General features: G+C 70.2%; 53 protein-coding genes and 10 pseudogenes. 23 read left to right on the top strand and 40 right to left on the bottom strand.

The genetic code is table 11. The features are described from left to right. The first annotated feature begins 152 nt into the window (after positions 1 to 152). On the top strand, positions 153 to 398 hold the full coding sequence (locus BMY40_RS26120) for a type II toxin-antitoxin system RelE family toxin (protein WP_093663205.1): 246 nt from the start codon (positions 153 to 155) through the stop codon (positions 396 to 398). Between the two features lie 226 nt (positions 399 to 624). Here the strand turns inward: BMY40_RS26120 and BMY40_RS26115 are convergent, their stop codons facing one another. From BMY40_RS26115 to BMY40_RS26100, 3 genes are all read right to left on the bottom strand, one after another. Then, on the bottom strand, positions 625 to 1,947 hold the full coding sequence (locus BMY40_RS26115; RefSeq protein WP_177214142.1) for a VanZ family protein: 1,323 nt from the start codon (positions 1,945 to 1,947) through the stop codon (positions 625 to 627). A gap of 189 nt (positions 1,948 to 2,136) precedes the next feature. Beyond that, entirely contained in the window at positions 2,137 to 2,868 is a 732-nt protein-coding gene (locus tag BMY40_RS26110; RefSeq protein ID WP_143071831.1) for a hypothetical protein, read from the bottom strand. Positions 2,869 to 3,635: 767 nt separating this feature from the next. After that, a complete protein-coding gene (locus BMY40_RS26100) occupies positions 3,636 to 4,424 on the bottom strand; it encodes a nucleotidyltransferase domain-containing protein (protein WP_093663250.1) in 789 nt (262 codons plus the stop codon). On the opposite strand from BMY40_RS26100, the gene tpg reads away from it, so the two are divergent. The 4 genes from tpg to BMY40_RS26080 all read left to right on the top strand — a co-directional run bounded on the left by tpg (position 4,338) and on the right by BMY40_RS26080 (position 6,520). Continuing rightward, on the top strand, positions 4,338 to 4,784 hold the full coding sequence (gene tpg, locus BMY40_RS29210; RefSeq protein ID WP_425443172.1) for a telomere-protecting terminal protein Tpg: 447 nt from the start codon (positions 4,338 to 4,340) through the stop codon (positions 4,782 to 4,784). The genes BMY40_RS26100 and tpg overlap by 87 nt on opposite strands. Positions 4,785 to 5,051: 267 nt before the next feature. After that, positions 5,052 to 5,555 carry a hypothetical protein gene (locus BMY40_RS26090; RefSeq protein WP_143071830.1) on the top strand — a complete coding sequence of 168 codons (504 nt, stop codon included), beginning with the start codon at positions 5,052 to 5,054 and terminating at the stop codon, positions 5,553 to 5,555. A gap of 26 nt (positions 5,556 to 5,581) precedes the next feature. After that, on the top strand, positions 5,582 to 6,091 hold the full coding sequence (locus BMY40_RS26085; protein ID WP_093663247.1) for a hypothetical protein: 510 nt from the start codon (positions 5,582 to 5,584) through the stop codon (positions 6,089 to 6,091). A gap of 21 nt (positions 6,092 to 6,112) precedes the next feature. Next, a complete protein-coding gene (locus BMY40_RS26080) occupies positions 6,113 to 6,520 on the top strand; it encodes a HEAT repeat domain-containing protein (RefSeq protein ID WP_245770341.1) in 408 nt (135 codons plus the stop codon). Between the two features lie 30 nt (positions 6,521 to 6,550). Here BMY40_RS26080 and BMY40_RS26075 read toward each other — a convergent pair. From BMY40_RS26075 to BMY40_RS26060, 4 genes and pseudogenes are all read right to left on the bottom strand, one after another. Next, a pseudogene (locus BMY40_RS26075) lies at positions 6,551 to 6,906 on the bottom strand (IS110 family transposase); the annotation flags it as partial. Between the two features lie 137 nt (positions 6,907 to 7,043). Further along, positions 7,044 to 7,661, bottom strand: coding sequence for a DUF6461 domain-containing protein (locus tag BMY40_RS28850; RefSeq protein ID WP_245770339.1), 618 nt, complete (start codon positions 7,659 to 7,661; stop codon positions 7,044 to 7,046). 481 nt (positions 7,662 to 8,142) lie between these two features. Further along, positions 8,143 to 9,204 (bottom strand): annotated as a pseudogene (locus BMY40_RS29235) (hypothetical protein); the annotation flags it as partial. Positions 9,205 to 9,510: 306 nt separating this feature from the next. Beyond that, a complete protein-coding gene (locus tag BMY40_RS26060; RefSeq protein ID WP_093663244.1) occupies positions 9,511 to 10,416 on the bottom strand; it encodes a helix-turn-helix transcriptional regulator in 906 nt (301 codons plus the stop codon). Between the two features lie 158 nt (positions 10,417 to 10,574). Between BMY40_RS26060 and BMY40_RS26055 the strand changes: the two genes are divergently transcribed. From BMY40_RS26055 to BMY40_RS26040, 3 genes are read left to right on the top strand one after another with little or no spacing between them, the layout of a single operon-like run. Then, on the top strand, positions 10,575 to 11,357 hold the full coding sequence (locus tag BMY40_RS26055; protein ID WP_093663243.1) for an SDR family oxidoreductase: 783 nt from the start codon (positions 10,575 to 10,577) through the stop codon (positions 11,355 to 11,357). A gap of 43 nt (positions 11,358 to 11,400) precedes the next feature. Continuing rightward, entirely contained in the window at positions 11,401 to 12,315 is a 915-nt protein-coding gene (locus tag BMY40_RS26050; RefSeq protein WP_425443171.1) for an SDR family NAD(P)-dependent oxidoreductase, read from the top strand. Between the two features lie 29 nt (positions 12,316 to 12,344). Then, positions 12,345 to 12,575, top strand: coding sequence for a tautomerase family protein (locus BMY40_RS26040; RefSeq protein WP_093663241.1), 231 nt, complete (start codon positions 12,345 to 12,347; stop codon positions 12,573 to 12,575). Positions 12,576 to 12,688: 113 nt separating this feature from the next. Here BMY40_RS26040 and BMY40_RS26035 read toward each other — a convergent pair. Further along, positions 12,689 to 13,329: pseudogene (locus tag BMY40_RS26035) on the bottom strand (Tn3 family transposase). Between the two features lie 116 nt (positions 13,330 to 13,445). On the opposite strand from BMY40_RS26035, the gene BMY40_RS26025 reads away from it, so the two are divergent. Next, positions 13,446 to 14,036 (top strand): hypothetical protein, encoded by a 591-nt coding sequence (locus tag BMY40_RS26025; RefSeq protein ID WP_245770338.1) that lies wholly within the window; start codon positions 13,446 to 13,448, stop codon positions 14,034 to 14,036. 286 nt (positions 14,037 to 14,322) lie between these two features. Here the strand turns inward: BMY40_RS26025 and BMY40_RS29205 are convergent, their stop codons facing one another. Beyond that, on the bottom strand, positions 14,323 to 14,622 hold the full coding sequence (locus BMY40_RS29205) for a transposase (protein ID WP_218158328.1): 300 nt from the start codon (positions 14,620 to 14,622) through the stop codon (positions 14,323 to 14,325). A 44-nt stretch (positions 14,623 to 14,666) separates the two neighbouring features. On the opposite strand from BMY40_RS29205, the gene BMY40_RS26010 reads away from it, so the two are divergent. Then, positions 14,667 to 14,867: a hypothetical protein gene (locus BMY40_RS26010; RefSeq protein WP_093663239.1), complete on the top strand. Its 201-nt coding sequence runs from the start codon at positions 14,667 to 14,669 to the stop codon at positions 14,865 to 14,867. Positions 14,868 to 14,907: 40 nt separating this feature from the next. Further along, positions 14,908 to 15,006, top strand: a pseudogene (locus BMY40_RS28325) (IS21-like element helper ATPase IstB); the annotation flags it as partial. 72 nt (positions 15,007 to 15,078) lie between these two features. Here the strand turns inward: BMY40_RS28325 and BMY40_RS26005 are convergent. The 9 genes and pseudogenes from BMY40_RS26005 to BMY40_RS25970 all read right to left on the bottom strand — a co-directional run bounded on the left by BMY40_RS26005 (position 15,079) and on the right by BMY40_RS25970 (position 25,499). Next, the gene (locus BMY40_RS26005) at positions 15,079 to 16,329 is read right to left on the bottom strand and encodes an FAD-dependent monooxygenase (RefSeq protein WP_093663238.1); all 1,251 of its coding nucleotides are present in this window, start codon (positions 16,327 to 16,329) and stop codon (positions 15,079 to 15,081) included. Next, positions 16,308 to 17,723, bottom strand: coding sequence for an MFS transporter (locus tag BMY40_RS26000; protein WP_093663237.1), 1,416 nt, complete (start codon positions 17,721 to 17,723; stop codon positions 16,308 to 16,310). The genes BMY40_RS26005 and BMY40_RS26000 overlap by 22 nt, the downstream gene beginning before the upstream one ends. Before the next feature lie 82 nt (positions 17,724 to 17,805). After that, positions 17,806 to 20,337, bottom strand: coding sequence for an FtsX-like permease family protein (locus BMY40_RS25995; protein WP_093663236.1), 2,532 nt, complete (start codon positions 20,335 to 20,337; stop codon positions 17,806 to 17,808). Continuing rightward, entirely contained in the window at positions 20,334 to 21,161 is an 828-nt protein-coding gene (locus BMY40_RS25990) for an ABC transporter ATP-binding protein (protein WP_093663235.1), read from the bottom strand. The genes BMY40_RS25995 and BMY40_RS25990 overlap by 4 nt, the downstream gene beginning before the upstream one ends. 134 nt (positions 21,162 to 21,295) lie before the next feature. Continuing rightward, positions 21,296 to 21,970, bottom strand: a complete 675-nt coding sequence (locus tag BMY40_RS25985) for a response regulator (protein WP_093663234.1) — start codon at positions 21,968 to 21,970, stop codon at positions 21,296 to 21,298. A gap of 12 nt (positions 21,971 to 21,982) precedes the next feature. Continuing rightward, the gene (locus tag BMY40_RS25980; protein ID WP_093663233.1) at positions 21,983 to 23,215 is read right to left on the bottom strand and encodes a sensor histidine kinase; all 1,233 of its coding nucleotides are present in this window, start codon (positions 23,213 to 23,215) and stop codon (positions 21,983 to 21,985) included. Between the two features lie 57 nt (positions 23,216 to 23,272). After that, a pseudogene (locus BMY40_RS28840) lies at positions 23,273 to 23,434 on the bottom strand (acyl-CoA desaturase); the annotation flags it as partial. 514 nt (positions 23,435 to 23,948) lie between these two features. After that, entirely contained in the window at positions 23,949 to 24,548 is a 600-nt protein-coding gene (locus BMY40_RS25975) for an NAD(P)H-dependent oxidoreductase (RefSeq protein WP_093663232.1), read from the bottom strand. Between the two features lie 114 nt (positions 24,549 to 24,662). Beyond that, the gene (locus BMY40_RS25970; RefSeq protein WP_093663231.1) at positions 24,663 to 25,499 is read right to left on the bottom strand and encodes an NAD(P)H-binding protein; all 837 of its coding nucleotides are present in this window, start codon (positions 25,497 to 25,499) and stop codon (positions 24,663 to 24,665) included. A gap of 90 nt (positions 25,500 to 25,589) precedes the next feature. On the opposite strand from BMY40_RS25970, the gene BMY40_RS25965 reads away from it, so the two are divergent. Beyond that, positions 25,590 to 26,552: an AraC family transcriptional regulator gene (locus BMY40_RS25965; protein ID WP_093663230.1), complete on the top strand. Its 963-nt coding sequence runs from the start codon at positions 25,590 to 25,592 to the stop codon at positions 26,550 to 26,552. A gap of 358 nt (positions 26,553 to 26,910) precedes the next feature. Then, on the top strand, positions 26,911 to 27,093 hold the full coding sequence (locus BMY40_RS25960; protein ID WP_093663229.1) for a hypothetical protein: 183 nt from the start codon (positions 26,911 to 26,913) through the stop codon (positions 27,091 to 27,093). Between the two features lie 268 nt (positions 27,094 to 27,361). On the opposite strand, the pseudogene BMY40_RS25955 reads toward BMY40_RS25960, so the two are convergent. From BMY40_RS25955 to BMY40_RS29200, 5 genes and pseudogenes are all read right to left on the bottom strand, one after another. Then, positions 27,362 to 28,110 (bottom strand): annotated as a pseudogene (locus BMY40_RS25955) (transposase). A 464-nt stretch (positions 28,111 to 28,574) separates the two neighbouring features. Continuing rightward, a complete protein-coding gene (locus BMY40_RS25950) occupies positions 28,575 to 29,714 on the bottom strand; it encodes a methyltransferase domain-containing protein (protein ID WP_245770336.1) in 1,140 nt (379 codons plus the stop codon). 47 nt (positions 29,715 to 29,761) lie between these two features. Then, positions 29,762 to 30,136 (bottom strand): hypothetical protein, encoded by a 375-nt coding sequence (locus BMY40_RS25945; protein WP_093663228.1) that lies wholly within the window; start codon positions 30,134 to 30,136, stop codon positions 29,762 to 29,764. A 113-nt stretch (positions 30,137 to 30,249) separates the two neighbouring features. Beyond that, the gene (locus BMY40_RS25940) at positions 30,250 to 30,612 is read right to left on the bottom strand and encodes a hypothetical protein (RefSeq protein WP_093663227.1); all 363 of its coding nucleotides are present in this window, start codon (positions 30,610 to 30,612) and stop codon (positions 30,250 to 30,252) included. 75 nt (positions 30,613 to 30,687) lie between these two features. Further along, a protein-coding gene (locus BMY40_RS29200; RefSeq protein WP_425443170.1) for an IS630 family transposase occupies positions 30,688 to 31,751 on the bottom strand; the annotation gives its coding sequence in 2 pieces (ribosomal slippage) (positions 30,688 to 31,295 and positions 31,295 to 31,751; 1,065 coding nt in all). Between the two features lie 83 nt (positions 31,752 to 31,834). Between BMY40_RS29200 and BMY40_RS25925 the strand changes: the two genes are divergently transcribed. Continuing rightward, positions 31,835 to 32,640 (top strand): IS5 family transposase gene (locus tag BMY40_RS25925; RefSeq protein WP_093663224.1). Its coding sequence is split into 2 segments (ribosomal slippage): positions 31,835 to 32,171 and positions 32,171 to 32,640, totalling 807 coding nucleotides; the frame shifts between segments, so codons are not numbered across the junction. A 172-nt stretch (positions 32,641 to 32,812) separates the two neighbouring features. After that, a pseudogene (locus BMY40_RS25920) lies at positions 32,813 to 33,641 on the top strand (IS5 family transposase). Here the strand turns inward: BMY40_RS25920 and BMY40_RS25915 are convergent. Both BMY40_RS25915 and BMY40_RS25910 read right to left on the bottom strand, forming a co-directional pair. Continuing rightward, positions 33,638 to 33,982, bottom strand: coding sequence for a DUF2750 domain-containing protein (locus BMY40_RS25915; RefSeq protein ID WP_093663223.1), 345 nt, complete (start codon positions 33,980 to 33,982; stop codon positions 33,638 to 33,640). The pseudogene BMY40_RS25920 and the gene BMY40_RS25915 overlap by 4 nt on opposite strands. A gap of 577 nt (positions 33,983 to 34,559) precedes the next feature. Beyond that, a complete protein-coding gene (locus BMY40_RS25910; protein ID WP_093663222.1) occupies positions 34,560 to 35,012 on the bottom strand; it encodes a hypothetical protein in 453 nt (150 codons plus the stop codon). Between the two features lie 503 nt (positions 35,013 to 35,515). On the opposite strand from BMY40_RS25910, the gene BMY40_RS25905 reads away from it, so the two are divergent. After that, entirely contained in the window at positions 35,516 to 36,727 is a 1,212-nt protein-coding gene (locus BMY40_RS25905; protein WP_093663221.1) for a replication-relaxation family protein, read from the top strand. 288 nt (positions 36,728 to 37,015) lie between these two features. Next, on the top strand, positions 37,016 to 37,153 hold the full coding sequence (locus tag BMY40_RS28835; RefSeq protein WP_245770335.1) for a hypothetical protein: 138 nt from the start codon (positions 37,016 to 37,018) through the stop codon (positions 37,151 to 37,153). A 445-nt stretch (positions 37,154 to 37,598) separates the two neighbouring features. Here the strand turns inward: BMY40_RS28835 and BMY40_RS25895 are convergent, their stop codons facing one another. Together BMY40_RS25895 and BMY40_RS25890 are read right to left on the bottom strand one after the other, a co-directional pair. After that, a complete protein-coding gene (locus tag BMY40_RS25895; protein WP_093663220.1) occupies positions 37,599 to 38,117 on the bottom strand; it encodes a hypothetical protein in 519 nt (172 codons plus the stop codon). A gap of 42 nt (positions 38,118 to 38,159) precedes the next feature. Next, on the bottom strand, positions 38,160 to 39,095 hold the full coding sequence (locus tag BMY40_RS25890; RefSeq protein ID WP_093663219.1) for a transposase family protein: 936 nt from the start codon (positions 39,093 to 39,095) through the stop codon (positions 38,160 to 38,162). Positions 39,096 to 39,101: 6 nt separating this feature from the next. Between BMY40_RS25890 and BMY40_RS25885 the strand changes: the two genes are divergently transcribed. After that, entirely contained in the window at positions 39,102 to 39,359 is a 258-nt protein-coding gene (locus tag BMY40_RS25885) for a hypothetical protein (RefSeq protein ID WP_093663218.1), read from the top strand. An 85-nt stretch (positions 39,360 to 39,444) separates the two neighbouring features. Here BMY40_RS25885 and BMY40_RS25880 read toward each other — a convergent pair whose 3' ends face one another. The 5 genes from BMY40_RS25880 to BMY40_RS25860 form a co-directional block, all read right to left on the bottom strand. Next, entirely contained in the window at positions 39,445 to 39,828 is a 384-nt protein-coding gene (locus tag BMY40_RS25880; RefSeq protein WP_143071828.1) for a hypothetical protein, read from the bottom strand. Positions 39,829 to 39,878: 50 nt separating this feature from the next. Beyond that, a complete protein-coding gene (locus BMY40_RS25875) occupies positions 39,879 to 40,868 on the bottom strand; it encodes a hypothetical protein (protein WP_093663216.1) in 990 nt (329 codons plus the stop codon). A 120-nt stretch (positions 40,869 to 40,988) separates the two neighbouring features. Next, positions 40,989 to 41,681 carry a hypothetical protein gene (locus BMY40_RS25870; RefSeq protein ID WP_093663215.1) on the bottom strand — a complete coding sequence of 231 codons (693 nt, stop codon included), beginning with the start codon at positions 41,679 to 41,681 and terminating at the stop codon, positions 40,989 to 40,991. Between the two features lie 110 nt (positions 41,682 to 41,791). Further along, complete coding sequence (locus BMY40_RS25865; protein ID WP_093663214.1) at positions 41,792 to 43,033, bottom strand: hypothetical protein; 1,242 nt, start codon at positions 43,031 to 43,033, stop codon at positions 41,792 to 41,794. A gap of 10 nt (positions 43,034 to 43,043) precedes the next feature. Beyond that, positions 43,044 to 43,733, bottom strand: coding sequence for a hypothetical protein (locus BMY40_RS25860; protein WP_093663213.1), 690 nt, complete (start codon positions 43,731 to 43,733; stop codon positions 43,044 to 43,046). Positions 43,734 to 43,943: 210 nt separating this feature from the next. Here BMY40_RS25860 and istA point away from each other — a divergent pair, with 210 nt between their 5' ends. From istA to BMY40_RS25845, 3 genes are read left to right on the top strand one after another with little or no spacing between them, the layout of a single operon-like run. Continuing rightward, positions 43,944 to 45,362, top strand: a complete 1,419-nt coding sequence (istA, locus tag BMY40_RS25855; RefSeq protein ID WP_093663212.1) for an IS21 family transposase — start codon at positions 43,944 to 43,946, stop codon at positions 45,360 to 45,362. Beyond that, positions 45,359 to 46,135 carry an ATP-binding protein gene (locus BMY40_RS25850; RefSeq protein WP_342745093.1) on the top strand — a complete coding sequence of 259 codons (777 nt, stop codon included), beginning with the start codon at positions 45,359 to 45,361 and terminating at the stop codon, positions 46,133 to 46,135. The genes istA and BMY40_RS25850 overlap by 4 nt, the downstream gene beginning before the upstream one ends. Further along, positions 46,065 to 46,451, top strand: coding sequence for a barstar family protein (locus BMY40_RS25845; RefSeq protein ID WP_093663211.1), 387 nt, complete (start codon positions 46,065 to 46,067; stop codon positions 46,449 to 46,451). The genes BMY40_RS25850 and BMY40_RS25845 overlap by 71 nt, the downstream gene beginning before the upstream one ends. Here BMY40_RS25845 and BMY40_RS25840 read toward each other — a convergent pair. Beyond that, on the bottom strand, positions 46,445 to 47,440 hold the full coding sequence (locus BMY40_RS25840) for a tyrosine-type recombinase/integrase (RefSeq protein ID WP_245770334.1): 996 nt from the start codon (positions 47,438 to 47,440) through the stop codon (positions 46,445 to 46,447). The two genes, BMY40_RS25845 and BMY40_RS25840, sit on opposite strands and share 7 nt — an antisense overlap. Positions 47,441 to 47,491: 51 nt before the next feature. On the opposite strand from BMY40_RS25840, the gene BMY40_RS28830 reads away from it, so the two are divergent. Further along, positions 47,492 to 47,671, top strand: a complete 180-nt coding sequence (locus BMY40_RS28830) for a hypothetical protein (protein WP_245770333.1) — start codon at positions 47,492 to 47,494, stop codon at positions 47,669 to 47,671. Between the two features lie 435 nt (positions 47,672 to 48,106). Here the strand turns inward: BMY40_RS28830 and BMY40_RS25835 are convergent, their stop codons facing one another. Then, positions 48,107 to 48,421: a helix-turn-helix domain-containing protein gene (locus tag BMY40_RS25835; RefSeq protein ID WP_093663209.1), complete on the bottom strand. Its 315-nt coding sequence runs from the start codon at positions 48,419 to 48,421 to the stop codon at positions 48,107 to 48,109. Next, positions 48,418 to 49,482, bottom strand: a complete 1,065-nt coding sequence (locus tag BMY40_RS25830) for a tyrosine-type recombinase/integrase (protein ID WP_093663208.1) — start codon at positions 49,480 to 49,482, stop codon at positions 48,418 to 48,420. Before BMY40_RS25830 ends, BMY40_RS25835 begins: the two co-directional genes overlap by 4 nt. A gap of 145 nt (positions 49,483 to 49,627) precedes the next feature. Between BMY40_RS25830 and BMY40_RS27625 the strand changes: the two are divergent. Beyond that, a pseudogene (locus tag BMY40_RS27625) lies at positions 49,628 to 49,777 on the top strand (ATP-binding protein); the annotation flags it as partial. A gap of 26 nt (positions 49,778 to 49,803) precedes the next feature. On the opposite strand, the gene BMY40_RS25820 reads toward BMY40_RS27625, so the two are convergent. The 5 genes and pseudogenes from BMY40_RS25820 to BMY40_RS25805 form a co-directional block, all read right to left on the bottom strand. Beyond that, a complete protein-coding gene (locus tag BMY40_RS25820; RefSeq protein ID WP_093663206.1) occupies positions 49,804 to 50,178 on the bottom strand; it encodes a hypothetical protein in 375 nt (124 codons plus the stop codon). Positions 50,179 to 50,649: 471 nt separating this feature from the next. Then, on the bottom strand, positions 50,650 to 50,943 hold the full coding sequence (locus BMY40_RS27805; protein WP_143071826.1) for an ACT domain-containing protein: 294 nt from the start codon (positions 50,941 to 50,943) through the stop codon (positions 50,650 to 50,652). Positions 50,944 to 51,224: 281 nt separating this feature from the next. Continuing rightward, a pseudogene (locus BMY40_RS25815) lies at positions 51,225 to 51,768 on the bottom strand (ATP-binding cassette domain-containing protein). 5 nt (positions 51,769 to 51,773) lie between these two features. Next, positions 51,774 to 52,045 (bottom strand): annotated as a pseudogene (locus BMY40_RS25810) (FtsX-like permease family protein); the annotation flags it as partial. A gap of 231 nt (positions 52,046 to 52,276) precedes the next feature. Continuing rightward, a complete protein-coding gene (locus BMY40_RS25805; protein ID WP_093663205.1) occupies positions 52,277 to 52,522 on the bottom strand; it encodes a type II toxin-antitoxin system RelE family toxin in 246 nt (81 codons plus the stop codon). Positions 52,523 to 52,674 lie beyond the last annotated feature (152 nt).

Here is a 52,674-nt window from a genome sequence, read left to right as displayed (position 1 = left end):
CAGACCGTCGCGATGCTGGTCAGCCCCGCCGATGCCCTGGAACTGCAGGAGCTGCGGGCGCTGGCCGCCTACCGCGCCCGCCAGGCCCGCGGCGAGGACACCGGCGTCCCGCACGAGGAGGCCTACCGCCGCGTCTTCGGCCAGGACCAGGCGTGAGGTATGAGGTCGTCTGGGAGCCCGAGGCCCTGGTCCAGGCGGAGCGGCTCGCCAAGGACGACCCCGACGGGGTGAGGCAGGTCTTCACCGCCGTCGACCACCTCGCCGACAACCCCCGCCCCCAGGGCGCCTTCGGCAGCAGCGATGTGCTGCGCATCCACGTCGGGGCCTACCGGGTGATGTACGAGATCAGCGACCGCCAGGTCCGCGTCCATGTGATCCACCTCGGCCGCCTGCGCTGACCATCCGGTCGGTCAGGCGCTCCTCACCACGACCGCAAGACGGTGCGGTGACGGCCGAGCAGCACGACGACCGCACCACCCCGGACGGAACCGTCCTGCCCCGGCAGGGCCGCGGCCAGGGTCTGCCCCGGTAACCTTGCCTGCCCCATGCTGTTGCCCGCGTCGCCATCCGGCTCGGCGCCCCCGTGCACCCAGGGCTGTGGGGCCGGTGGTACTGCTCGACATGTCAACCGGCCCCGAGCTGGGCATCGACGTTCTCGTGCACCGTCCCGGTCGATGCGTCGACGGCGAAGTAGGCGTCAATCGGCTCAACGGTGACGATCCACTCCACCCGCCACCTCCCCTCGCGTTCCACGGCGGTCAGGTCGTGCACATCAACAGCTGATGCCTCCGGCTCGGACGAGGCCTGTGTGAGGTGGATACGCAGGGTACGCTCGGCATCCTGTGCGCTGACCGTCGCCTCCGGAAGCTTCCCGGGGTCTGTCACCCTGTGGGCGGACAGTTCGGTAATGCGCCCGGAGGGGGCGACCTGCACATCCAGGCGCATCGGCATGACGATGCCACCGCGCACACGACGCCAGCTGACCAGCCAGCCCGGCCCTTTGTCCGCGTCGACCGCGCTCACCTCGGCTTCGGATCCGCGCAGCGCCCACGCGTAGCGGTCGGCGGCGTAGCGGCGCGCGATGGCCAGCGCATCGGAGGCGTCCTGCGGCGGGGCATCTGCTCCCGGAACGGGGAAGGCCCAGCGGTGGTCGGTGGGCGTGGCAACCAGGCTGGCGGAGAACCGACGCGCATCCGGCCATGACAGCGAGGCGAACCCGCCGTCCATCGCGATGAACAACTGCCCGGAGTCCGGACTCGACTGGACGTTCGCCACGGTGTAGCGGTCGCCGAAGGCATGCTGCACCGCCTGCTCGGCAGCCGCCTGCTGCGCAGCGGTGGCGAACCGCAGCGAGGTGGCATCGACGACGGTCGCGGTGATCCGCAACCCCCACATGACAGCCGACACCAGTACCACGCAGGCAAAGACCGCAACCGACCCGGAGGCGCTCGCCCGCCAGGGGCGCACCGGCCACCGGAGTGTCCGCAGGACGAGCCAGCCGACCGCCAGCCCCAGCAGCCCCCCGATCGTGTTCATCTCCACATCGGCGGTGTCACAGCCCCGGCCTACCGGAAGCACCCCCTGGGCTATCTCGGTGGCCACCGTCAAGCTCACCACCCCGGCCAAAACCGGCGCCGGCCTGCGCACCGCCAGCATCCCGAACAGCCCGACGGGAAGGAACATCACCGTGTTCCACAGTCCCTGGGCGGTAAGGAACGGCTCGGCCAGGTCACGGTTGACGACACACCGGCCCGCCATCCCACTGCCGGTGGACCACAACGTCAGACACAGCTCGGCCGCCACCGCACAGCCCAGCGCCGCACACGACCACGGTCTTCTCCACGCCAGTTTCAAGGAGGCCAGATAACACACCGCTCCCGCGACCAGCACCACTACGAGCGAGAGAACCACATACCCTGTGTGGCCGCGGAACACCGCCGTCAGCATGAACCCTCCCAGCGGACCGGATACGGCAGGCGCCCTTCCCGCTCTGGCCGGCCCACCCACCATGGGCCACCCAGAGGACAGGCACCCCGGTGGTGTCCTGGCCGTCGCCCGCCTCGAAGAGTGAAGAGCACCGGATACGCACGGGCGGTTCCCCCGCCGCTCACCCGCTGTACGGCCCGTCCGGGTCCGCTACCGCCCAGGGCAGGGCGGGAGGTTGGCGGACGTGTACTCCTCGGCGATCGTGAACACCGTCCCGCAGCGCGGGCACTGGGCCCGGCCGAACAGGTAGGTGATCCCCCAGGCGATCCCCGCCTGCCCGTCGCGGACGGCCGTGTCGTACATCCACCGCCCCACCCCGCGAAGCTCCGCGGGGGAGGCCGGCCGCAACGGGCGCCGCTCCACATCGCCCCGGTCCCAGTCCCGGATTGCCGCGTAGCACCCGTGGACCCCGATGGCGACGGTCACCTCCCCGGCGCAGTGCGGGCAGGGCAGGGGGTAGAAGTCGTCCGTGAAGTCTTCCAGGACGGCGCTCCAGTGGTACTGCCCGGCGGTCGCAAGCAGGTCGCGGAAGGAGGAGAGCCAGTCGCCGGGCCGGGTGCGCAGGCGGTGGTCCACCAGCTCCCGCAGCTCCGTGACCGCCGCCGTGCAGTCGGCGAACAACGCATCACTCCCGTGATCGTGTGCGGCGCCGCGCACGATCGCCCCGGCCAGCTCCAGCGCCCGCGCACGGGTGCGGGCGAGCTCCACCAGGCGCGGCAGGGCGGCGAAGCTTGCGGGGAACACCGTCTCGCCGTGGAGACACAACCGATCCCACAGCTCCGCCCACACCTCTTCCCCGCCTCCGCGCTCCGCCCGATCCAGAAGCCCGGGCACGCGGTCGGCGGCCCCGTGGGAGTCGTACACCCGCGTCCAGTCCACCACCCCGGCATTCAACCGCCCAGCAGCCATCACGGCCAACCGCCTCCGCACCCCGGCCGACGGCGCAACGCTCCCGGCTCCGTGCCCGCGAACGACACAGCGGCCATACCGGCCCGTACGTGCCGGCCTCGGCGATCTCGGTCTCGGCGTCCGCACCGTCGGCGTACCGGTCGTCCCCGTCACTCGCCCCCGGTACCCCTCCTGCGACCCTGCTGCTCCGGCCGCCGTGACCCGCCCGGCATCGACGTCGCACCGGCCAGGCGCGAAGAAGGCGGCCCCGGCCAGCACTCCGGTGGGCGACACGACCCCCGCCTCCCGCGGGATTCGCATGACGGGCTGCTGGTGGCAGTCGTCGACGCCGAAGACGGCCCTGGACTCCTGCTCGGCGCGCTGGGGGTGGGCTGTGAGGCCGTGGCCTTCACCGCGGGCCAGACGGGCGACCCGTCCGGCACGCCCGGCTGGCCCTCCTCCCGCCTCCGGCGGCGCACGGCCACAGGGCCCCGACCCTCTTTGAGAGTCGTACGGCCCCAGCGCCCCCTCGATTCCCAGTGTTCCCAGGCCTCCAGCAACTCGTCGGCCAAGCGGCGGGACCCGCCCTGGTAGGCCACGACCGCCGGACCGGGGCCGAGCCTTGCCCTTCGCACACCTTCGCCAGCACCCGCCCCGAAGGCCGGCGTTCCCCGAGGACCTCGCGGACCACCGGCTTCGGCGCCGGCGGAAGGTGCTCGGTGACGCAGGGCGCAGCTCGTTCCGTTGGGAGCTCGAGGCCGTTACGGCTCGTCCATGCCGGTCGGTGGTCCCTGTGGGTTTCCGCTCGTGGCCAGGGTGCGCTTGATGCCGCGCCATACGAAGGCGCGGGCCCGCGCTGCTCGGCGGACACGCCACAGGTGGCTGATCGGCTCGGGGTCCGCGTACCGGCGCTCGCGGATGTCGCGTACCACATCCGCGGGCGCACCGAGCGCCGGCAGCTCCGTCAGGGCCTCGCCCTTGGTGATCAGCCGGCCATCGCGCAGGGTGACGGTGGCGCGGGCCAGGACCAGCAGGCCCAGGTCCACCCAGACGTCCTGGAGCCAGAGCAGCGGTCTGCCGGTGGCCGGAAGCCAGTACTCCGCCAGGTCGCGCCGGATGAAGTCCTCCAACTGCCCGCAAGCGAGCGGCGGGAGCAGTTCCGCCGGCGGCGGGCCGTGGAGGGTGAGTCCGCCGTCGAGCAGTTCCCGGCGGGTGACCGGGGTGACCGGGCGTTCCAGCATCGTGCCGTGCGCCCAGGTGACATGGTTCTCTTCGGCCCCGGGGAGGGCTGTCCTTGTCATGTACGAACAGTGCAGCTTGGCCGCTGCCGGCTCCTCGTTCAACAAGCGTCGGTGAGTGCTTGCCAGCCGGTCTATCTGCTTGCCGTCCAGCGGGCTTTCGATCACCGCGATGAGATCGAGATCGCTGCGCCCCGGCTGGAAGTCGCCCAGCGCGAGTGAACCGTGTGCCCAGACGGCCACCACCGGTACCACCAGCGGTATCTCGGAGACGAACCGCTCGAGCACGGCATCCGTGTCGGTCCCTGCCACGGTGAGGATCCTCGCAGAGCACCGTGCATCGCGCTACAAGCTCACCTGATCACGAGCCGCTGCCGGGGCGCTGAGACGCCGATCCCTGTGGCTGTTGAACGCGGGGGGGCCGGTGGGCGTGTCCGGTGGCGGGCCGTAACCGCGGGCGGGATCGTGGTGGAGTCGCGGACCCGGTTCGGGTTCACCACCACCCCCGGCACCAGCGACGACGGCCGGATGCGGTGGATCACCCAGCACCTCCCGCCCGCCTACGCCGCCTGCCTGTTCGATGCCCAGGCCGCTAGCGCCACCGACACCCAGCTGCAGGCCGTGGCCGCCGAAGGCCTGCAGGAGGTCCACTTCAACGCCCTGGCCGGCTGACCCGTACGGCCCAGGGGGCGGACCCCGCCGTTCCACCCGTACCGAACGCCCTGGCAGGGCGGTGCGCCCCGGTCGGCCTGCAGGTCGGCCGGGGTGCAGGTGGCGGCCGGAAGACAGCGGACCGCGCGGCATCGGCCTTGCGGAGGGCCCGTGCCCCTGACAGTCTTCCGGCGCGCGCCCTGCGGCGGCCGGGGCACGGGCCAGACTCCCGGTCGGCCCCCACCCGTTGATTCCGCCCGATGGACGAAACGACCAGGAGTGCCCGCCATGCCGCGTATGACCTTCCGTGTGCCCCGCACGCTGCTCGCCGCCACGGCGACGGCCACCCTCGCCCTCACCACGGCTCTCACCACGGCGACCGCCCCGGCCGTCGCCGCCCCGCCCGCCGAAGCCGGGACCACAGGGGCCACCTCAGGCTTCTGGGCCTGCTCCGTCCCGTCCGGCTACACGTACACCTCCTCCCGCGGCTCCTACACCTGCTCGGGAGGCAGCAGCTACCGGACCACCGAGTTCTACGTCCAGCCGCCCGCCGACGGCCTCTGGGCCTGCACCACCATGCCCGGCTACACCCACACCGGGGTCATGAGCAGCCACACGTGTTCCGGCGGCGCCAGTTACACGACCAGCCAGTTCCTGCTCCGCAAGCCCGTGACCGGCATGTGGGCCTGCTCCGTGCCGTCCGGGTTCACGTACACGGCCACCCAGCAGAGCCACACCTGTTCCGGCGGCGCCGGCTATACCACCACCCAGTTCCTGCTGCACGCTTTGTAGACGCCGAGGGCCTCGGTCCCGGACGCGTGCTGGCTCACAAGCCCGGTCTCCAGCCGGAGGACTATGAGGTGCTGATCCGGCTGCTGCTGCGGGATCCGGGGCTGCCCTCGGGGATCCTGGCGCTGTCGGAGGAGTTCCAGGCGTCCGGCTGGAAGACGGGTGCCAGCCGTCTGCGCGGGGTGGTGCAGCGGCTGAAGAAGGCCGGCCACGTCCGGCACACGCAGGCCGGCTACGGCCCGGCCACCGGCCGTCCGCGGTGGGAGTTCGCGGTCTACCGGAATCCGGCCAACAATCCGCAGTACGTCGGCCAGGGCCTGGACGCTGCGTCGCAGGTCAGCCCGATGGTGCGGAAACCGACACGTTGGAGCCGCCCTCCCACACCCCTGGGGGAGGTGGGTACTTCCCCCAGCCCCACAGCAGCCCCAGCGGTCACACGCGCGCCGGGGCACCGGCTGCGCCGGGGGAGTGCCTCTATGTGTTTCGTCAAGCGTGAGGGCGGCTTCGACCTGGGGTTCGATCTTCTTCGTGGGGCATGAGACTGTCTGGTCGTGCCAGAGATGATGAGTGGGTTGGAGGCGGCCTTGGCTGAGGCATCGTCTCCTTCCTGGAAGGAACGTGTTCGTGCCGGGCGTGACCTTGCTTCCTTTGCTGATGCTCCTGAGGCTGTGGAAGCGCTGGTGGGGCTGCTCCTGGATGTCGAGGACACGGCGGTGACCCGACAGACGGCAGAGTCCTTGGCCCGGGTGGGGACGGTGGCCGCCGTGAGGCTCATCGCTCTCGCGGTTGTCGAGGCTGACGACAATCAGGCTGACTGGCTGCGGACCGGGGTGCATGACGCGCTCGCGGGACCGGACGGTGTGCCGGACGTCGCAGCGGCCTGCAGGAAGCTTGCCCGTGGCCAGGAAGAAGCTGTCCGTCGGGGTGCCGCAGAGATCTCGGTGTGGACAGGCGACACAAGGTGTTGACCTGAATCGACGTGCCTGTGGGCTGGTTCAGGCAGCCGTCGCCCGGGTGGGTCGGGGTTCGTAGAAGGTGCCGTCGCCGACGGTGGCCAGCAGCACGGCGGCGGTCTTGACCGCGACTTCCGGCATCGAAGTCAGGACCTTCGGAAGAAGGTGCTCCTTCAGCAGGGCTTTGAGCTGGGCTTCCAGGGCCCGGCGCTGTTCGCGGACGGCCGCCAGGGAACGGGCCAGGGACGGGACCACGACGTCGAGGGTCCTGTCCCCGGGACGACGACGGTTTGTTCATCGAGCGCGCCGAAGATCTCGTTGACCAGCCGGGCGGCCACGTGCGGGGTCTTGGGCCGGATCACTTCGAGGAGTCTGCGGCGATCGGCTTTCCGGAGCGCGGCCTGCAGTGTGTCGGGGTCTGCCGCGACCAGGGCCTGGTCGTCTGGACGCACCTGCGCAAAGGACCCCGGGGACAGCGCCGTCCACTTTCCGACGGCGGGTTGGAGCAGGCTGCCTGGACCCGCTGGGGGTGTCGGTGTCAGGGGCGGGGCAGGTCGACCAGAGTGCCGGTGAACGGGGCCGTCTCCAGCAGTTCGCGGGTGATCTGCACCCCGGTGAGGCGCTCGGCGAGCGCGAATGCCGCCTGTGTGGGCAGGCCGATGTCCCGCTCGGTGCCGGCGCGCAGGTCGAAGCCGGCCGCCCGCATCTGCTCCACCGCCACCTCCGGGGTGCTGCCGCCGCGCCGGTAGGGAAACAGCGGCTCGAACGACAACCGCTCGACGCCGTCCTGGTACCAGCGGAAGCGGTCGACGGCTTCGATGGTGCGGGAGTGCGAGACCACCGTGGTGCCCCGTGACAGCGGCTCGGCCACCGACCGGGTCACGCCGAGGAAACCAACGGGCTCGACCATCAGCGTCCATCCGTCCACCGCGGTCACGCCCGCGAACAGCCGCTCACCGCAAAAAGCGCTCCAGGCCGCGTAGGCTGGCCCGTACAGGGCGTCCACGCCCCTGACCGCGCAGACCCGCACCGCATCCAGCCGGGCCAGTACCGTCGAGACGGCGAGTCCGCGGATCGCGGTGAGGCAGTACGCCTCGGCCAGTTCGGGGAAATGCTCCTCCAGCCACCGGTAGTCCCGTGCTGTTGCCCTCGACATGGCACCAGCCTCCCAGCCGCCACCGACACCCCGCCCCGCTCTGGCTCTCCTTGTTCCCGCGCTGCGGCAGCGCTGTCCGCGCGGACCCTTGTCCTCTGGGCAACCTCTGCGGCCGCCGTGCGGGCCGCCACGGGGGAGCCGGCGACATGGACACTGCCCGGAAGGGAGCACGGCCATGGCCGACGGCGCCCCACACCCCCAGGCCGCCGACAGCTGGTGGTCTCGCCTCGGCCGTCATTGTGGAAGTGCGGCCGTCGTCGTAGGTGTACGCGACGGACGCGGAGGTCAACTGCTCGGCGCCGTTGTACTTGTAGATCGTGGTGCGGCCCAGCGGGTCGGTGGCCGAGCTGAGCAGCCCGCGTCCGCCATAGGTGTAGGTCGTCGTGTGGGCGGCCGGGTCGGCCCCTGCGGCATTGCCGTGTGGATCCGTCTTGGACAGGATCCGCCCGGCCTTGTCGTAGATGAACGTCGCCTTCTCGCCCAGCGGGGTGGTGACCGAGGTCCGATTGCCCGCCGCGTCGTACCCGTACTCGGTGACCCTGCCGCGCGGGGTCGTCACGGTCGCGATGGCGCCGAGCGAGGTGTACCTGTAGGCGGTCTTGCCGCCCTGCGGATCCGTGGTCGTGGTCAGCTGGTTCGACGAGCTGTACGCGTACGCCGTCTTGTTGCCGCGGCCGTCGGTGTGGCCGGTGACGTTGCCCGCGGCGTCGCAGGTCCAGCTCTCCGAGTTGCCGAGGGACGACGGCGCGCTGCGGGTGAGCATCCGGCCGGCGCTGTCGTACGTCATCGACGTGGTGTTGCCGCGCTGGTCGGTGATGTCGACGGGCCGCAGATGGCGGTCGTAGTCGTAGGTGATGCTCTTGCCGTACGGGTCGATGGTCTCCATCAGCACGTTGCCGGAGTAGACGTCGGTCCACACCCCGCCGTCGGGGGCCGTGGTGTGCGACTCGCGGTCGCCGTCCCAGGTGAACGTGGTGGTCTTGCCGCTCTGGTCGGTCTGGGACGTGATGCGGCCGGTGGCGTCGTAGACGTTGGTGACCTTGCCACCCTCCGGGTCGGTGTAGGAGGACAGCCGCTTGTTCGCGTCGTACGCGTAGGACGAGGTCTTGCCGGCAGGGTCGGTCACCGAGGTCAGCAGGCCGTCGGTGTAGCCGTATGACACCGAAGTGCCGTCCGGCAGGCTCACCTTGGACAGCAGCCCGTCGGTGCCCGTGGTGAACGTGGTGGTGCAGCCGGTGGCGTCCTTGACCGAGGCGAGTTCGCCGGAGACGTACGTCAGGCTCAGCCCCTTGCCGGCGGCGTCGACCACGGAGGTGAGCTGACCGCTGCTGTCGAAGGTCCGACTGGTGTGGTCGGGCGTTGTGATCGTGTAGTCGCCGGTGCCCTTGCCGGCTTGGCCGCCGACCCCGCCGGAGCCTTGTACGTCCCGTCGCTCGCCTGGGTGAATGCGTGAGCGCGGCGTCACCCGGCGCAGGCGGTGTTCGCTGACCCGGCCTGCACGACGACCAAACCCGCCCCGGGCCTGATCGGCCGCGACCTCCATGCCGAGCGCCTCGGGACCGAGCTGATCTGCGACATCGCCTATCTGCCCACCGCAGAGGTCGGTTCTCCCTCGCCCGCCGACCGAACCTGGCCACCCACGAGGTCGTCGGCTACGCCATGACCGACCACCTATGAAGCACCGGCGCTGCCGCGCCCGGTCAACCTGCCGCTGCGGAGACCATCCCGTGAGCGTGAGGAAAACGGGAATCAAGGGGTCATCGTGAGCCCCGGGCCGGAGAACATATCTCTGCGGGGGTAGGGACCGCCACGCCTTGCCGGGAAGGCGGTCCCCCCTCGGCGGCGCGGGTCAGGGCTGCGATCCGGATTTCGTCGCGGACAACCCCTCCGGTGCCGTGCCCTCCGTGATACCCAGGTCCTGGGCCCCTATGACGGACAGCAGTTCCAGTTGCTCGGCTCCCGGGCTTCCGGGCGGGGCGGTGAACCACAGCAGGCGCTGGCGTCCGTCTTCGCTGAGGAGGTTGTAGCAGTCGAGTTCGATGATGCCGAGCGTGGGGTGGACGATCTTCTTGTGGTCCATGCGGCGCACCGCGACGTCGTGGGTGTCCCAGAGGGCTGCGAACTCCTGGCTGCGGCGGCGTAGCACGGCGATCATCTTCGTGACCTCCGTGTCCCGGCCGCGCTTGGCGGCCGCTGCTTGGAGGTCGGCCACGAACACCCGGGAGTGGTGCGGGTGATCCTCGGGCGGGTACCTCTCGCGCGCCTGCGGGTCGGTGAACCAGCGGTACACGAAGCTCGCCGCCGGGCCGCGGTGTGCCGGGGACTTGCCGAGCAGGTTCCTGGCCAGGTCGTTTTCCACCAGGGTTTCGTGCAGGTCGGTGATGACGCGCGCGGGGGTGTTGGACAGCCGGTCCAGCAGTCCGAGAAGCGCGGGCTGCACGTGTGCCGACGGTCCGTGCGCTGACGGAGGGCCCGGCCGTTCGGCGAGGTGAAACAGGTGGTCGCGCTCGTCGCCGTTCAGGCGCAGGGCTCGGGCGAGGGCGGCCAGGGTCTGGGCCGAAGGCTGCACGCCGTTCTTTGCGCTGCCGCGCTCCAGCTCGGTGTAGTAGTCGGCTGACAGCCCTGCCAGCTGGGCGACTTCCTCGCGGCGCAGCCCGGGGACGCGCCGGCGCGGGCCTTGGGGGAGACCGACCTCGGCGGGGCGGATGCGGTCGCGGCGTGTCCTGAGGAAGGCGCCGAGTTCTGGAAGGTTCACCCCTTCATGGTCGCGCGCGCGCCGAGCCGTAGCCAGGGGGTGGCATCCCCTGGGTGAACGCACCCCTGGCTAGGGGTGGGGGACCGGCCGATCGTGGATGACGCAGCAGGGCGACGGCGAGACCGCGGCCCGACCCGCATTCACCACAGGAGTCAGTAATGCCCATCCCCACTTCCCTCGACGGGACCGCTGCCCCGGCTCAGCCCTCCGCCTCACCCCGTGTCGCGATCGTCACCGGCGGCTCGCGCGGCATCGGCCGCCGGACCGTCGGGCGGCTGGCCGCCGACGGATACGCCGTCGTGGTCGGCTACGCCGGCAACCAGGACGCGGCCGAAGCAGCCGTGAAGGAGGCCGTCACCGGCGGCGTCCGGGCGATCGCGGTGCGTGCCGACGTCGCCGACGAACACGCCGTCACGGCCCTGTTCGACGCGGCCGAAGCAGAGTTCGGCGGTGTCGACGTCGTCGTGCACGCGGCCGGGCGGGCACACATGGCGCCGATCGCCGAGCTGGACCTGGCCGTCTTGGACGACCTGCACCGCACCAACATCCGCGGCACGTTCGTCGTCGTTCAGCAGGCCGCCCGTCGGGTGCGCCCCGGCGGTGCGATCGTGACGTTCTCCACGTCCGTGCTGGGGCTGGCCTTCCCGGGCTACGGCGCATATTCCGCCAGCAAGGGCGCGGTCGAGGCGCTGACGCTGATCCTGGCCCGGGAGCTGCGGGGCCGGGACGTCACCGCCAACGCCGTCGCGCCCGGCCCCACGGCCACCGACCTCTTCCTGGACGGCAAGGACGAGGAGACCATCGCCCGCCTGGCCGCCCAGCCCCCGCTGGAGCGACTCGGTACCCCGTCGGACATCGCCGAGGTCGTCGCGTTCCTGGTCTCCCCGGTCGGCCACTGGATCAACGGACAGGTCGTCCGCGCCAACGGCGGAATCATCTGAACCGCCCGCCCAGCCACCCCGTCGATCAACGAAAGACCCTGTCATGAGGAACGACGACACCGGAAAGGCCATCCTGGTCACCGGGGCCTCCAGCGGCATCGGGGCGCTGTCCGTGCGTGCTCTGGCCCTCGCCGGTCACACCGTGTACGCGGGCATCCGCCAGATGGCGATCCGTAACGCGACCGCGGTGGCCGACCTGGTGCGCTACGGCACCGACCACCGGGTCGACGTGCACGCCGTCGAGCTGGACGTCACCTCCCAGGACTCCGCCGACGGCGCAATCGACCGGATCGTCACTGAGCACAGCCGACTCGACATGGTCGTGCACAACGCCGGGCACATGGTCCTGGGCGCCGCCGAGGCGTTCACCGCCGAGCAGTTCGCGGACCTGTACGACGTGAACGTCCTGGGCACCCAGCGCGTCAACCGCGCCGCCCTGCCGAAGTTGCGTGAGCAGGGCTCGGGGCTGCTGGTGTGGATCGGCAGCACCAGCACCCGCGGCGGTTGCCCCCTTTCCTGGCCCCGTACTTCGCCGCCAAGGCCGCGATGGACGCCCTGGCCGTCAGCTACGCCGCCGAGGTGCTTCCGTTCGGCATCGACACCGCGATCGTGGTGCCTGGTGCGTTCACCACCGGCACCAACCACTTCGCCAACGCGGGCACCCCCGCCGACATCGACCGTGCGGAAGCCTACGACCAGCGTCACCAACCCCTTATGGACGACCTGGGCAAGCACCTGGCCGCGCTCGCTCATCCCTTCGGACGCCGATGCGGCCGAGGTCGCCGAAGCCGTCGCGCGACTGGTCGCGATGAAGCACGGCACCCGGCCTCTGCGCACCCACATAGACCCCAGCCGGGATGGCAGCGAAGTCGTCTCCGCGGTCGCCGACCGCCTCCGCGCCGACTTCTTCCGCCGCATCGGACTGGACAGCCTGCTCACCGCAGGCAGCTCCCTGTAACACCCCACTGAGAGAAGGAACAACCAGCCATGCCTTTTGCGAACTTCAAGGTCCCCGAGAAGACCCTCACCCCGAAGCAGAAGGAGGAGATCGTCATCCGCACCACCGAGCTGTACGTCGAGATCTACGGCGAGCGCGCCCGCAACAACACCATGGTTCTGGTCGAAGAGGTCGCCGACGGCGGCTGGGGCATCGCCGGTAAGGTGCTCACCCTCGCTACGCTCGGCGAGGCGACACCGACCGACACCAACGCCGCCTGACCGCACCGGCCGTCATTCGGCCAAGACACCACCTTGAAACCGAAGGCCACCGGGTCGAGCGTCCGGCCACACGGCCTCGTTCATTCGAGGGCCGGTGAGATCGGCGAAGCCCTTCAATGTGTCCCCGCACTCGATCGGTCGGCGATATCCGCCGGGTTACGGGGCCGGGGCACGGCAGCGGTCAGCCCCAGGTCGAGCCGCTTGTCCATGTCCAGGCGGAAGGTGCCGTACGGGTTGACGTTGGACCAGAACAGTGCGGTCAGGCCGCGCCGGTCCTCGTCCCTCAGATTCTTCGCCCAGGCCGGCTCGGCCAGGACCCGCTGCACCAGCAGCGTGTTGGCATGCACGAGCGCGGACTGGAGCAGACGAAGCACGAGCATCGACGCCCCGGCGTGCTCCTTGTCCGGGCCGGTCAGGGCGCCGCCCTTGCCGTAGTGAGCACGGTGTTCGCGCTGTTCCAGTTCTCGACGACCTGGAGGCCGCCATGGATCTCCCGGCGCAGGCCGGGGCTGGCGAGATAGTCGCAGGCGAAGATGGTACGCACGGCGCGGCCGAGTTCTTCGAGGGCCTGGTAGGTGGGGTGCTTGGGGCCGCCGTGGGTGAAGCGCCTCAGGACCTGCCCGGCCTCACCGACCGCGAGCGTTGGCGCGTCCTCGAGGACCGGTTGCGCGAGCAGACGGCCATCGAGGCGGGGGACCTCGTGCGGCGCCGTGAGCAGGCCCGCGCGGAGCGGGCCCGCCGCGATGCCGCCCATGCGGCTGCCCAGGAGCAGGCGGAGCGCGAACGTGCGGCCGCGGCCGCACGTTCGCGCTCCGCCAGGCCCTGCCGTGTCAGGACTGCGGGCGGGCCCGGGCGGCCGGACTGTGCGAGGTGTGCGACCACCGCCGTCAGACCGAGACCCTGATCGGTGAGGCCGGTCTCCTCGCAGCAGCCGGGTCCGCCGACCTGGCCGACCCGGGCAGCGTCGCGGCCGTCACCACCGCAGTCCGGACGGCCATCGGCAACAGCATCGCCGCCGCCTGGCAGGAGTTCCTGCGGATCACCGACGTCGCCATGCCGGAGGCCAACCCGGAGGCAGCGAGGGACGCGTACGCCTTCACCGTGCTCCAGACCGCCCAGCAGGCCGTCCAGGAGTACCAGGACAACGCCCTGGCGATGCTGGGCCGGACCGAGGAAGCCGAAGCCGAGGCCGAGGCCCGGCGGTCCTACAAGGCCGAACAGGGGCGCCGCTGGTACAAGCACAACCCAACCGGCACGGACGCCGTCGCCGCCGCGACGAAGGCAGTCGAGGCGGCCCGGGAGCGCACGGCCGAGTACCTGCTCGCGGTGCGGCTGCAGCAGCTGCGCGGGCAGGCCGCCGCCCGCACCGAGACGGCCGCGCCCGCACCGCAGACGGACCGGCTGCCCGAACCCGCCGCCCGCGCCCTCGATGGCGACACGGCCGGGGCGGTGATGGCGTGAGCACCGAGCCGAGCGGGGCCGACCTCGCGCGCCAAGCCCTGATCGCTGCCCGGGAAGCGGCCAAGAAGAACGGCACCGGCCGGACGAAGAAGCCGAAGCGGCGCACCGGCACGGCTCCGCGCCGTGACGGCCGCGAACCGCTCGGACTCGGTACGGCGATCAGCATGATGATGACCGAACGCGGCATGACCCCAGTAGCAGAAGCTGGAGCGGGAGACGTCGAGGATGGTGCACAGCCGCTTCACGCCGTAGCGGCGGTGGTGGTCGGCGACGAACTGGAAGCGGTTCACCAGCGCGTCTCCCCGGCGAAATACTTCGCCGCTTTCCGCAGGATCTCGCGTTCTTCCTCCAGCTCACGGACCTTCTTGCGCAGCGCGGCGTTCTCCGCCTCCGACGGCGTGGGCGGCTCCGCTGCCGGCTCTGCCCGGCGTCCCCGGGGCCGGCACGCGCCGACGTCCCTCACCCACTTCCGCAGGGTCTCGGGGTTGATCCCCAGATCGGCGGCGACCTGCCGGATCGTCGCTTCGGGCCGCGACTGGTAGAGCGCGACCGCGTCCGCTGTGAACCGCGGCGGGTAGTTCTTCATGACCACGAGATGTCCGTTCTCAGATCCCCGGGATCCGGTGTCTCGTGTGTCCAGGATCAAGGGTCAAGGCCCACCTGCCCAAGGGGTTCACACTGGACGGCCTGCTGCAGGACCGAATCCTCAACGAAGCGTTCGACATGGGCGATCCGCTGAAGCTGATGCGCCTGTTCGGCATCACGGAGAAGACGGCCATGCACTACGTCGGCGTGGCCCATGCGGAGAAGACCGCCCAGCTTCCCCGGTGACGGCCGGTGCGAGAACGACAGCGGCGGGGCCGCCCGGAGTTACCGGGCGCGCTACACGCTCGCCACGAAGCTGGAGAACGAGCTCGTCGAGGCTGCCGACGAGGAACAGTCGAACAAGACGATCGCCCGCTACGGCCGCGCGTCGACCCGCGCTGACGACATGACACGGGTCGGTGACGGAACGGCTCGACTTGTTCCAGATGGAGTTCCATCAGCCGGCAGGGCCCGACCCGGCTCGGCGGTCATGCCGGCGCAGGGGCTCGAGCAGAGTGAGCGCCGAATGAGCCAGTTTTCCCTCCGCCGGGGGCATGGCGCTGAGACTGCGCAGCCGTTCGTTGCGCTGCTCCAGGGCCTGGGCGGTGGTGGGGAAGAGGGTGGCGCCGCCCTGGCCGACCAGCCCTTGGTTCGCGGTCACGAACTGCCGGGTGTCGCGTTCGTAGGCGGCGAAGCCCGCGCCGTGACCCCGGTCCGCGAGGCAGCCGGCGAGCATGTACGCGCCGACGAGCGCGAGGCTGGTGCCCTGTCCGGTGAGGAACGAGGGCGCGTACGCGGCGTCGCCGACCAGCGCGACCCTGCCGTTGGACCAGCGGGGCATGTGGATCTGGCTGACCCCGTCAAAGAACAGGTCCTCCGCCTCGCGCAGGGCGGCCAGCATGCCCGGGACCTCCCATCCCGCGTCGGCGAAGACCTTGGCGACCAGGTCGCGTTGGGCTTGCGGGTCCCGGAACGCGTCCGTGGGCGGCTCCGGCCGGGCGAAGTTCAGAAAGGCGTGCACCTCGTCGTCGTCCCCCACGGCGTAGAGTGCCGCGGCCCTGCCCGGGGCGTTCCACATCACGGTCTCGTGGGAGAGCCCGAAGGTGTTGCGCATGGTGAACACAGCGAAGCAGTAGCCGAGGTAGCGGTGGAACTGCTCTTCAGGGCCGAACAGCATCTCCCGGGTGCGCGAGTGCATGCCGTCCGCACCGAACACCATGTCGAACGTACGGCTGCCGCCCCCGCGGAAGGTGACGTCGACCCCGTGGTCGCTCTGGTCGAGGGTGTCGATGGAGTCGTTGAACAGGAACTCCACGTCGTCACGGACCGCCGTGTACAGGGCTTCCGTCAGATCCCCGCGCCGTACCTCCAGGTCCTGTCCCGCGACGCCGCCGGTGACGGCATGCGGGTGCAGGGAGGTCACCTCGCTGCCGTCCGAGTCGAGGAAGGTCAGCCGCCGCAGGTCGATGTGCGCGTCCCGCAGCCGCGGCAGGATCCCCATCCTCCGGACGACTTCCAGTGCGGTGCCGCGCACGTCGATGGGATAGCCACCCCCACGCAGGGTGGGCGCCTTCTCCACGACCGTGACCGCGTATCCGTAGCGGTTCAGCCAGAACGCGAGGGCGGGCCCCGCGATGCTAGCCCCGGATATCAGGACCTTGCGCCTCGGCGTGCTACGGACATCCGTCAGCTGATCGGTGAGGGGCATTCCTTGACTCCTTTGGGCATGGTGCGAGTGACGAACAGGGCCAGCGACGTGACGACGCCGGCTATGACGAAGCCGGTGACGTAGGCCGATTCGGCCGCGACCTCCGACCCGGAAGGGGTTGCGGCGGTGAGGAGCGCACCACCGAGCTGCCCGCCCACGGCGTAGCCGAGTACACGGCTCACCAGGATCAGGCTGGTGGCGATGCCGGTGTCCTTGGCATCGACGGCCGTGGCGGTGCTGGTCATCATCGCCGTGACGCACAAGCCGCTGGCCAGCGCGATCAGCGCCTTGCCGACGACGACGTGCCAGACCTCGGTGTGCACGGACGCCAGGACGACCAGGGAGACGGCCATCATGACGACCCCGGTGTTGACCACGGCACGCGAGCCGAAACGCCGGTCCCCGATCCCGCCGAGCGGCCCGGCCAGCGTCGCGGCGACGGCGCCGGGCAGTAGGAGGAAGCCGATCTCGGTGGCGCTGGCGCTGAATCCGTACCCGTCGCCGCGCTCGTCGAGCAGCTGCGGAACGAGATAGGCCGCCATCGAGGTGCCGAGGCAGACCACGAATGTCAGCGCACACGCCTTCCAGATCGCGGGCCGTGCCAGCATGTGCAGATCGATCACCGGAGAGGCCGCACGCCGTTCGACGGACACCCAACCGGCGACGAAGACGGCCAGAGACACGACGAGGGCGCCGAGCACGAGTGGTTGCGAGGCCGCTTCGGGCGCCAGCGCGAGTACGAGCATGAGCGTGACCAGCATCCCGCTCAGGAGCAGCAGGCCGGGCCAGTCGATGCCGGCGTCGTCCGACCCGCCCGGCCGGTCGGACGGCATGAGCCTGTTCACGAGCAGGGTGGCCCCGATGACCGCGATCGTGGGCAGCGCGAACATCCAGTGCCGGGAGAGCTCTTCCGCCACCGGCCCGGCCGACAGCATGCCGACCATCCCTCCCCCGACGAAGAGTCCGCTGACCACCCCGATGGCGACCCTCGACTCTCCCGGGGGCAGGTTTTTGCGCACGACGATGAACGACAGGGGAAGCGCGCCCACCATCGCCCCTTGCAGCACCTGCCCGAGCAGCAGTACGGGCAGGTTCGGGGCCAGGGCGGACACCGTGCCGCCGACCGCGACGACCGCCATCAGCCGGATCAGGACCCGTTTCCCGCCGTAGCGGTCGCCGAACATGCCTGCCAACGGCGTGATGAGTGCCCCGGAGATGAGGAGCACGATGCTGAGCAGTGCCCCTTCGGACTGGCTCATGTCCAGTTCGCGTTCCAGGAGCGGGATCGTCGGTGACACCACCGACTCCAGAGCGCCGGTGAACAGTGCCAGTAAACCGAGGGCTCCGACAGCGGCCTTCCCGATGGGGACCGGGGGATCCAGGGTTGTGGTCATGAGTGTCCTTTCCGTCGTTGCCGGGTGAGGAAGGGGGCAACGGGGGGCGCGCACGGCATGTGGCGCTGCCGCCCCGGATGGGCTAGGACCAGCGGCGCAGCGCGGCCCGGGCCGGCAGCGTGACCGCCAGCAGGGCCAGGCCGCCGGCGGCGACCGCGAAGCATCCGTACACCAGCGGAGGCACGTACGGCATGTCACCGGTCACGCCGCTCATCATCGGGATCAGCGTGGCCGCGGCGATCGCGGAGCCGAGGACCAGGCCCACCACGGCGACCAGCAGGCCCTCCCAGCGGAGCATCGTCATCACCTGACGCCGGGTGGACCCGACGAGGCGCAGCATGCCCAGCTCGCGGCGGCGGTCCAGGACCGTCATCACCAGGGTGTTGACCGCGGCGACGGCGGCGAACCCGCCGAGGACCGCGGCCATGGTGTTGTTCATCCAGGCGCCCAGCTTCGCGTCGCGGTTCTGCTCGGTGGCGTAGCCGGAGGCGTCGATGACCTCGCCCAGGGCGGTGAGCGACTTCTCCGAGCCGCCCCGTACCAGGAGCGTGCTGTCGAAGCTCGAGGTGACGTGCCCGGCCAGGGACGCCCGGTCCATGGTCACCGTGGCCACGCCGAGGCCACGGCCGTAGACCGCGACGATCTCGGGGCTGACCTCCGTCCCGTCGGGGAGGTAGAGCGGGAGCCGGTCGCCGACACCGGCGTCCGCCGAGGTCGCCAGGGTCTTGTCGATGGCGATACGCCCCTCGCCGAGCCGGTCGAGGCTGCCGTCGCGTACGTCCAGGTCCTGCACCTTCGCCAGCTCGGCGCCCCAGCCGGTGACGCCCTGGGCGGTCGCGCCCTGGAGCGACTTGAACTCGCCGGAGCCGGTCGGCACCAGCACCTGCGTGTTCAGCAGCCCGACGGCCGCCTCCACGCCCGGCGCGCGGGCGGCGCGTGCCGCCGCGTCCACCGGGAGCCCGGCCGGGTCCGTCACCACGTGGTCCGCGGTGATGCCCGCGCGCAGCTGCTTGTCGGCGGCGTGGGTCTCGCTCGTGTGCATGAACACGAGGGTCGAGGAGAAGGCCACGGCGAGCACGATCGAGGTGATCGCGGAGGCGAGGCGGCGGGCGTTGGTACGGGAGTTGGCGGCCGCGAGTTCGGCGGACGGGCCCGCGCCGCGCAGCGGGAGGCCGAACAGGCCGGCGCACAGCCGTGCCACCAACGGGCCGAGCAGCCCGACGGCGAGCATGAAGAGCATGACGACGCCGAGGGCGGCGCCGGCCGCGTCGTCCCCGGCGGAGCGGGCGGACACGCCGGTGAGGATCGTGCCTCCGACGAGGGCGCCGACACCGAGGAGGGTACGGACCAGACCAGGCCGCAACCGCTCCACCGACGCGTCCGACAGCGCCTGTCCGGGCTTGATCTTCGCGGGCCGGCGCCCGGCCATCCAGCCTGCGCCGAGCGCGGTGAGCAGCCCCATGACGACGGCGGCGAGCAGCGGAAGCCCGGAGACGTGCAGGTCCACGGCGCGCGGGATGGCGCCCCGGTCCTGGAGCTGCCCGAACCACCAGTGGGCGAGCCCGATGCCGGGCAGGCAGCCGATGATCCCGGCGAGCGGCGCGACGAGCAGTGCTTCGGAGGCGACCGCGCGGCGGACCTGCCGCGGGGTGGCGCCGACGGCGCGCAGCAGGGCGAACTCGCGGGCCCGCTGACCGACCGAGAGCGCGACGGTTCCGGCGGCCGTGAAGACCGCGACGATGGCGGCGATGCCGCCGAAGGAGCCGCCGATTCCGAAGAGCGTCACCTTGGCGTACCCGAGGCCCGGGTCCTCGACGGCACCGCGGTCGTCGCCGGTGTGGACCTGGACGCCGGAGCCGGCCAGGGCCTGCTTCACGGCGCCGGCGAGGGCGTCGGCGTCGGTGCCGTCCTCCCCCAGCACGACGACGGCGTCGGCCTTGCCGGGATGCCCGGCGAGCATGGGGGCCTGGGTGTCGGCGAACCAGGTCAGGGCACCCGCGTCGCCGGAGTCGCGGGCGGTCTCCGCAGGACCGGCCTCGGCGACGCCGGCGACGCGGAAGTCCTGCCGGCCGGCGGCGGTCTCCAGTACGACGGTGTCGCCGACCGCGGCGTGCGCGGCGCGGGCCGTTCCCGCGTCGAGGACGACTTCCCCCTCGCGGGGCGCGGAGCCGGTGGTCAGCGAGGTGCCGGTGAAGGCGTGCGAGCCCCATCCGTGCGCGGTGAGCACACCTCCCGGAACAGTCAGTGCACGGGCGCCGGCGCCCACCGCGCGCACCGGGAAGGTGAAGTCCGCGACGGCGGTGGCCGCACCCGGCGCCCCGGCGGCCTTCGCAGCCAGCCCGGCGTCCATCCGTGCCGTGTCCGGCAGGGGCGTCGCCTCCTTCTCGCGGTCCTCGCCGCTGCCGGTGACGACGTACTTGTTCTGGTCCGCCGCCGCGACGACCGGCGCGTTCGCGTACCGTTCCGGCGGCACGGAGGCGCGCAGGCTGGTCTCGAGCAGGATTCCGCAGGCCGAGACGATCAGTGCGGACATCAGCAGCGCGAGGAAGGTCCCCGCGAAGGACGCGGGCTTGAAGCGGACAGCCTCACGGGCGAGTCCGTTGGGGCGCCTCATGCCGCCACCCCCGCCATCGCACCGGAGCGGGAGGCGCGCGAGGTGAGCACGGCCATCCGTGCCGCGATCTGCTCCACCGAACCGCGCTCGAGGTGGTCGGCGAAGGCGCCGTCGGCGAGGAACAGCACACGGTCGGCCCAGGCGGCCGCGACCGGGTCGTGGGTGACCATGACAACGGTGGCGCCCAGAGCGTCCACCGCATTGCGCAGCAGGCCGAGGACCTCGGCGGCGGTGCCGGTGTCGAGGGCGCCGGTGGGCTCGTCCGCGAAGATCACGTCGGGGCTGGTGACCAGGGCGCGGGCGACGGCCACGCGTTGCTGCTGACCGCCGGAGAGTTCTCCGGGCCGGCGCTTCGCCTTGTCGGCGAGTCCGACCTGGGCGAGCACCGCCTGCGCCTGGCGCCGGTCCTGGCGCTGCCCGGCCAGGCGCATGGGCAGCAGCACGTTCTGCTCCACGGTCAGCGACGGCAGCAGGTTGAACGCCTGGAAGACGAAGCCGAGGCGGCTGCGGCGCAGCTCGGTGAGCTCGTTCTCGCTCATGCCGGTGATCTCCGTGCCGCCGAGGCGCACGGATCCCGCCGTCGGCCGGTCGAGCCCGGCAGCGCACTGCAGGAAGGTGGACTTGCCGGACCCGGACGGGCCCATGACCGCGGTGAACGTGCCGCGCGGCAGGGCGAGGTCGATGCCCGCGAGGGCGTGCACCGTACCCGGCCCGCGGCCGTACTGCCGCCGGACGTCGCGCAGTTCGACGGCGAGACCGGGCGTGGCGGCCGGGACCTCGGGCCGGTTGTCCGCCTTCTGCCGCTTGCCTCTGCGTAGCCTCATGTCCCGTCTCCCTCTCACGTGCACTTTCTGTGACGGGTGAAGAGTGCGGGGACGGCTGAGCGCCGGGCGTCATACCGGGGAGCCAACTTGGGGGTGCTACCGCGGTAGGGGGTGGGGGAGGGGCGGGGGCGGTCCTACTCGCCCGGAGCGACCAGCCCCGACTCGTAGGCGAAGACCACCGCCTGGGCGCGGTCGCGCAGGCCAAGCTTGGTCAGGACGCGGCTGACGTGCGTCTTCACCGTCTGCTCAGCCAGTACCAGCGTCTGCGCGATCTCCCCGTTCGACTGCCCGCGGGCCACCAGCGTGAGGACCTCGGTCTCGCGTTCCGTCAGGCCTTTGAGCCGCAGCGCGGGCTTGCCCCGGACAGCGGAACGCTGTTTGGCGAAGTCCGCGATGAGGCGGCGCGTCACGGAAGGGGCGAGCAGCGCGTCACCCGAGGCCACGACGCGGACCGCCGCGATGAGGTCGGCCGGCGGCGCATCCTTGAGGAGGAAGCCGCTCGCGCCCGCCCGGAGCGCCTCGTAGACGTAGTCGTCGACGTCGAAGGTGGTGAGCATCAGGACGCGCGGCCGGTGCGTCACACCGGGTGCCGGCTCCAGGAGGCGGCGTGCGGCCTCCAGCCCGTCCATCTCGGGCATCCGCACGTCCATCAGCACGACGTCCGGGTGGGTACGCCGGCTCAGCTCGACGCCCTGCGCGCCGTCGGGGGCCTCGCCCACCACGTCGATGTCGCTCTGGGCGGCCAGCAGGGCGGCGAAGCCGGCCCGCACCATGGCCTGGTCGTCGACGATGATGACGCGCGTCGTCACGTGAAGTCCTTTTCAGTCAGGGAAGTTCAGGGGAAGTTGGGCGGCGACCCGGAAGCCGCCGTCCGGCAGCGGCCCCGTGTCGAGGCTGCCGCCGACGAGCCGCACCCGCTCGCGCATGCCGACGAGGCCGTGCCCGGTGCCGCCCACCTCGAGCGGCCCGTCGGGTGGCTGGGGCGGCGGTCCGTTGACGACCAGGACGGTGAGCCGCGCACCGTCCTGCGGATCGGACTCCGTCACCGACAGCGACACCTGCGTGCGGGCACCCGGTGCGTGCCGCACGACGTTCGAGAGAGCCTCCTGGACAATCCGGTACGCGGACAGGCCGACCGCCTCGGGCACACGGGCGTCGCAGGGGGTGAACTCCACCGGCCCGCGGGCCCTCGCCGTCACTTCCACCAGCTGCCCGATCTGCGCCAGGCCCGGCTGGGGCACGAGCTCGCCGTGCGCCTCCTCGTTGCGCAGCACGCCGAGGAGCCGTCGCATTTCGCCGAGCGACTCGCGCGCGGTCGCCGCAATGGACGTGAACTCCTCCCGCACGTCCGGAGGCAGCCTGTCGAGGCGGTACTCCGCGGTGTCCGCCTGCACCGTGATGACGGACATGTGGTGTGCCACCACGTCGTGCAGCTCGCGGGCGATCCGGGCGCGCTCCTCCAGCAGCGTCCGCCGGCCACGTTCGGCCTCGCTGATCGTCTCCTGCTCGACCAGCCTGCGCTGCACCTCGGACCGCTCGCGCAGCGCACCGCCCAGCAGGAGCGCGACGCCCCCGAGGATGGTGAACAGCAGGCCCATGGCGCCGAAGCCATGGGGCGCGACGAACCCCAGGGCCACGTTCGCGGCGGCCGTGGCCAGCCACACCAGCAGCAGTGTCCGGCGCCGCTCGCGCAGCCCCAGGGCGAGGCAGAGGCCGATGTACCCGACGATCTCCATGGGCGGGAACGGCCACAGCAGCCGCTCCTGGAAGTCGACGGTGAGCAGGGCGAGTGCCCCGGCAACGTCCGCGACGAAGACCACGTACCAGGCCTGCAGCGGCCGTACGACGGCGAGCAGCAGCGGCGCGGCCTGCGCGACGGCCAACCCGCCGGCGACGCCTCCGGTCAGGCCGTAGTCGGCGGTGAGGACCACGATGGTCGTGGGCAGCAGGGCGACGCACAGCACGAACGCCACGGCCCACGGCAGCAGCCGCACCCATCGCCGCGAAGCCCCCGCGAGCAGTGCGCGCGGGCGTTCCTCCTCCACTGAGGTCATGCGCACCAGCCTATGTGCGCCGCGACGGCGTCCGGAGTGGCGCAAGGCGTCGGCTCCTCATATGTCGGCACGCAGCGGTTCTCCCACTTCGTACATGTGCCGTAGGGCCTGACGATAGGAGTCGACGAGGTCGGTCTCCGCGTAGGGGATGCCGAGGTCGCGGCAGCGGGCCTTCACCATGGACTGGGCGAGCCTCGGGTGCGGGCGTACCAGCCGGGGCGCCGGTCGAGCAGCCCCTGTTCCTCGACGTCACGCAGCAGCGGCGTGAACTCGCTGACCGCGTCCGGTGGGGCTTGTCGCGCGGTGGCGTTCCCGCGGTGCGGCGGAGGCGAGCTTCGCCGTGTGCTGCCGGCACGCGTGGTCACTACGGCGGTGGTCGGCAACGTCCTGAAGCGGCGCATCCATCCGTCTCCCTCTGTCTCGTCCGTGGGAAGACGAGAAGGTAGAGACGCGGTGGACGCCGGGGCGTCACACCAGGGAGCCAAGACGCTGTGATACCCGGGTAGGGGGTTGGGCCAGGTCCGGTCACTGCGCGGCACGGGCCGCACCGCCCCCGGTGGGCCCGCCCCGCGCGCAAGGACCTTCCGAAACGACCGCCCTCCCCTACGCCACGCTCTCCCCCGCGGCCGCGACGGGCCCGGCACCTTCCGATGTCCCTTTGGAAGCGCAGCAGTCGGCGTCCCTGACTGCTCTGCCGCGGCATCTCACCGGTTGAAAGGCTGTCTGGCCTGCCTCATTCCTTCAGGCGGGCATGGATGGCTTCGCTGATGGTCCGCACCGCACGGTCGACATCTCGCACTGTGGCCTCGGGGGTGAGCTGTTCGGATTCGTAGATGAATGCTGTGGAGCCGCGCCGGCTGCCGCAGTAGTCGATGATGCCGTGCTCGATCTGCGTCCGCAGTGCGCTCTCGTATCCGTGGCGCTCGTATGCACCGGAGTCGTCGCCGGCGATGGGGAGGAGATGTGTGGTGAGGCCCTGCAGTTTCGGCTGCAGACCCGAAGCGGGGGAGTGTTCGAAGGCCCAGCCGTTGACGAAGACACGGTCGATCCATCCCTTCAACAGTGCGGGCATCGACCACCAGTACACGGGGAAGATGAGCACGAGATCGGTGGCGCGCTCAAGACGACGGTGTTCGGCCGTGACGTCAGCCGGATAGTTGCCGCCGTCGTGGTACGCCCGACGATCCGCCGCAGTGAACCGGGGGTCGAACCGTTCCTTGGCCAGGTCGGCGATCTCTACCGATCCGGGTTGAAGCGCTGCCTGAAGTTTTCCCAGCACGTGATGCGTCAGGGACCGGGGGTCGGGGTTGGCGGCGACCAGCAGGGTATGCATCGATGGCTCCAGTTACGTGAAGATACGGACGTCAACAGGTGGTGTGGATGTGCGGGGTGGCGTGCGGTGCTCCGCTTTCCGGAGCCCGGTGCGCCAGGCCAGGGCCCGCGGGGCTCAGCACCGCCGGGCTTCCGCTGCCGTGGCCCGCAGGGCGAAGTCCTCGAAGGGCCGTGGCGCGCACCCCAGCACGGTGGCGACGTCGTCCGACGTCCAGGCGGCGGTCCCGCGTTCAAGCAGCACGAACATCTCGGTGAGGTGCTGGGCCTCGTCCTGGCCCCAGCCCTCCTGGACCAACGTCGCGGTGTACTCGGCCGGGGAGATGCGCCGGTAGACGGTGGGCAGCCCGGACGCCCGGGAGATCAGCTCGACTGCCTCCGCCCAGGTCAGCCCGCGCGGCCCGGTCAGCTCATAGACCCGACCGGCGTGCTGTCCGGGCTCGGACAGCACTGCGGCCGCTACGTCGGCAACGTCCTCAAGGTCGATGAACGGCTCGGGGACCGCACCCGCCGGGAGCGCCGGCTCGCCGGCGGCCGGCGGGGCGCGGAAGGGGTGCCCGTCGAAGTTCTGGGCGAAGTCCGAGGCACGCAGGGTGGTCCATTCCAGCGCCGAGCCGCGCACGGCGTCCTCGGCCGAGCGCATGTCCAGACCGGACGCGGAGTCGCCCCAATCGTCGGCGTCGTGACCGGAGAGCAGGACCAGGCGCCGCACACCGGCGGCCTCGGCCCGCGCCACGAAGTCGTGCACCGGACCGGGCACGGGCACAGGCACCACGTAGGCGGTGGTGACGTCCCGCAGGACCTGGTCCCAGCCGGCGGGGTGGAACCAGTCGAACGGGGTCCGACTGGAACGGGAGGCGGCGCGCACGGGCGTGTCGCGCAGCCGCAACCGGGCGGTCACCCGCCGGCCGGTGTTGCCCGTCGCGCCGAGGACAGCAGTGATGTCGTTGCTCATGGCAGCGAGTCAACGGCACGCACCCGGACGGTTCCATAGGTGATACGCCAGATCACCTGGGCAATCGTCTGAATCGTTTAGCCTTGGCGGGTGGATGCTTTCGGCGACCTACTGCGCGGAGTGCGGGCCCAGGGCTCGTTGTTCGGCAGCTCGACCCTGACCCCGCCCTGGTCGCTGCACTTCGTGGACGGCGCGCCGCTGACCTTGTGCACCGTCCTCTCCGGAGGCGGCTGGATCGTGCCGGAGCGCCGCCCTCCCGAGCGTCTGGGCGTCGGCGAGACAGTGATCGTGCGGGGCCCCGCGCCGTTCCTCTTCGTCGATGAGGTGGGCACTCGGGCCGAACCCGTCGAGTGCGGCGCGTTCTGCTCGACGCCCGAGCAGGGCGGGACCCGCTACCGGCTTGGCTGGCACGACGCCGGTACTGGCGGGGAGGACGCGACGACCCTGGTCGTCGGCGCCTATCCGGTGCGCGGGGAGATCAGTCGCAGGCTGCTGGACGCGCTGCCCGTCGTACTGCGCGTGGGGTCCGGCGGCGGGCCCGACCCCGTGTGGGACCATCTCGCCGCCGAGGTCGCCGCCGACATCCCGGGCCAGCAGATCGTCCTCGACCGGCTGCTGGACTGGATGCTGGTGTGCGCGCTGCGCGAGTACTTCGACCGGCCCGGCGGTACTCCGCCGGGCTGGTACTCCGCCGGGCGCGACCCGGTGGTGGGCGGCGCGCTGCGCCTGCTGCACGGGGAACCGGCAGCGCCGTGGACGGTTGCCTCGCTGGCCAGCCGGACCGGGGTGTCGCGGGCCACGCTGGCGAAGCGGTTCACCGACCTGGTCGGCGAACCGCCCCTGACCTATCTCACCCGCTGGCGCATGACGCTCGCGGCGGACCTGCTGACCGAGCGCGAGACGGCGACTGTCGCGGAGATCGCTCGCGCCGTGGGCTACTCCGACGCGTTCGCGTTCAGCGCGGCGTTCAAACGAACCCGCGGCATCAGCCCCAGCGCGTATCGGCGCACCGCGATGGCCCCACCCCCGCAGCCGGCCGGCACACCCCCATGACAAGTCCCTCAGCATCCGCCCTCTCGTCCAGGACCCTCCGCTGGTCAGCGAGATAGAGGTGCAACAGCCTCCGAGCGCTCACCCCACCCAGATGAACAGCAGGCGCTTCGACTGACCGGCAGTCAGCAATCGCCCTGCCTGACACACATTCTCGTGTCTGGAGAACCGTCCCACTTCGCCCCCCCGCCCATCCCGGCCGCAGATCCGGCACCGTGGCGGCCACGCTCAGCGTCGGCTCCGGCAACGTCCACGTCACGCGTGATCCCTTCCACCAAGGACCCAGTGCTGTCGCTTCGCTGCCGAGTTCCGCTAAGGGGGCGAAGGCGGGAGAAGTTCCCGCCAGCAGGGAGGTACTGCTGTGATCGTCCGACTCGCGGGCGGCCCGCTCGGTGGCCGCGAGCTGTCGATTCCGGGCCCGTGGGCTGGGGGCTGGCTCACGGCTGGTGACGCCGACTGGGGTCTGTACGTCCCGGTGCACCACGACCCGGTCACCGGCGTCGTCCTTGCGGAGGTCCGCGTCACCGCGCCCCGCCGGCAGTAGCCGCGGCTTGGCTCGCGACACCATCGGCCCTGCAACAGAGCCGCATTGCGCCCCTGACCTGCTGTCGGTGTGCTCCACTGCCGTCGTTCTATGGCCGAGTTACGGGGTGGAGCGCCGCGGTATGAAGCCCTGGGCGTCCTCACCCGGGGTTTCTCTGTTGTGTGTCCGGGCGTGTTCAGCGACCGCTCGCCGGTGGTGTCATGCCCATTCGATGCCCGGCTCCGCGAGGGCGGTGTCCAGGAGTGGTTTTTCTGATCAGTGAGGTTCTTCAGCGGTGCTGCTCCAGGGTGAGGACGGCTTGAACGATTGACGTGAGCCGGTTGGGGCTGCAGCGGGCGTGACGGAAGATCCGCCGGTCCTTCAGGCGGGCGAAGGCACGCTCGACGGGACCGCGCAGGCGGGCGTGTGCGCGGTTGACGGATTTCTGGTGCACGGTGAGGTCGCGTCCGCGGTGCTGTTTGAACGGGGTGCGGAAGGTGCCGCCGGCTCCTTCGTACGCCTTGTCCGCGAGGGCCGGGATCCGCAAGCGTTCACACACGGTGGCAATGCGGTGGGTACGGGCGGCGGTGATGTCCACCGTGCGGCCCGGTATCGCCGGGGAGTACCAGATCAGCTCGCCGGCCGGGCCGGTGACGGCCTGGATGGTCACGCCGTGCCGCCGGGCCTTGCGGGAGTGGTCGCCTTCGCCGTCGCCGACCCGGTCGCACTCGGCGAGGGTGCCGTCCACCGGCACGTACTCCGGCCCGGCCCGCCGCAGGGCGCGGGTGAGGGAGGGAGTCTTGTCCGCCGGCAGCGCGGTCGCGCTGTGTACGTAGGCGTGGGCGGTGGCTTCGCTGATGCCGAAGCCTGCGGCGATCTTGGCGAGGGTGGTGCTCGCGCAGGTGGACCGGGGCGGCCATGGCCCGCTGGGAAGGGCGGGAGCTTGCGGCGGCGGTCACCCTCGCGGGTGACGGTGAGCAGGGTGACCCATTCCACGAGCGTGTGCGGCAGGTCGAGTGCGACAGGATAGGTCGGCAACGAGACCCCCTTGGCTGGTGAGTTGAGATGTCAGACACCTCGACCAACCGCCCGGGGGTCTCGCTCGTTACGCGGCCCTGCCCGTCACCCGTTCAGTGGCCACGCTGGAGAGCCTCACTGTAGGATCTCGCGGCCCGTGGCACAGGTCGGGCCACTGACCAGCGGCTTTCGATCTGTCTCACGGCGATGGCACACGGCTCAGTCTCACGAAACGTGGCACTTCCTCCGCACCTTCGTGAGAGCGCAGGCCCCTGACCTGCGCTCTCACTGATATGCCGTCATGTGCCAAGATCGAATGAGACTGTGCCACGGGATTTGAGACCGCACACAAGGTGTGGGTTCTCAGCTTCGCTGTCAGGCGGCGGCTCTGTGAACCGGACTTCTTTCCCTCGTCTCAGCTCTTGTCGCTTGACTGCCGTCTCAGCAGCGTGTCATTTCCTCGGCCGGGGACGGTGCGCGTCCAGTCAGGCAGTCCGGCCGACGAGTACGGAGACGTGGACCTGCTCGGGGAAGGGCTCCGCGTGCGGCACTGCCTTCCGGATGTTGTCCTCGAACGCCGGCCGCTGATCGGGCCCCGGGAGTCGCTCTGCGGGGATGGCGGAGTAGAGACCTCCGATGACCTGCTGAAAGGTGAGCTCGTCGGTGTAGGAGACTGTCGTGCTCCGCACATCCGAAAAGCCGGCGTCTTCGAGTGCCTGTGCATACCGGATGCGGTCCTGATCGGCAGTTCCGCAGGAGGCGGTCAGTTCGGTCTCGAAGTGCTGTTCCAGGCAGGTGCGCAAAGCACGCGACCAGGCGGTGTCCTGCAGCCACAGCGGTGCCCCGTTGGCAATCACGGCGATGCCTCCGCCTGCGCGGAACAGCGGAAGCAGATCCCGGAACAGTTCGTCGTGCCGCATCCAGTGGAGAGCCTGCCCGACGACGGTCATCGCAAGGGAAGACGCGTGGCCCAGCAGCGTGCCGAGGGCAGGGATGTCGGTGTCGGCGCCGAGCACCCAGGTGGCGTTGCGGACTCCACGTTCACCGGCCGCTTCACGAGCGAGGTGAAGCATGTCCGGCTCGGGGTCCATGCCGATCACCGATCGGACCCGGTGGGCAAGCGGGAGGGCGAGCTGGCCCGTGCCGCATCCGAGGTCCAGAACGCTGTCTTCCGGTGTCAGGGAGAAGTAGTCCTGGAGGAAGTCGAGTGCTTGTTCGGGATAGGCCCGCCGGAATTTCGCGTAGTACTCGGCCACTTCGCCACTGAACCCAACAGTCATGAAGGCACTATGTCGGCCGCCGGTCCGCCTGGACAGCCTCACGATCGGACGATCGCTGTGAGCGGAAGAAGTGCCGGCGGACCGGCGAAGCTCCTGGAGGAGTTCGGGACTGATCAGCCAGTCGCGGCGCCCCCCGGCGAGGAAGCGGACGTTGTCCAGCTCCGTGTCCGGTGGCTCGTTCCACACCTCGTAGCGCCACCCCCGCGACTCCACCGCCCAGCGGGTCCATGCGAACGTGAAGGCCACCACGGGCTTCGGCAACCGATGACGCGGTTTTGCGCCCACGGCGACCGGGCTGCCCTCGGTAGTCAGGGGGTAGTCCGGGATGTGCTTGCGGACTTCCACTCCACCTCAGCTTTCAGTAACTGATCGTTTCAGAATGAGGGCGCTGGCTATTCGTCGTCGAGTCGCTGAAGAACCTGCGTGAAGTCACCGGCATCGAGCAGGCCGGCGAGTACCTGGGTCATGTTGTCGATGCCAGGGTCCCGAACTATCAGCCCGTCAGAACACCAGAAGTAGCGGCCGTCCAACTCCTCGCCTGTCTGGGACCACCTCTTCATCAGGCGCTCAACCTCGGCGAGCGTGAACACGGTCGCGCTCCAGCGGGAGCCGTCCGCTGCCAGCCGCACCTCTACGTCGACGTTGCAGACGGCATCCAGGTCCTCGCCGGCGCCGGGCAGGAATGACGCCTCGAACCGATCTGTGCGAACGCGGTACCAGGGTTCATCCCAACCCTGCTCAGTGGCCTTGTCCCCGGTGCCGGTCATCCGGGGAGTATGTCGATCCGGCTCGGCGTGCTCAACCGGGTTCTCTGGCAACTGAACTTGAATGCGTGATGTCGGTGGTGTCGCAGAGCCCGCTGGGCGCTGGTCGTTCGGGATCAAGAGCGTGTCTGCAACCAGTGACGCGCGGCGGCCAGTGTCACATCGATGTCGTCGCTCCATGAACAGACTTCCATCCACGAGAGGTAGCCGCCCTGGGTGAAGACCAGGACCTCACCGGGGCACTCGCCGGCTTCGGTGACGAGCTGCGCTTCGGCCGCCACTACCGTGCCGGGGCCAGTGGGTGCAGGTTCTACCTTGCTGGTGTCGAGCTCGAAGTAGGCGGTGCCACACCCGCATGTGCAGCGTGCTCGCACGCTGAGGTGCGGAACCTGCCTTTCGAGCGCGGTATGAACCGGGGTGGCCCCGTTCAGGACTTCCGCAAGCACGTCGGCTACGTCTGCAGGCAGGCTCTCGTTCATCTCGTCACCGTATCTGACCAGCGACTTTAGACTCCGATCGTGCAGGCCCCGTCGCCGATCGGGCAGCCGGCGTGTTCACGCTTCCAGCACCAGGCCGGTGCCAGCGAGGCAGCCATTGATGACCTCCGGTCGGTACTGCAGCATCTTGAGCTTGCGCTTCACGGCGCGGGTAATCTGGCTGAGATCGGCGGCGGCGAGGTTGCCGATGTCGCGCTTGACCAGCGACCAGATGCCTTCTTGCGGGTTCAGGTCGGGTGCGTAGGTGGGCAGCTGGAAGACCGTGAGCCAGTCCGCGTTCGCTTCGATGAACGCCCGTAAGGACTTGGTCAGGTGGAGGCGGACGTTGTCCCAGACCAGGATGATCGGGCCGCCGAGCTGGATGCGGGCGCGAATCAGCAGGTCGCGGAAGTCGCGCCAACCGAAGCCCTTGGGCTGGTCCTTGCGTCCGGTGTACTCACGGACGGAGTAGAAGAGCCGGGACCGCTCGCCGGGCTTGTAGCAGGTCATGCCCGCCATCGATACCCGGCCCGAGCCCCGGCCGCGCACGCGGACCACCGGGGTGCAGCCCCGGCGGCCCCAGGACCTGGCTCGCGGCGGCGTCAGCGACTGACCGGCCTCGTCCTCGAAGACGATCCATCCGTCGCAGGCCGCCGCGATGCTCTTACCCGCGGCCAGACCTCCTTCTTCCACAGGTCCACCGCATCGTCGTCACGCTCGATCGCACGGCGGGCCGGTTGCTGCCACGACCAGCCGTGCCGCTTCAGCAACCGCCATGTCCCCTCGACTGTGTAGCTCACATGGAACAGCCGGCCGATCAGCGTCTTCACACGGGCCAGGGTCCACCGCTGATCAACCCAGCCGTGGACCAGAGGGCCGCGCTCCAACTCCCGCTCCAGCTTGGCGACCTGCTTCTCACTGAGCCTCGGCCGCCCGGGTGAGCCCTTCGACAGGACTCCAGCCTCGCCGCGCTCGCGCCAATGGCGGCGCCACCGCTCCACCGACCGCTCGCTGACTCGCAGCGCGGCAGCGATCTCCCGGTTCTTCTCCCCACGCTCGAAGCGTTCCACGGCTTGAAGCCGGATCCGCTCCCGCGCGGCCCTCCCAGCGTCGGTCAACCCGCCGCCCTGCGCGTATCTCACGGTCCAGAGCTACCCGAGCTGAGCGGCCACCGTCAGGCGAACGGCGCCGACATCACCCAATCAAGTTCAGAAGCTGCAGCCTCGTGAACGTGAACCTCGTCCCCGATGCTCTCTGGGACCGGATAGCCCCGCTACTGCCGGTGCGCCCAAGGCGGCACCGCCACCCTGGACGGCTCCCGGTGCCGGACCGGGCCGCACTGGCGGGCATCGTTTACGTCCTGCGCACGGGCGTGGCATGGCGCGACGTGCCAAGCGCAGCAGTGGGCTGCTCCGGGGTGACGGCCTGGCGCCGTCTGCGGGACTGGACCGAGGCCGGCGTCTGGCCCCGCCTGCACGAGATCCTCCTCGCGGAACTCCGCGCGACGGGCCTGCTGGACATGGAGGACGCCGCGATCGACGGCTCGCACGTCCGGGCCCTGAAAGGGGGGCTCACACCGGACCCTCGCCGGTCGACCGCGGCCGCCAAGGCAGCAAGCACCACCTGATCATCGACCGGCACGGAACACCCCTCGCGGTGTCGTTGACCAGTGGAAACCGTCATGACGTCACCCAGCTCATGCCCCTGTTGGACGCGATTCCCCGCATCCGCGGCCTGGTGGGCCGGCCACGTCACCGCCCACGGCGGCTGTTCGCCGACCGCGGCTACGACTACGACAAGTACCGCCGCCTCCTCCGCGCTCGGGGCATCACGCCGAAGATCGCCCGTAAGGGCATCGCCCACGGATCCGGCCTGGGCAAGACCAGGTGGGTCGTTGAGCGGACCTTTGCCTGGCTTCACCAGTTCAAACGCCTGCGGACTCGCTACGAGATACGAGCCGACCTCCACCTCGGACTGCTCCAATTCGCCTGCAGCATCATCTGCCTGCGACGTCTCCGAACCTCATTCTGAAACCGTCAGTAAGAACGGCCGGGCCACGACGCCGCGTACCGGGGAGTCGAAGTCGGCGAACAGCAGCCGGGGGTTGAGGAACATCCGTGTCAGATCGTGCGCTAAGAACCCCTAACGAAATGATCTTCGAGGTGGTTGGATCACTCCGGGAGTGCTGATCCGGAGGTGTGCGGTGGCGCGGCCGAAGCCATGGGAAGTCGACGACGAGCTGTGGGCGGTGATCGCGCCGCTGCTGCCTAGGGTTGAGCGACGGACCCGGCACCCTGGGCGCAAGCGCCATCCGGACCGGTTGGTGTTCCAGGGCATCCTGTTCGTCCTGCACACCGGGATCTCCTGGGAACACCTTCCGCAAGAGCTCGGCTTCGGGTCGGCATGACCTGCTGGCGCCGCCTGGCCGAGTGGACCGAGGCCGGCGTGTGGCCCCGGCTGCACGAGGTCCTCCTCGCCAAGCTCCGCAGCGCGAACGCCCTGGACTTCTCCCGCGCGGCGGTCGACGGCTCCCACATCCGGGCGTTAAAGGGGGAGCCAAGACCGGACGAAGCCCTGTCGACCGGGGCAGAACCGGCAGCAAACATCATCTGATCACCGATGCCACCGGCATTCCGCTCGCCGCCACCTTGACCGGCGGCAACCGCAACGACGTCACCCAGCTGATCCCTCTTCTCCAAGCCGTGCCGCCGGTGCGGGGCAAGCGCGGCCGGCCCCGGCGCCGCCCGAACGTGGTGCTGGGCGACCGCGGGTACGACCACGACAAGTACCGTCGCCTGGTCTGGGACCTCGGCGTGAAGCCGTTGATCGCCCGCCGCGGCACCGGGCACGGATCCGGCCTGGGCACCCAACGCTGGGTCGTCGAGCGCGCGTTCGCCCATCTGCACTGGTTCCGTCGCCTGCGGATCCGGTGGGAGATACGCGACGACATCCACGAGGCCTTCCTCACCCTCGGATGCGCACTCATCTGCTGGCGGCGACTGTGTGCTCTGGCGAGCGATGCCCTGGGCTAGTCAGCCGCCGCCAGCCGGTTGAGAACTTCCATGGGGGTGAAATCCCAGCCGACCAGGCGCGGCCCGCTCCAGTTGATGCCGATCTTGAGTCCATCCCGGGCGTAATCGGGCAGTTCGCGATCGCGCCAGGTCTCCAACGGCATGGATTCAACGCGTAGCCCATGCCCCCAGATCTTCGCTGCCCTCTGGGCGCGGGCCGAGGTCGACCAGAAGGGAAGACTTCGCGCGCCGTCCGCGGAGAGGTGGGTCGGCATTCCGTCGCCATCGCGGACAAGCCAGACGACTCTGCTTTGGCGGACATCTCGGAAGAACGCTGCCGCTTGCGAACCGCTCTGACTCATGGCCACTGAGACTAGCGGTACCCGCCACTCATTTCGTTAGGGGTTCTAAGGAGAGCGGCTCCTGACGAACGATCTTCTCCGCGGACTGCCGCCCACGACCAGAGTGAGTCCCCCGAGTACGGGTCACACCAGCCCTTCGACCTGCGCCTTCAAGTTGGTGGAGGCTCAGTGGAGCTCACTTCGGTGCGCCGGACGACGTTGGACTCCACCGTGGTGCGCACCGAGATGGTGCGCCACCGCGTCCGGCACCGCACCACTCCGACGATGCCCGACAGTCTCTCGCGCGCCGGTCCACCGCACCCGGTGCGCGCACCGCATTGGTGCGCCCGCCGACCCCTTGTCCGGGTGCGGCCGGACGCGCGCGACCCCCTTGTCCAGCTCTGCTACCGCGACGGTTCTCCTTGACATCGCCGGTTTCGGCTTGTGATCAGTTCACGGTCAAGGGGGTGTGTGATAGGGGAGCCCGCCGCCCGTGGCGCGCCTGGTGCGGTGCGCCGGCACCGATGCCGGACAGCGCGGTGCGGTGGTGCGCGCGCTTCGCGGTAGGGGCGCGCACCGCCACCGCGCGGCACGCGCGCTACACGGCAGTGAGGCGCACCGGGTGCGCACCGGTCGGTGCGGGGTGCGTAGCGAGGGCCTGGCCCACGCCGACGGCCTCCATCTGGCGCAGGGTGTCGGCGACGTCCTCGTGGTCCTCGGTGAGGAACTGCTGCGCGAAGTCGATGACCGCGCGGGCGATGCCCTCCGCCGTGTCCGGCCCGGCCTGCGCCCATCCCCGCAGCGAGGTAACGATGACGCGCCCGAGGGCCTCCAGGGCGAAGGTGTCCTCGCACGGCTCGCCCGCGGCCGGGCCGGGCAGCGCGGTGACCGGGACGACGATCCGCGTCGCGACGTCGACGAGCAGCTCGGGTATCCGCGGCTCGTCGCCGGCGAACTTGCGGGCGTCGTCGGCCTGGACGGCCCGGAGGTAGTTGAAGGCGCTGATGGCCGCGTGCGGGGTCATCGGGGCGAGCGGCGTGGTGTTGGGCATGTCGGCTCCTCAACGTACGGGCCACCCCGCTGATCGCGGCGGCCTCGACCCCGATGCTCGGATCGCGGCCCTGTGGACAGAGTCCGGCGCCGACGGGGGAGAACTCTCCCCCTGCAGTTTGATCACGATGTGGTCACGTCGGCGAGGTTCTTCAAGATCGGTGTCACACGGGAGCCGAAAACCGCACCTGTAGAAGGTGAACGGCGGGATGGGCCCGCCCCACCTTCCAGGAGCATCCTGTGGCGAGCACCGCAGACGAGCCCGCGCAGCCCCTTGACCCGGCCGAACAGGTCCCCTCCATGGACCCCTCCATCACCCCCTCCGCGCCCCGTCGCCAAGGGCCGGGAGTTTCCGCAGGTCAGCCCCGGCGGACAGGAGGTCGACGCAGGTCCGACAACCCTCTTGTCCCAAGGCGTCCTACTCACAGGAAGAACTCGACAGAGCCCCGGCGAAGGGAACTGCTGCAAGCGCTGGGGATCTTCCAGAGGGCGACGCCCGACCAGTTGTGGAAGCTGACCCGTCCGGACAACCGGCACGACAAGCTCACGCGGGACAACCTCCTGGATCTTCAGGACCACCACCTGGTGAGGATCGAGTTGGTCCGGGAGGACCAGCGGCAGGTGTGGGTGCTGACCAAGCGAGGACACAGCGAGGCGAAGAAGCTGCTGGAGCCGAAGGGCATACGCATCTCGGCGCTGCGCAAGCAGGAGTACGACCCGGACACCGGGCAGCTGCTCGGCACCAGCTACGACGACCACTCCGCAGCGGTCACCTCGACGGCCGCCGAACTCCACCGTGCCGGGATCGGGCACCGGCTCGGCTTCGCCACCGAGATTCCGCACCGGCTCGCGGACGGGTACGTCCAGCGGGCGGACTTGGTGGTGCGGGCGCCGGCGGCCGGGGTGCCGGTGATGCTGCTGGAGATCGACCGCCGTACCGAGGACGCGCACGACCTGGTACACAAGCTGCGCCGGTACTGGGAGTGGGGCCGACTACTGCCACGGGACGCGCACAAGCACACCGTGGAACTGGTCCGCTCCCGGCCGGGCGCGATCGAGGACGTCGACCACGAGCAGCGGCTGTGGCGCCGGGTCTACCCGCCCACCGGCCGCGAGGGCCTGGTGCCCCTCGCGTTCGTGTTCGCGGACACCACGACCGAGAAGGTCGCCAACACGGTCGCCGTACTGGAGGAAGCCGGCCGCCGCTACTGGGCGCCGCGCCGGTACGAGACCTACTACCAAGAGGCGATCACAGCGAAGGACTACAGCCAGGCCGTGCCGGTCGTCATCACCACCCTGGAGCAGCTCCAACAGCACGGCGCGGACGCGGCGGTGTGGCGGCGCCTGGGGCGCAAGGACGAACAGACCCTGACCGACGCGCTCGACAACCCCGACGGGGACGCTCTCTACCACCGCCAGTACGCCCGCGCCGAAGCGGAAGACGAACGGCGCCGTGCCGCTGAGCGGGAGGCACAGCGGCCGGTGTGCAAGCGGTGCGGAAGGAAGTTCACCGACCAGCGCTGGGAGGAGACCACCGCGAGAACGGCCTGGAAGGCCGGTGACCTGTCCGTGTGCGGCACCTGCCACGCCGACAACGTCGCCCGCAAGGAAGCCGCAGCCGAAGCAGCCCGCCTCCAGGCCGCCGCGCCGGAGACGGAGGACGATGGCCAGGAGCCGGGCGAGCCCCGCCGCGGCCTGTTCCGCCGGTGGACCTGACTCGGGCAAGCCGTAGGTGACCCTGGGCAAGCCTCCCTCAGACGGGGGCTTGCCCAGGGTCACCTACTCGGCGCTGGGCTGGAGACCGCGCGCCAAGATCCGGCCGCGGCAACGCCGCCCGCACCCCGCGCAGCCACTGGCGGGAGACCTACGCCGAGCCGTCCCGGGCACGGCCCTTCCCGCTGGCGCTGTTCGTCTTCGCCCCCGCCCCACGCCGTGCCGCACCCGACACCCGCGAGGCCGCCTTCCACGACCAGCTGCCGGTGCCGCACGGCCACCCTCGCGCCCGTGCGGCACCGGCAGCTGGTCGTGGCGACCACGACCCTGCACCGTCTGGCCGCCCACGGCCCTGACCGGCCGGTGTGGAAGATGGCCGGACACGGAGAGGACCGCCGACCACTGGACAGGCTGCCGACGCCCCGCTGAACCAGCCGGCCCGCTCCCTAGGAAACCCCGCCCGGCCCCTCCCGACCGAGCCGGAACGGCCACCGGTCCCACGACGGCCGCGGCCACGTGCGGCTGACACCACACGCGGCCGCGTTTGGAGCACCCCCGCGTCGGCGGGGAAGAGGTGTGGGCGGCGGTGCCGAACTCAAACTCGGGCGGAACACCCCCGCGTCGGCGGGGAGGACATCTGGTTTATGTACGCGAGTCGCGACATCGTTCTGACACGGCTCTGGGAGTCGCACGCTCGCCTGAGTAGACGGTATTTGCGAGAACGGGAAGCAGTCATTCCGGTTGTTCTCAACGGCAGAGCCAGCCAGGTCGTCAGGCCGCGCTACGGCCGCACCGATGCGGCGGGGCAGCCTTGCCAGGCCCGGCCGGAGTGCGGCCGCGGGGGCGCGGCCCCCGGCCGGGCTGCCGCTCGTGTTCAGCCTGTCCGACCCCGCACCGCGCTGTCCCAGGCGCTGGGGCTGCGGTAGTGGTTCCTGTGCCCTGCGGCGAGCACGGATCGGAGCTCCGCGAGATGCGGGGTGTCCGCCGGGAGATCCAGTCGCGCCAGGAGGGCCAGGGCAGCCGTTGGCTCCAGGTCACCGTAGACATCGTGATATCCGCCCAGCAGCCCCTTGAACAGCGGCCGGTGCAGTGTGGGGAGCCGCGCGACGGTGTCGTACACACCCTGCTTCACGGGCCAGGGCACAGGGCTGGAACAGGCCAGAACCCGGCCGGCCCGGCGGAGCAGGGAGGCCGATCCCTCCGCCACGACGCGACCGATGTCGTTCCCGAGCACCTCGGCGAAGGCCGTCGCGGCGGTGTTGTGGTCCTCAAACCAGTCGGCCCACAGCGAGTAGGTGACAGCCTCGGCGTCCTGCTTCGCTTTCAGGCGTCGGCGATAAAGGAGATCCAGTAGCCCGAAGGCCAGCCGCACCTCGCTAGCGAGCTCGTGCACGGTAGGCGGTGAGACGTCGAGGACCTCGGTGAGGCTCGCTGTTCACCTTTGCTGGGCCAACGCCAGGTCCGCGGTCTGCTGGTGGGACAGCAGGCTGGCGACGGCTTGGACGGTGTCGCTGATGTGCTCGCGGCGGCCGAGGTGGCGGGCCAGGTCGCGCCAGTTCTTCAGATGGGCGATGCCGTGCTCAACCCGGATGCGCCGTGAGGAATGCGCCGTGCGCTGCCGCTGGTACATCTCCTCGTACCAGTCGGGAGCGTTCTTCTTGAACTTCCGGTGCGGTGGTGTCACCACCCGTCCGCCGGTCTGCGCGCCCAGGCCCTGGTATCCGGCGTCGGCGAGGATCTCCACGGCCGGCCCGTCGGCCAGGAGCTTGACCAGCCCCAGCTGGCGGGCGTGGGTGATGTCCGCGCAGCTTCCCGGCCGGGTCGGGCTGCCAAGCAGCATCCGGCCGTCCCCGTCGGTGACGACCATGGTCTTGACGGCGTTCTGCCTGGTCTTGCCGGAGATGAATTTGTCCCGGTCCCTGCGTCCGGCGGCCGGGCGCCGGACGCGGATCTCGGTGCCATCGATGATCCCGGTCCTGCCGCTGACACCGAGGCGGTCGATGACCTCGGCGAGAGTTCGCAGCCGCACGCCGGGGGCGATGGTGCAGCCTCGCTCGGCGAGCAGGGGCCGCACTTCGCCGACGGCGCGGGTGATGGTGGAACGGTCCACGCCGAACCAGCAGGCCGGCACGTCATGCGTGGTGGCGTGACGGAGGTGGACGAGCGTGGCCAGGAGCCGGTCGACGAAGACCAGCCGGTGCTTCGCGCTGGCACCGATCGCCCGCTGCCGCGGCCGGGAGGTGAGCCTGGCCTGGTGCCGCTCATGCCACAGCGGACCCAGCTCGGCGACCAGTTCGGCGATCACGTCGGCCGACAGGCCCGTGATCCTTCGGTCGCTGATGATCGCTGCACGAGATGCGTTCCCCGCCACACGACCATGATCGGCGATCAGCAGCTCGACGCCTCACCGCCTACCGTGCACGAGCTCGCTACTGCGGAGGCCGCGTTCCCGAAGATGGTGGAGAAGATCGGCAAGCTGGATTTGGCGGAGATCCAGTACAAGGTGGATGGGTGTGCGGGGGATCCGGGTGCGGACGGGTCGGCGTGCTACGACAACGCGATGACGGTGGCGGTGGCCCCGTCGGTGTTGGAGCTGTTGCTGATCACGGACCAGCCCGAAGCGGCGATCGACTGACCGCAGGGGGCCAGCACGGGCCCGGTACGGCGGCGCCCCCGCACCGTGACGGTGTGCGGAGGCGCCGCCATGTAGGGAGCAGAAGTCAGGATTCTTCGGTACTCGGGTGGTAGATCCGGTAGGCGCCGTCGTCAAGCTCGATGTACGCCTCGACCACGCTGCCCTCCCCGCTGAGGATCAAGGGTTCGACGGTGCCGTCTGCCTTGGCTTTCCACCCGACCAGCGGTTCGGAGCGACCCTTGTTCGGCCCGTCGAGGTACTGGATGCGCCATCCGTCGGCCGGGAGGAGACTGACGGTGGGCGACGGTACACCGGTGACATAGCTGAAGCCGGGGATGTCCCAGGCGGGGACAAGGCCGTTCTGGCTAGCAACGAACGGGGTGCCGTCCTCACCCCAAGCGCTGACGGGCTGGTCGAGGATGGTGGTGTGGGTCTTGCCGTCGGCGCTGGTGTGCTCGTGCTTGTACATGGCTCGGTACGGGTGTACGGCGGGGATCATCGGCCAGCTCCTGTGGGGTTTTAGATGGCTGCGCACGCACTGCACGTGGCGGCGCGCTCGGGGTCATAGCGGCGTCCGCAGGCGCAGCGGGGCCAGTCCGCGCAGGACGGGCACAGGGTGTACGAATCGGCGACGGGCACGCCGCAGGTGCCGCCGCGGCCCTCGCACTCGCGCATGGGCCGGTAGGTGACGGCCTCGGCGATGGTGCGGTCCGCGGGCACGGCGGCCGGCGCGCCCTCGTCGGCCTCAACCGGGCGGGGCGGACGGGCCCGGGTGGTGCGGCAGGCCGGGCAGGGCCGGTCCGGATCGCCCGGCACCCAGCCGTCGTCGCAGCGGGCCGGGCAGCCGCTGGGCGCCAGCAGCCACACGGCGACGTGGTCGGGCCGGTAGCCGTCCTGGTGCTCGTCGGCCTCCTTGTGCAGGGGGCGGGAGGCCCAGCCGCCGAACCAGCGGCGCTCGACGCGGTCGGCGAGCTGGGCCGGGGTGTGGTGCCTCAGTTCGGCGCGGATGGTGTCGACGACGGTGGCGGGGGCGCTGCCGCCGCAGGCCCGCATGACCTTGCCGGGCAGGGCGGCGAGGACAGCACGGACCGCGTCGGGTGACTTGGCGGCGTTCTGACAGGCGTCGCATTGGTCCGACTGCCAGGACCGGTTGAAGTAGACCCGCTCCCACTGCGGTGCCCGCTTGTCAGGCTTCCTCGAGCGGGACTCCTTGCGGACCACGTCCGCGTCGGGCCGGGCGGGAAGGGCCTGCTCGCAGGTGCGGCACAGGCCGCGGCAGCGCCGGCACAGCCCTCCCGAGGGGGAGGGTGCGTTGCAGGTGGGGCACTCGCGGCGGCACACGTCGCACAGGTGGTCTTCGGGGTGAGGCTCGGGCAGGAGCCGTTCCTTGCCCTGGCAGCGGATGCAGCGGCGGTGGTCGACCTCGCCGGGTACGGGAAGGACGGGCATGCCGGGGCACACGGGGCAGTGGACGGGGGTGTAGCCCGTTGCGGAGCGGCGGGGGATCATGCGGGCTCCCGGTGCTGCAAGGGGGCTGCTGGCGGCTGCTCGTCAGGATGCCACGCGTTGCGGGCAGCGATCCGTGGGGCAGACCGGCCGGACGCCGGTGGCGGTCGCCCGGCCGGCGGGTCAGTCGAGGATCGCGGTGGGGTCCTCCGCCTTGTCGGCCCACCAGCGGATGGCGCCGCGCTCGTCCGGCCCCGCCTTCGGCACGTACTCAGCCAGTGGCTTGCCCTCGCGGGCCTTCATCCACGCCTCGAGCTGAGCGGCGGACGGGAACGTCCCGTATCGGGTGCGGGGCATGAGCCCGCCCCACTGCTGGAGGTTGCTGAGGAAGTCGGTGGCGGTGAAGGCGTCGCCCTGCTGGGCAAGCGCCTTCACGAACTCGGCCCACTCCTCGTCCCGGTTCAGGTCGGGCTCATCCGTTGCCGTGGACGGGACGCTCGGGTCGGGGGCCTCGGGGCAGTCGACCTGGCCGGCGGCGTCCACCCACTGGCGTTCGCTGTTCTTCTGGAGGTCGGCGCCGCAGTAGTGGCAGGGCCGGACCCGCAGGTTCTCCAGCTTCCTGGGGTGGCACGTCTGGCATGGCTTCGCAGAGCCGCGCGGTCCGGCGGCGTAGCGTTTGGCGGGGGAGTAGCACTGGCCGCACCACTCGAGGCGCTGCGGCGTGTGGTCGCCGCGGTGGAGCGGCGGGGGCAGGGTGGCGTGCATGGCCGCGACGGTCGCGGCGGCGGTGGCGAGGCTGGCGTAGGCGGTGGCCTCGGGGTAGCGCTCGGCAGCGGCGTGTTCCTCGGCGAGCGCCAGGTACTGCTCAGGAGTCACTGAGTCTCCTTTGGTGAAGTGGGCTGTAGCGCCAGCATGACAGAGAGTGCCGACAGCTCTGGTAGGAACGTGGAACCTCCCCGGTCCTCGAGTTCGCCGGGCTGGTCAGGTCAGTCTTCCGAGCTTGGTGCTGCACCATGGTCGGTTCCGCTGTCGGTGGACCACGCGTGAAGCGGCGGGCGGACTTCCCGGCGGGTGAGGCCCATCGTGTCTGGCTGCCACATCACGGCATTGAAGAACGTCTCGCCGATTGCAGTCAGTGGCAGGTTCCACACCCGACCGTAGGACTTCATGTCCCACTGCGCTGCGCGGGCACGGGCAACGGAGGCCGTGATCCGGCTGATGGTGCTGTTGGCGGCCTGGCGAGCGTTGACGCCGCCGCGCTGGTAGTAGGCGGCGGAGTCTCGGGCGGCCCGGTAGATGAAGTTGTAGACCTGGCCGAGGCTGAAGGTGGCCAGCGCGTCAGCGAGGACGGCACGGGTGCCGTCGCCCTGCTTCATCTCGAGGTGGTGCTCGCGCAGCTTCATGTCCAGGTAGGCGCAGGCGTCGGCGAGGACGAGTCGGTCCCACAGGTCTTCCCACTCCAGTAGCCAGTCCTCGGGCCAGGGGCCCTCACGGAAGACGCGGTTGAGGGCGTCCAGCAGCCGCGGGGCTCGCTCACGGGGCTGCCCGGTCCCGACGAGGTGGTAGCTGACGCTGCCGAGGTAGAACGCCCCGGTGGGGGCGCCGTCACTCCACTCGAACGCGTCGTGGTGGGAGTCGGGGTGAGCGAAAACCACGGCGGGCCGGGCTTCGGCGAGGATCCGCTCGAGTTCTACCCGCACGCTGGGCAGCGCCCAGGGGCGTTCCTCGGGCCAGATCCGCAGCGGGGTGCTCATGCCAGCCTCTTCCACCGCGGGATCGTTGAACAGTGCATGCAAGGCCACAGCTTCGAACAGGGTGAGGGAATCCGGGGTGAGGTCTTCCTCGTTGGTGCGGAGGGGGAACTTCTCCAGCAGCGCGCGTCGGAGGCGTTCTTGCTTCTCCCGGGCGGCACGTTCGGCTGCGGCCTTCTGCCCGGCCTGGCAAGCGCTACACAGCACGTTGGTGAGCCTGAGGGCCTTGACGAGGTCGGTGCGGCCGGTGACGACCTTGGGCGCCCCGCACTCGGGGCATTTCAGGTCGTGACAGGTCGCGGTGCCGCAGGTCTTCACGATGCGGCTCATGTCCATGGGGCTGATGCCGTGCGCCTTGCTGACGTCGGCGACGCTGCTGGCCCAGCCTTCCCCGTCGGCCGACCGCTTCCAATAGGCGCGGTAAGCGGCCTCTTCAGCAGGGTCATTGGTGTGAACCTCAAGTTCGATGTGTGCCATAGCGTCCCCTCTACGGCCCCGAAGCCGACGTTGCGGCTTCCGTGAGGTGTTGTCGGCTGGAACGCCAGCATGACAGAGGGTGCCGACACTCCTCTCGGTTCCGGTTGAAACGGCGGGCGTTGGTCTTGGCGGCGAGGATCGCCTGCCGGATGGGCGCGGTCTTCTGGACGTAGTCGCTCAGGTCCGTCACGGGCGGCGCCTCGACCGGCTCGGCGGGCATCTCCCCGTCGGCGACGGGGTCGGGCTGGGCCGGGACGATGGGCAAGCGCCTCACGACAGCCGCAGGACGTTCCCGGGGCAGGTCCGGAACCACCGGGCCCTGCGGGGCGCTGCTGGGCGGGTCCTGGGGCGCTTGGGTGTGCTCGAGGCGCCACTGGGCCAGCCGCATGGCGGACTCCTCCTCACACGACTCGCACGGCTTTAGGGACGGCCACAGCAGCCCGCGTTCGCAGTCTGTCCGGCCGCAGGGACAGTCGGGGCGGCAGCCGCGGCGCTTGAGGTGGTGGCGCAGCCACGCGAACGGGTCACGGATGTCGTCGATGCCCTTGCCGACCAGGGACTGCTCCAGCCGCCACGCCAGCCGGCCGGGGTCGGGCCGGTCGTCGGTGAGGGCCTGGGCGACGAGCTTGCGGGCCGCGGCGCGCTGCCCGCCGGTCATGCGGTCCAGAAGGAGGTGGCGGGTCTCGGGGGCGTCCAGCACTCGGTCGATGTCTTCGGGGGCGGGCTGTCGTTTTGCTGGCCCGGCCGCAGGCCACTCGCGGCCTCCACCACTTACTAGAGCCGCCTGTCGGCGTACACGTGAACGTCCCCACCCGCGTACGGATGAAAAGGGACAGTTGTTGATGCGTTGAGACCCTCTGCTCGGCACTCTGCTGCTTGGTCGGTGAGAGGCGGCGGAAGGCGGTCGGCGATGGTCCTGGATCCGCATCGATGGTTGGAACTGCGGCGCTTTCGGAGTCTGTTGGAGTCCGGGGCGATCAGCCTCTCGGAGGTGGCACGGGAAACCGGGCTGGACCGGAAGACGGTCCGCAAGTATCTGTCGGCACCAGGTCCGGCGACCCCGCCGCGCCGGTCGCCGAACGGTCGGTCGAAAGCGAGGGTGATCGACGAGTTCGCGCCGCTGGTCGACTCGATGCTCCGGGCGGAGATCCTGATGAAGGCCGCGGTGATCCACGGGCGGCTGACCGCGGAGTACGGGTTCACCGGCAACTACCAGAGGGTCAAGCTCTACGTTCAGGAAGCCCGGCCTCGCATCGCCGAGGAACTCGGCATCACGCCGACGGAACTCGCTGGCATGCACCGCCGCTTCGAGGTCATCCCCGGTGCCCAGGCCCAGGTCGACTGGGGCGACGAGGGCAAGATCCTCGCCCACATGGGCATTCCGAAGGTCTACTCCTTCCACATGACGCTGTCGTACTCGCGCGACCCGTTCTGCTGCTTCACCACCAGCCAGGACCTCCAGACGTTCTTCGACTGCCACCGGAGGGCCTTCGCCCACTTCGGGGGCGTCCCGATGACGATCGTCTACGACCGCACGAAGACGGTCGTTCGACGGCACGTCGCTCCGGGCGAGGCGGTCCCGCTGCACCCGGAAGCGGTCGGGATCGCCGGCCACTACGACTTCGACATCGACGTTCTGGCTGCCTACCGGCCCACCGGCAAGGGCCGCGTCGAGCGGCAGGTCCTCATCGTCCGTGACCACGTCCTGTCCGGCCGGTCCTTCTCCTCCGTCGAGGAGATGGATGCCGCCTTCACCGCATGGGTGTCGCAGCGACGGGCTCAGGCCCACAGGACTCACCAGCAGATCATCGGAGAGCGAGCGGCCCGCGACCACATGGCCCTCAAACCGCTGCCGGAGACTCCGTATCTGGTGGCCGAGCGGCACCTGCGGCCGGTCGGCAAGGACTGTCTGGTCGCCTTCGACGACAACCTCTACTCGGTGCCCGCCCGCAGGGTCCGCCCGCGTCAGCTGGTGGAGATCAGAGCCACGAAGTCGCAGGTCATGCTGCACTCCACCATCGCGGACAGCAGCGGCGAGACGCTGCTGGCCACCCATCCGCGGGCGATCGGCCGCGGGGCCCGCGTCGTCGAAGAGGCCCACTGGGACGGTCTGCCCACCGGCAAGGGACGCCGCACCACCACCGGCGAGGTCCTGCCACGACCTCGCCATAAACGTCCACTGGGCGAGGAGGCCGGACCTCTGCAGGCACTGCTGAACCGGGCCGCGGCCACCCGCGTCGAGGTTGGCCGCCGTCCGCTGTCGGTCTATGGCGAGCTGACCGGCACCCGCCCCTTCACCACCGGTCCGAGCACGAGGGAAACGTCTTGAGCGAGCTGGTCTCCACCCGCATCCGCAACACGGCCGGCAAGCTCGGCCTGCCCCACCTGGCCGAAACGATCAACGAGTACACCCGGCGGGCCGGCGAGGGAAAGATGGGCTACCTCGACTTCCTCCACCTGGTCCTCTCCGAGGAACTCGCCGTCCGCGACGACCACCGCTTCCGTCAGGGCCTGCGGCTCTCGAAGCTTCCGCACCACAAGACGCTCGACGAGTACGACTTCTCCTTCCAGCCTGACCTCGATCCGCGCAAGGTCAAGGACCTGGCCACCCTCTCGTTCGTCGACGGCAAGGCGAATGCCGCCCTGCTCGGGCCGCCCGGGGTCGGCAAGACGCACATCGCCGTCGCGCTCGCGGCCTGCCGGGCCGGCTACTCGATCTACTTCACCAGCCTCGACGACATGGTCCGCCACCTCAAAGCCGCCGGCCGTCTGACGAACAAGCTCGGCACCTACCTGCGGCCCAGCGTTCTCGTCATCGACGAGGTCGGCTACCAGCCCCTCGAACGAGCCGAGGCGAATCTGGTCTTCCAGGTCATCTCCAAGCGCTACGAGAAGGGCTCGATCATCCTGACCTCGAACAAGACCTTCAGCAAAGCGCACATGTTCCGGCGAACCCGTGCGAGGCAGCGCCTCAACAGCACGGGTTCAAAATGGATGGGCACGTCACGGAGCCGCACGTATCCTGCAGGCTGTGACCGCGATATACGTGCTGGACGGAAGCCAGATCAGGACACTGGAAGACTTCTGGCGAGTCATCGGTGAGGCGATCAACGGCCTCGGTGGCTACTTCGGCAGAAATCTCGACGCCTTCGCCGACTGCCTCAGCGGTGGTTTCGGGGCGCCCGACGACGATGACTACGTGGTTGAGTGGCGGGACCATCAGGTGTCTCGCGGGTATCTGGGCTATCCGGAGACGGCTCGCCAGTTGCAGATCCGCCTGTCGCGCTGCCACCCCACGAACCGTCCAGCGGTCAGGGCCGATCTGGACGCGGCGCGTGAAGAGCGCGGAACGACCGTCTTCGACTGGTTGATCGAGATCTTCGAAGATCGCGCCCCTGGCGTCCTGCGGCTTCAGTGATGGTGGACGCCCCGCTCCTCACCGCCTTCCATTCGTCCCTCGTCGACGCGGTCGGCGAGGTAGATCAGGGTGGCTTGCGGGTCCATGCCGAAGGCAGCGGCGACGAGCTTGGGGTCTATAGTGTTCACGAGGTCGAGCAGGCGGGTGCTGCGGATCATCCTGGGTGGGTAGCCACAGTCGTCAAGGACATGGGAAAGATAGGCAGTTGAGGCCGGGCTTCGCCCGGCCTTGGTTCCTTTGGTGACCATCACGTGCGGGTTGGCTGTCGGCCATGCTTCGCGGTGGGCCAGGCAGCGTTGCAGCACCGTCCAGGAGGCGGGATCCATCGGGACGGGATGGGGTCGCTTGCCGAGCCGGACCGTCTGAGCCGCCGCGTCGATGTCGGTGATCTGCAGCATCCGGACCTCGGTGCTGGAGGCACCATGCAGTAGAGCGAGCATGCCGAGCAGAGCCTCGTGCGGGTGAACCTGATCGTCAGTGCTCCAGCGGCGAAAGAGCTCACGCTGCTGGTCAATCGTGAGAGTCCGGCCGCGGAAGCCGTTCTGTTCCTTCACGATCAGAGTGCGGGTCGGGTCGATCAGCACGATGTGCTTGGAGCGGGCAAAGCGGAAGAACTGCCGCAGCACCACCAGACGGCGCTTGCGGGCCTTGGGCAAGGTGGCTAGGAAGGCTTCGACATCCTGCACGTCGGCCAGAGCCCAATCGTCCTTGCCGCGCTGCTCAGTGAGGAAGCGGGCCAGGTCACGCAGGATGCTCAAGGCGGTTTCCAGGGTTTGGTTGCTGCGGGGGCGGGTGCCGGCCCGGCGGGCCCGGTCCTGGGCCCGCATGCGAGAGGCGTCGAAAGCGGCCACGGCCGGCCTGAGCGGTTCTGGGACGGCGTCGATGCGGTGCTTGCGCCGCCCGGCGGCGAGCCGTTCGGCCTGGTCAGTGGGTAGGGCCAGGCCTCGATGGGTGAAGAAGTCCTCAAGCGCGCGGGCGAAGGTGCCCATCGATCGTCCTGGTCGACGGGACCGTTCCAGAAGTGCCTGGGGTGAGTTGGAGTGCTCGTCCTGCAGGAGGCTGCCGAGGTCGGTGATCAGGCCGCAGGCCCTGGAGACGCAGAAGCGGGCCGCAACATGCCCGACGAAGTCGTCCAGCCACGCCGGCGGGTTCACGAGTTGGTCGCGCAGGTGTTCGCCGCGAATGAAGGGGCGACCGGGGTGTTTCTGCCAGCAGGCTGAACACAGGCCCAGGCCAGCATGCCGTCGCAGCTGCCCGCACTCGCGGCAGCTCCGCGGGGGCTGCTTGTCCTGTCGGGGCCGGGAGCAATGTCCGCACCAGCCGGTCTCCTCGCGGAGATATCCCTGCCTGCCACAGCGAGGGCAGGGCTGCTGGTCGGCGAGCCGCTCGGCCTTGCGCCGGCAGACTCCGCAGAGCCGGTTATTGGCCGCACGGACCGGATGACCGCACTGTTCGCAGACGCGGGAGCACGTGATGCACCGGCCGGTGTCCTTGGGGAGCACGCGGTCCTTGCCGCAGGACGGGCATGCCGTCTTCGATGCCTGTTCCTCTATCCGGCGCCAACACCGGAAGCAGTGCTGGCGATCGAGATAGCCGACTGGGCCACCACAGGTGACGCAGTCGCGTTGTTTCTTGCCCATCGTGACGACCGCTAGTCACAGAGGCGGCATCGACCGGCCCCGGGCGGAGACGGCTTTCGGGAGGTCGGCGACGGGATGAGATGGCGTGACGGGCCGCTCGACGGGAGTGGTGTCGACCTCGATCAGGTCATTGGGAGTGCACTCCAGCGCGGTGCACAACGCGGCCAACGTGGTCATCTTCACCTGCGAGGGCTCCTTGGTGAACAGCGCGGACACCGACGCCGAGGACAACTCCAGGCCCGCCTTCTCCGCCAGCAGCCTCCGCAGCTCGGTCCCGGTCCACACCTCGCGCTGGGCGGCGGCCATCCTCAGCCGCCATCGGATCTTCATGCCGTGGTGTCCTTCCCGGTCAGCTCCGCCAGAGTGCTGGCGACCGCCCGCTGATAGGCATCCTCGATGAACGTCGCGGATGGCCGGACATACCGCATCGTCGAACTGACGGTCCAGTGACCAAGCATCTGCTGGATCGCCACAAGGTCGACGCCGCGTTCGTAGTTGTGGGTCGCGCAAGCCCTCCGCAGAGCATGCGGGCTGAACCTCTCGGCTGGCGGGCGTCCTTCGAGTTCCATGAGATACCGCAGCCGGTTGCGGATCGTTCCGCGGTGCAGGGGGCCGCCGGACTCGTCGGCGAACAGCACAGGCGAGTTGGGAAACTTGGGCCGCACGTCGTCGAGGAACCATCGCAGCACCAGGTCCAGGCCGTCGAGCATGGGCACCCAGCGCGGACGCGGCCCGGAGGTGTGGGCTCCCTTGCCGAAGCGAACGTGGAGCTTGCCGAAAGGACCGCGGGTGAAGTGCACGTCCGGTTTGTCCAGCAGCGATGCCTCCTCCGAGCGGAGTCCGGCGTGATACAGCGTCCGGAACATCGCATAGTCCCTCGCTGCGGGCCCGTACTTCCTGGCGGTGGCGATCCGCTGCTTCATGAAGTCGAAGAACTCCGCCACCCGCTCCGGTGTCGGCGGTGGCACCAAGGCCGGGGAATCGTCGCCGACATGCCGGGAAGCGTTGAACTCGTCGACCGGGCAGACCAGCCGGGCGCCGAACGCGGCCTCGATCTCGGCCGCCTTGCGGGCTTGCAGGAACCGGTGGAACCCCTTGAAGACCTGGACATACTCGCGACGTGTCGAGGTCTTGCGGCCCTTCACGGCGAGGTCGCCGACGACGCGGTCGATGTCCTCCGGGGTCACCTCCCACGCGGGCCGACCCAACGCGGCCAGCGTCCGCTCCAGAAGACCGATGTCGTTGTCGATGGTCACCGGGCTGAACCCGCGGGCCCGCCACGAGGCGACGAACGCGTCGACGCACGCGGTCTGGAACTGCCACGGATCCGTGATCAGCGGCTCCTGCGGAACGGCCCCGCCCGCGATGACCTGGAATCTCGCCTCGGCCATCGGCACACCTTCCTCGCACCTGAATGGTTAAGGCAGCACCTTGAAAACCGGGGTGCCACCGCGAGAACCAACGAGGACAGCAGGAACAGGAAACGGGCAGGTGGCAGCAGCAACTCTCGTGAGGGAACAAGTGCCAGCCCCAGATGAATGGGGCCAGGTCTTCGGCGACGAGGTCCTCGCCACCGCCATCCTTGACCGGCTCCTCCACCACTGCGAAGTGATCTCCATCAACGGCCCCAGCTACCGGCTCAAGAACCGCCTCCAGGCGATCGAGCGAGAAAACGACGTGGCCTGACACCTCGCCGGAGGCCGAACACCTGATCAGTTGTTGATCACCGGCTGAAAGATCTCGGAGAACTCGCCGTTCTCGATCAGTCCGGCGATCACGTCGGTCATGCTGTCGGCGCCCGGGTCCCTGACGATCAGGCCGTCCGAGACCCAGAAGTACCGGCCCCCGAGGGCCTCGTCTGTCCCTGCCCAGAGTTTCATCAGGCGCTCGATTTCCGCGACCGTGAACACGGTCGCGGTCCAACGAGATCCATCCTCCAGAGTCACGAGGACATCGACGTTGCAGACCTCGTCCAAGTCCTCGCCATCGCTGGGCAGGAACGACGCCTCGAAACCCTCCATACGGACCCGATACCAGGGCTTGCCCCACCCTCGCTCGATCGGTTCAGACGATGTGCTGCGGCTCATCGGGCGAGTGTCCCTGGCCGGGGCATCGATCTCAACCGAGATCCCTGCCGCAGTGCCGCCACCCGTGGCCAGAACTGGGGACGTTCGTCCGTACACATCTGGGGAGAAAAGTCCGTACGCCGACAGTCCATGGCCGCCTCCGGACCATCCCCGCGGGTGCGGGGCCGACTCAAAGAGGAAATGGCCGACCTTGCACAGCCGCGGACCATCCCCGCGGGTGCGGGGCCGACTCGGGAGTGGTGGCGGCCGGGCGCCAAGGGCAGGGACCATCCCCGCGGGTGCGGGGCCGACGATCCCAAGGGGGACGACGACGGTGAGCAGGACCAACGGCAGGCCCGGACACCGGGCGGGGGCCGTCACACTCCCCACCTGGCGCCCGGTGCGTACGGCGCTCGGTTCAGGGCCCGGGCAACAGGGCGACGCCGCCGGTGCGGGAGTGGAGCACGCGGCTCAGGGCGTCGGCCGAACCGCTCACGGGCGGGCTGCGCCAGCGGCGGGACGGCGGGTGGTGGGAAGGCCTGGCCCTTCGGCGGCGCCGGCCGAAGCGGGATCCAGCGACACGTCGATCACCTCGACGAGCCTGCGCAGCCTGTGCTGTGCGCGCGGAGCGTCGGACCGCGGCACGCACACGACGACTGTGGCCGATCCCGGTGACGAGGTGGTGTATGCGAGGTCCAGCACGTGGTGGTTGTTGAGGGCAGAGGCAAGACGTGCGAGCGTCCCGTGGCCGGGCTGGATCGCGACGGTGAGCCGGACGTGTTCCATGGGTGGTGGTCCTGTCCTGTCTGTGGGGCCGTGGTGGGGCCGGAAAACGAAAAGACCCCTCGCGAGGCGCGAGAGGTCTGCGTGCGGCGGTGAACCGGGGAGGGTTACTCCTGCGGGCTCGGTGCCGGCACGCTGCCGCTGATAATCAGCTGCTGCCGCATGCGGGGCATGCTGGCAGAACCCGGCTGCCGCCCGGAAGGCCATCTCATACTGCGGACGACGGGGCCGGGGCGCGCCCCCGTGTGCGGGGGCACCCCTGAGGGCCTGTGAGCGTCGGAGGATCAGCGGGCTGCTGCGGGCAGACGGAGGCGGTCATCGCGGACTTCGGCGATCCGGTCGGCCGCGGTCAGGTGGGCGCGGTCGTGGGTGACCAGGACGGTGGCGCTGGCCGCCGGAGAGCTGGTGGGGCCGCCAGCCGGCCTGGTCGGCCAGGCCCGCTGGCGTCGAGCAGGTCCATGGCCCGGCCGCGGGCCCCGGCCGGGAAGCGTCCGTCGATCCGCGCCATGACCTGGAGCTGTTCGGCGGCCCTGAGGGAGGGCAGCAGGCTGGGCTGCCGGAAGACGATGCCGACCTTGCGGCGGCGCAGGCCGGTGAGGTCTGCGCGGCCCATACCGGCGGTGGTCTGGCCGTCGACGGCGACGGCGCCAGCGACGGGGTTGATCAGGGCGGCGGCGACGGCCAGCATACTGGACTTGCCCAAGCCGGAAGGCTGGCCACGGCGGTCAGGGTGCCCTGGGGGACCGTCAGGCTGACATGGCCCAGGGCAGTGAGGCTGTTCTCGCCGTCGGGACAGGTGAGGGTGACACCGGTCAGGTGCAGGCTCATCGGGCGCTCCCCAGGGCGGCGGCGCAGCCGGTGCCGATGAGAGCGCCGCCGACCAGCAGGATCACGACCTGGCGAGGACGTCTTTCAGCAGGCCCTCGGTGGAGGCGCCCAGGGCCTTGAGGACGGCAACATCACCGCTGCGCTGGATGGTCCACACGGTGCAGAAGGCGCCGACAACCGGGGCGGAGAGCGCGAACAGGAAGCCCCGCATCAGCTGCAGGGAGCCATCTTCGGAGGTGTAGGAGCCGATCGCGGACAGCGATGACCAGGTAGGCACCCGGGTCCAGGGCGGTGATCACCAGCGCGGCGATCTCGCTTCTGTACCGCTCCTCCTCACCGTGCAGCCCACGCATCTGCTCAACGACCGTGCTCCGTCGCTCCGCGGCGTGCGGCAACTTCGGCAAGAGAGCTCGCTGACCCATGCTCTCAACAACGCCGCCATCGGCCCCCGGGATACGAGAGGCCCCAGCATGCGCCCCCAAAGGAAGATCGGACTCCCAGCCCCCGTTCAGCGCAGGCGGCCGAGGTGGATCACATGGACGCGGACCTGGCGGTCGCTGATCTCGTACATCACCCGGTAGGCCCCGACGTGGATGCGCAGCACATCGCTGCTGCCGAAGGCGCCCTGGGGGCGGGGGTTGTCGGCGAGGTGGTCGACGGCGGTGAAGACCTGCCTCACCCCGTCGGGGTCGTCCTTGGCGAGCCGCTCCGCCTGGACCAGGGCCTCGGGCTCCCAGACGACCTCATACCTCACGCCTGGTCCTGGCCGAAGACGCGGCGGTAGGCCTCCTCGTGCGGGACGCCGGTGTCCTCGCCGCGGGCCTGGCGGGCGCGGTAGGCGGCCAGCGCCCGCAGCTCCTGCAGTTCCAGGGCATCGGCGGGGCTGACCAGCATCGCGACGGTCTG

Source organism: Streptomyces radiopugnans (genome assembly GCF_900110735.1).
GTDB classification, from domain to species: Bacteria; Actinomycetota; Actinomycetes; order Streptomycetales; family Streptomycetaceae; genus Streptomyces; species Streptomyces radiopugnans.
The sequence above is the reverse complement of the archived record's forward strand: the minus strand, read 5'-3'. Positions and strand labels throughout refer to the sequence as shown.

Bases quoted from the DNA above. Each gene is read 5' to 3' on its own strand.
- BMY40_RS26115 (WP_177214142.1), bottom strand. From the start codon at position 1,947: ATGCTGACGGCGGTGTTCCGCGGCCACACAGGGTATGTGGTTCTCTCG.
- BMY40_RS26090 (WP_143071830.1), top strand. From the start codon at position 5,052: ATGCCGCGTATGACCTTCCGTGTGCCCCGCACGCTGCTCGCCGCCACG.
- BMY40_RS26080 (WP_245770341.1), top strand. From the start codon at position 6,113: ATGATGAGTGGGTTGGAGGCGGCCTTGGCTGAGGCATCGTCTCCTTCC.
- BMY40_RS28850 (WP_245770339.1), bottom strand. From the start codon at position 7,661: ATGTCGAGGGCAACAGCACGGGACTACCGGTGGCTGGAGGAGCATTTC.
- BMY40_RS26055 (WP_093663243.1), top strand. From the start codon at position 10,575: ATGCCCATCCCCACTTCCCTCGACGGGACCGCTGCCCCGGCTCAGCCC.
- BMY40_RS26050 (WP_425443171.1), top strand. From the start codon at position 11,401: ATGAGGAACGACGACACCGGAAAGGCCATCCTGGTCACCGGGGCCTCC.
- BMY40_RS26040 (WP_093663241.1), top strand. From the start codon at position 12,345: ATGCCTTTTGCGAACTTCAAGGTCCCCGAGAAGACCCTCACCCCGAAG.
- BMY40_RS29205 (WP_218158328.1), bottom strand. From the start codon at position 14,622: ATGAAGAACTACCCGCCGCGGTTCACAGCGGACGCGGTCGCGCTCTAC.
- BMY40_RS26005 (WP_093663238.1), bottom strand. From the start codon at position 16,329: ATGCCCCTCACCGATCAGCTGACGGATGTCCGTAGCACGCCGAGGCGC.
- BMY40_RS26000 (WP_093663237.1), bottom strand. From the start codon at position 17,723: ATGACCACAACCCTGGATCCCCCGGTCCCCATCGGGAAGGCCGCTGTC.
- BMY40_RS25995 (WP_093663236.1), bottom strand. From the start codon at position 20,337: ATGAGGCGCCCCAACGGACTCGCCCGTGAGGCTGTCCGCTTCAAGCCC.
- BMY40_RS25990 (WP_093663235.1), bottom strand. From the start codon at position 21,161: ATGAGGCTACGCAGAGGCAAGCGGCAGAAGGCGGACAACCGGCCCGAG.
- BMY40_RS25980 (WP_093663233.1), bottom strand. From the start codon at position 23,215: ATGACCTCAGTGGAGGAGGAACGCCCGCGCGCACTGCTCGCGGGGGCT.
- BMY40_RS25975 (WP_093663232.1), bottom strand. From the start codon at position 24,548: ATGCATACCCTGCTGGTCGCCGCCAACCCCGACCCCCGGTCCCTGACG.
- BMY40_RS25970 (WP_093663231.1), bottom strand. From the start codon at position 25,499: ATGAGCAACGACATCACTGCTGTCCTCGGCGCGACGGGCAACACCGGC.
- BMY40_RS25945 (WP_093663228.1), bottom strand. From the start codon at position 30,136: ATGACCGGCACCGGGGACAAGGCCACTGAGCAGGGTTGGGATGAACCC.
- BMY40_RS25940 (WP_093663227.1), bottom strand. From the start codon at position 30,612: ATGAACGAGAGCCTGCCTGCAGACGTAGCCGACGTGCTTGCGGAAGTC.
- BMY40_RS25915 (WP_093663223.1), bottom strand. From the start codon at position 33,982: ATGAGTCAGAGCGGTTCGCAAGCGGCAGCGTTCTTCCGAGATGTCCGC.
- BMY40_RS25910 (WP_093663222.1), bottom strand. From the start codon at position 35,012: ATGCCCAACACCACGCCGCTCGCCCCGATGACCCCGCACGCGGCCATC.
- BMY40_RS25885 (WP_093663218.1), top strand. From the start codon at position 39,102: ATGATCGGCGATCAGCAGCTCGACGCCTCACCGCCTACCGTGCACGAG.
- BMY40_RS25880 (WP_143071828.1), bottom strand. From the start codon at position 39,828: ATGTACAAGCACGAGCACACCAGCGCCGACGGCAAGACCCACACCACC.
- BMY40_RS25875 (WP_093663216.1), bottom strand. From the start codon at position 40,868: ATGATCCCCCGCCGCTCCGCAACGGGCTACACCCCCGTCCACTGCCCC.
- BMY40_RS25865 (WP_093663214.1), bottom strand. From the start codon at position 43,033: ATGGCACACATCGAACTTGAGGTTCACACCAATGACCCTGCTGAAGAG.
- istA (WP_093663212.1), top strand. From the start codon at position 43,944: ATGGTCCTGGATCCGCATCGATGGTTGGAACTGCGGCGCTTTCGGAGT.
- BMY40_RS25840 (WP_245770334.1), bottom strand. From the start codon at position 47,440: ATGGGCACCTTCGCCCGCGCGCTTGAGGACTTCTTCACCCATCGAGGC.
- BMY40_RS25835 (WP_093663209.1), bottom strand. From the start codon at position 48,421: ATGAAGATCCGATGGCGGCTGAGGATGGCCGCCGCCCAGCGCGAGGTG.
- BMY40_RS25830 (WP_093663208.1), bottom strand. From the start codon at position 49,482: ATGGCCGAGGCGAGATTCCAGGTCATCGCGGGCGGGGCCGTTCCGCAG.
- BMY40_RS25820 (WP_093663206.1), bottom strand. From the start codon at position 50,178: ATGAGCCGCAGCACATCGTCTGAACCGATCGAGCGAGGGTGGGGCAAG.
- BMY40_RS27805 (WP_143071826.1), bottom strand. From the start codon at position 50,943: ATGGAACACGTCCGGCTCACCGTCGCGATCCAGCCCGGCCACGGGACG.